Source organism: Streptomyces sp. SD31, assembly GCF_052068475.1.
Lineage (GTDB): Bacteria > Actinomycetota > Actinomycetes > Streptomycetales > Streptomycetaceae > Streptomyces.
The window spans coordinates 1-57671 of record NZ_JBQHCX010000003.1 but is presented as its reverse complement, the minus strand read 5'-3'; the positions used below and the strand labels follow the sequence as shown (position 1 = coordinate 57671).

Annotated in this window: 41 protein-coding genes and 6 pseudogenes (1 of these 47 running past the window's edge); 21 read left to right on the top strand and 26 right to left on the bottom strand. The window is 71.0% G+C overall.

The annotated features are described in order from the left end of the window. The 3 genes from ACTMVF_RS07625 to fxsA form a co-directional block, all read left to right on the top strand. Window positions 1-272, top strand: the end of a protein-coding gene (locus ACTMVF_RS07625; RefSeq protein WP_441270186.1) for an amidohydrolase. 1333 nt of this gene lie to the left of the window's left edge; only the last 272 of its 1605 coding nucleotides appear in the window; its start codon lies beyond the left edge, outside the window; the stop codon is at window positions 270-272. A 560-nt stretch (window positions 273-832) separates the two neighbouring features. Beyond that, a complete protein-coding gene (locus ACTMVF_RS07620; protein WP_441270185.1) occupies window positions 833-1642 on the top strand; it encodes a polyprenol monophosphomannose synthase in 810 nt (269 codons plus the stop codon). A 90-nt stretch (window positions 1643-1732) separates the two neighbouring features. Beyond that, a complete protein-coding gene (fxsA, locus tag ACTMVF_RS07615) occupies window positions 1733-2287 on the top strand; it encodes an FxsA family membrane protein (RefSeq protein WP_441270184.1) in 555 nt (184 codons plus the stop codon). A 212-nt stretch (window positions 2288-2499) separates the two neighbouring features. Here fxsA and ACTMVF_RS07610 read toward each other — a convergent pair whose 3' ends face one another. The 4 genes from ACTMVF_RS07610 to yczE form a co-directional block, all read right to left on the bottom strand. After that, entirely contained in the window at window positions 2500-2874 is a 375-nt protein-coding gene (locus ACTMVF_RS07610; RefSeq protein WP_003977404.1) for an RNA polymerase-binding protein RbpA, read from the bottom strand. Between the two features lie 278 nt (window positions 2875-3152). Continuing rightward, window positions 3153-4538 carry an MFS transporter gene (locus ACTMVF_RS07605; protein ID WP_441270183.1) on the bottom strand — a complete coding sequence of 462 codons (1386 nt, stop codon included), beginning with the start codon at window positions 4536-4538 and terminating at the stop codon, window positions 3153-3155. A 54-nt stretch (window positions 4539-4592) separates the two neighbouring features. After that, a complete protein-coding gene (locus ACTMVF_RS07600; RefSeq protein WP_441270182.1) occupies window positions 4593-5363 on the bottom strand; it encodes a glycerophosphodiester phosphodiesterase in 771 nt (256 codons plus the stop codon). Next, complete coding sequence (yczE, locus tag ACTMVF_RS07595) at window positions 5360-6076, bottom strand: membrane protein YczE (protein WP_441270181.1); 717 nt, start codon at window positions 6074-6076, stop codon at window positions 5360-5362. Before yczE ends, ACTMVF_RS07600 begins: the two co-directional genes overlap by 4 nt. Before the next feature lie 63 nt (window positions 6077-6139). Between yczE and ACTMVF_RS07590 the strand changes: the two genes are divergently transcribed. Further along, complete coding sequence (locus ACTMVF_RS07590) at window positions 6140-7639, top strand: SCO1417 family MocR-like transcription factor (RefSeq protein ID WP_441270180.1); 1500 nt, start codon at window positions 6140-6142, stop codon at window positions 7637-7639. Between the two features lie 49 nt (window positions 7640-7688). On the opposite strand, the gene ACTMVF_RS07585 is transcribed toward ACTMVF_RS07590, so the two are convergent. Both ACTMVF_RS07585 and ACTMVF_RS07580 read right to left on the bottom strand, forming a co-directional pair. Then, a complete protein-coding gene (locus ACTMVF_RS07585) occupies window positions 7689-9323 on the bottom strand; it encodes a hypothetical protein (RefSeq protein WP_441270179.1) in 1635 nt (544 codons plus the stop codon). 41 nt (window positions 9324-9364) lie between these two features. Continuing rightward, a complete protein-coding gene (locus tag ACTMVF_RS07580) occupies window positions 9365-9559 on the bottom strand; it encodes a hypothetical protein (RefSeq protein WP_004002760.1) in 195 nt (64 codons plus the stop codon). A 316-nt stretch (window positions 9560-9875) separates the two neighbouring features. Here ACTMVF_RS07580 and ACTMVF_RS07575 point away from each other — a divergent pair, with 316 nt between their 5' ends. From ACTMVF_RS07575 to ACTMVF_RS07555, 5 genes and pseudogenes are all read left to right on the top strand, one after another. Beyond that, a complete protein-coding gene (locus tag ACTMVF_RS07575; RefSeq protein ID WP_441270178.1) occupies window positions 9876-10268 on the top strand; it encodes an ankyrin repeat domain-containing protein in 393 nt (130 codons plus the stop codon). A 301-nt stretch (window positions 10269-10569) separates the two neighbouring features. Then, window positions 10570-11988, top strand: a complete 1419-nt coding sequence (locus ACTMVF_RS07570) for a HEAT repeat domain-containing protein (RefSeq protein WP_441270177.1) — start codon at window positions 10570-10572, stop codon at window positions 11986-11988. 197 nt (window positions 11989-12185) lie between these two features. Continuing rightward, entirely contained in the window at window positions 12186-13316 is a 1131-nt protein-coding gene (locus ACTMVF_RS07565; protein WP_441270176.1) for a glycosyltransferase family 4 protein, read from the top strand. A 44-nt stretch (window positions 13317-13360) separates the two neighbouring features. Beyond that, window positions 13361-14524 carry a glycosyltransferase gene (locus ACTMVF_RS07560; protein WP_441270554.1) on the top strand — a complete coding sequence of 388 codons (1164 nt, stop codon included), beginning with the start codon at window positions 13361-13363 and terminating at the stop codon, window positions 14522-14524. Then, a pseudogene (locus tag ACTMVF_RS07555) lies at window positions 14521-15363 on the top strand (SGNH/GDSL hydrolase family protein); the annotation flags it as partial. The gene ACTMVF_RS07560 and the pseudogene ACTMVF_RS07555, both read left to right, overlap by 4 nt. A gap of 234 nt (window positions 15364-15597) precedes the next feature. Here the strand turns inward: ACTMVF_RS07555 and ACTMVF_RS07550 are convergent. The 5 genes and pseudogenes from ACTMVF_RS07550 to ACTMVF_RS07530 all read right to left on the bottom strand — a co-directional run bounded on the left by ACTMVF_RS07550 (window position 15598) and on the right by ACTMVF_RS07530 (window position 19939). After that, window positions 15598-16467: a biotin-dependent carboxyltransferase family protein gene (locus ACTMVF_RS07550; RefSeq protein ID WP_441270175.1), complete on the bottom strand. Its 870-nt coding sequence runs from the start codon at window positions 16465-16467 to the stop codon at window positions 15598-15600. Continuing rightward, on the bottom strand, window positions 16464-17093 hold the full coding sequence (gene pxpB, locus ACTMVF_RS07545; RefSeq protein WP_441270174.1) for a 5-oxoprolinase subunit PxpB: 630 nt from the start codon (window positions 17091-17093) through the stop codon (window positions 16464-16466). The genes ACTMVF_RS07550 and pxpB overlap by 4 nt, the downstream gene beginning before the upstream one ends. Then, on the bottom strand, window positions 17090-17848 hold the full coding sequence (locus ACTMVF_RS07540) for a LamB/YcsF family protein (protein ID WP_441270173.1): 759 nt from the start codon (window positions 17846-17848) through the stop codon (window positions 17090-17092). Before ACTMVF_RS07540 ends, pxpB begins: the two co-directional genes overlap by 4 nt. Window positions 17849-17868: 20 nt before the next feature. After that, window positions 17869-18687 carry a putative hydro-lyase gene (locus ACTMVF_RS07535; protein WP_441270553.1) on the bottom strand — a complete coding sequence of 273 codons (819 nt, stop codon included), beginning with the start codon at window positions 18685-18687 and terminating at the stop codon, window positions 17869-17871. Window positions 18688-18716: 29 nt separating this feature from the next. Next, window positions 18717-19939 (bottom strand): annotated as a pseudogene (locus tag ACTMVF_RS07530) (MFS transporter). A 163-nt stretch (window positions 19940-20102) separates the two neighbouring features. Here ACTMVF_RS07530 and ACTMVF_RS07525 point away from each other — a divergent pair. The 4 genes from ACTMVF_RS07525 (at window position 20103) to ACTMVF_RS07510 (ending at window position 28139) form a co-directional block, all read left to right on the top strand. Next, window positions 20103-20798, top strand: coding sequence for a GntR family transcriptional regulator (locus tag ACTMVF_RS07525; protein ID WP_441270172.1), 696 nt, complete (start codon window positions 20103-20105; stop codon window positions 20796-20798). Window positions 20799-20953: 155 nt separating this feature from the next. Next, complete coding sequence (locus tag ACTMVF_RS07520) at window positions 20954-22480, top strand: hypothetical protein (protein WP_441270171.1); 1527 nt, start codon at window positions 20954-20956, stop codon at window positions 22478-22480. 31 nt (window positions 22481-22511) lie between these two features. Then, a complete protein-coding gene (locus ACTMVF_RS07515; RefSeq protein ID WP_441270170.1) occupies window positions 22512-23393 on the top strand; it encodes a hypothetical protein in 882 nt (293 codons plus the stop codon). A gap of 69 nt (window positions 23394-23462) precedes the next feature. After that, window positions 23463-28139 (top strand): hypothetical protein, encoded by a 4677-nt coding sequence (locus tag ACTMVF_RS07510; RefSeq protein WP_441270169.1) that lies wholly within the window; start codon window positions 23463-23465, stop codon window positions 28137-28139. 70 nt (window positions 28140-28209) lie between these two features. On the opposite strand, the pseudogene ACTMVF_RS07505 reads toward ACTMVF_RS07510, so the two are convergent. The 7 genes and pseudogenes from ACTMVF_RS07505 to ACTMVF_RS07475 form a co-directional block, all read right to left on the bottom strand. Further along, a pseudogene (locus tag ACTMVF_RS07505) lies at window positions 28210-28719 on the bottom strand (GMC oxidoreductase); the annotation flags it as partial. A gap of 4 nt (window positions 28720-28723) precedes the next feature. After that, complete coding sequence (locus ACTMVF_RS07500; RefSeq protein ID WP_441270168.1) at window positions 28724-30283, bottom strand: APC family permease; 1560 nt, start codon at window positions 30281-30283, stop codon at window positions 28724-28726. A gap of 94 nt (window positions 30284-30377) precedes the next feature. Next, window positions 30378-31002, bottom strand: a pseudogene (locus ACTMVF_RS07495) (aldehyde dehydrogenase family protein); the annotation flags it as partial. Continuing rightward, window positions 31001-31215 (bottom strand): annotated as a pseudogene (locus tag ACTMVF_RS07490) (Rieske 2Fe-2S domain-containing protein); the annotation flags it as partial. The pseudogenes ACTMVF_RS07490 and ACTMVF_RS07495, both read right to left, overlap by 2 nt. 84 nt (window positions 31216-31299) lie before the next feature. Continuing rightward, window positions 31300-32454: an N-methyl-L-tryptophan oxidase gene (gene solA, locus ACTMVF_RS07485; RefSeq protein ID WP_441270167.1), complete on the bottom strand. Its 1155-nt coding sequence runs from the start codon at window positions 32452-32454 to the stop codon at window positions 31300-31302. After that, window positions 32433-32919: pseudogene (locus ACTMVF_RS07480) on the bottom strand (glycine cleavage T C-terminal barrel domain-containing protein); the annotation flags it as partial. The gene solA and the pseudogene ACTMVF_RS07480, both read right to left, overlap by 22 nt. Window positions 32920-33325: 406 nt before the next feature. Further along, on the bottom strand, window positions 33326-33961 hold the full coding sequence (locus ACTMVF_RS07475) for a hypothetical protein (RefSeq protein WP_441270166.1): 636 nt from the start codon (window positions 33959-33961) through the stop codon (window positions 33326-33328). A gap of 421 nt (window positions 33962-34382) precedes the next feature. Between ACTMVF_RS07475 and ACTMVF_RS07470 the strand changes: the two genes are divergently transcribed. From ACTMVF_RS07470 to ACTMVF_RS07450, 5 genes are read left to right on the top strand one after another with little or no spacing between them, the layout of a single operon-like run. Beyond that, complete coding sequence (locus ACTMVF_RS07470) at window positions 34383-37232, top strand: nitrate- and nitrite sensing domain-containing protein (RefSeq protein ID WP_441270165.1); 2850 nt, start codon at window positions 34383-34385, stop codon at window positions 37230-37232. Continuing rightward, on the top strand, window positions 37229-37666 hold the full coding sequence (locus tag ACTMVF_RS07465; RefSeq protein WP_031486154.1) for a roadblock/LC7 domain-containing protein: 438 nt from the start codon (window positions 37229-37231) through the stop codon (window positions 37664-37666). Before ACTMVF_RS07470 ends, ACTMVF_RS07465 begins: the two co-directional genes overlap by 4 nt. Before the next feature lie 9 nt (window positions 37667-37675). After that, entirely contained in the window at window positions 37676-38071 is a 396-nt protein-coding gene (locus ACTMVF_RS07460) for a DUF742 domain-containing protein (protein ID WP_403337357.1), read from the top strand. Between the two features lie 24 nt (window positions 38072-38095). Then, the gene (locus tag ACTMVF_RS07455) at window positions 38096-41749 is read left to right on the top strand and encodes a hydantoinase B/oxoprolinase family protein (protein ID WP_441270164.1); all 3654 of its coding nucleotides are present in this window, start codon (window positions 38096-38098) and stop codon (window positions 41747-41749) included. Next, window positions 41730-42335, top strand: a complete 606-nt coding sequence (locus ACTMVF_RS07450; protein WP_441270163.1) for a GTP-binding protein — start codon at window positions 41730-41732, stop codon at window positions 42333-42335. Before ACTMVF_RS07455 ends, ACTMVF_RS07450 begins: the two co-directional genes overlap by 20 nt. A gap of 127 nt (window positions 42336-42462) precedes the next feature. On the opposite strand, the gene glpK is transcribed toward ACTMVF_RS07450, so the two are convergent. From glpK to ACTMVF_RS07425, 5 genes are all read right to left on the bottom strand, one after another. Next, window positions 42463-43974 (bottom strand): glycerol kinase GlpK, encoded by a 1512-nt coding sequence (gene glpK, locus ACTMVF_RS07445; protein ID WP_441270162.1) that lies wholly within the window; start codon window positions 43972-43974, stop codon window positions 42463-42465. 22 nt (window positions 43975-43996) lie between these two features. Then, window positions 43997-44722 (bottom strand): MIP/aquaporin family protein, encoded by a 726-nt coding sequence (locus tag ACTMVF_RS07440; protein WP_302002222.1) that lies wholly within the window; start codon window positions 44720-44722, stop codon window positions 43997-43999. Between the two features lie 482 nt (window positions 44723-45204). Further along, entirely contained in the window at window positions 45205-46857 is a 1653-nt protein-coding gene (locus ACTMVF_RS07435) for an EAL domain-containing protein (protein ID WP_441270161.1), read from the bottom strand. 169 nt (window positions 46858-47026) lie between these two features. Continuing rightward, complete coding sequence (locus ACTMVF_RS07430; RefSeq protein WP_441270160.1) at window positions 47027-48217, bottom strand: lipid-transfer protein; 1191 nt, start codon at window positions 48215-48217, stop codon at window positions 47027-47029. After that, on the bottom strand, window positions 48214-48639 hold the full coding sequence (locus ACTMVF_RS07425) for a Zn-ribbon domain-containing OB-fold protein (RefSeq protein ID WP_441270552.1): 426 nt from the start codon (window positions 48637-48639) through the stop codon (window positions 48214-48216). Before ACTMVF_RS07425 ends, ACTMVF_RS07430 begins: the two co-directional genes overlap by 4 nt. Window positions 48640-48845: 206 nt before the next feature. On the opposite strand from ACTMVF_RS07425, the gene ACTMVF_RS07420 reads away from it, so the two are divergent. Further along, complete coding sequence (locus ACTMVF_RS07420) at window positions 48846-49382, top strand: NUDIX domain-containing protein (protein WP_441270159.1); 537 nt, start codon at window positions 48846-48848, stop codon at window positions 49380-49382. On the opposite strand, the gene ACTMVF_RS07415 is transcribed toward ACTMVF_RS07420, so the two are convergent. Then, window positions 49373-51751, bottom strand: coding sequence for a glycoside hydrolase family 31 protein (locus tag ACTMVF_RS07415; RefSeq protein WP_441270158.1), 2379 nt, complete (start codon window positions 51749-51751; stop codon window positions 49373-49375). The two genes, ACTMVF_RS07420 and ACTMVF_RS07415, sit on opposite strands and share 10 nt — an antisense overlap. A 211-nt stretch (window positions 51752-51962) precedes the next feature. On the opposite strand from ACTMVF_RS07415, the gene ACTMVF_RS07410 reads away from it, so the two are divergent. Both ACTMVF_RS07410 and ACTMVF_RS07405 read left to right on the top strand, forming a co-directional pair. Then, window positions 51963-53930, top strand: a complete 1968-nt coding sequence (locus tag ACTMVF_RS07410) for an acetoacetate--CoA ligase (RefSeq protein ID WP_441270157.1) — start codon at window positions 51963-51965, stop codon at window positions 53928-53930. Window positions 53931-54112: 182 nt separating this feature from the next. Next, window positions 54113-55006, top strand: coding sequence for a hypothetical protein (locus tag ACTMVF_RS07405; protein WP_441270156.1), 894 nt, complete (start codon window positions 54113-54115; stop codon window positions 55004-55006). A gap of 70 nt (window positions 55007-55076) precedes the next feature. Here ACTMVF_RS07405 and ptsP read toward each other — a convergent pair whose 3' ends face one another. Both ptsP and ACTMVF_RS07395 read right to left on the bottom strand, forming a co-directional pair. Then, complete coding sequence (gene ptsP / locus ACTMVF_RS07400; RefSeq protein WP_441270155.1) at window positions 55077-56747, bottom strand: phosphoenolpyruvate--protein phosphotransferase; 1671 nt, start codon at window positions 56745-56747, stop codon at window positions 55077-55079. An 82-nt stretch (window positions 56748-56829) separates the two neighbouring features. Further along, the gene (locus ACTMVF_RS07395) at window positions 56830-57279 is read right to left on the bottom strand and encodes a PTS sugar transporter subunit IIA (RefSeq protein ID WP_441270154.1); all 450 of its coding nucleotides are present in this window, start codon (window positions 57277-57279) and stop codon (window positions 56830-56832) included. Between the last annotated feature and the right edge of the window lie 392 nt (window positions 57280-57671).

Genomic DNA, 57671 nt, shown 5'->3' with positions numbered 1-57671 from the left:
GCGCCGCGTTCACGGCGCACACGCGGGGCGGCTGGCGGGCCATCGGGCGCGACGACGCGGGCGTCCTGGTGCCGGGAGCGCCCGCCGACTACGCGGTGTGGCGCACCGAAGAACTGGTGGTCCAGGCCCCCGACGACCGGGTCGCGCGCTGGTCCACCGACCCCCGCTCCGGCACCCCGGGCCTGCCCGACCTGACCCCGGGTCGCGCGCTTCCGGTCTGCCTGCGCACGGTGGTGGGCGGACGAACGGTCTTCGTACGGCCGGGCGAGTGATCTCCCGGGGTGGCGCGAACCCGATCGGTCCGCACCACCCCGTCGTGCGACCTGCGCATCCTCCGCGCTGACCAGGGGATTGAGCGAAGAACCGCAGGTCAAACGGCTGTTGACAGGCGGAGGCTCGGGGCCGATAGGTTCGGCCGAGTCCACCACCGGACGCCCGACCGGGGAACCGCGGAACTTCCCCGAACCCGTCGCAACGCCGCTGGGTCAGGGACGGTGTGCCGCACCGGGGCACCGCCACTGGGAGCCAGGCTCAGCGCTCGCGCGGCGACGACGGAACGTTCCGGCCGGTCGGGGAGGTGTGACCCGGGTGGGGCCCGGGCGCTCAGTAGACAACGGCTTTCGGTCGACCCGCAGCCAGCGGGTCCCAGGTCGGCCCGAAGGGCGCCGGGCCCCCATCCGCAGCAGAAGGCGCGAGTCCCCGCACAGTCACACGAAAACCTGTACTTACCCCGCTCTTGTGGAATCGACACCACCATTCGAACGTGCTGTCACGTCAGCGCAGGCCGCGACGACTATGGTGGACGTCTGCGTACGGACATGAAGGGGCAGCAGTGAACGACGGCGACGGGACCCTCGCGGCACAGGACCGGGGGAGGCGGTTCGGGCCGCTCGGCACGGCGTTGGTGATCATTCCGACCTACAACGAGGCGGAGAACATCAAGAGCATCGTCGGCCGGGTCCGCAAGGCGGTCCCCGAGGCGCACGTGCTCGTGGCCGACGACAACAGCCCCGACGGCACCGGCAAGCTCGCCGACGAACTGGCCGTCGAGGACGACCACGTCCAGGTCCTGCACCGCAAGGGCAAGGAGGGCCTCGGCGCCGCCTACCTCGCCGGTTTCCGCTGGGGCATCGAGAACGGCTACGGCGTCCTGATCGAGATGGACGCCGACGGCTCTCACCAGCCCGAGGAACTGCCCCGCCTGCTGACCGCCCTCAAGGGCGCCGACCTGGTCCTCGGCTCCCGCTGGGTACCCGGCGGCCGGGTCGTGAACTGGCCCAAGTCCCGCGAGTTCATCTCCCGTGGCGGCAGCCTCTACTCCCGCCTCGCCCTGGACCTGCCCCTGCGCGACATCACCGGCGGCTACCGCGCCTTCCGCCGCGAGACCCTGGAGGGCCTCGGCCTGGACGACGTCGCCTCCCAGGGCTACTGCTTCCAGGTCGACCTCGCCCGCCGCGCCGTCAAGGCCGGCTTCCATGTCGTCGAGGTGCCGATCACCTTCGTCGAGCGCGAGCTCGGTGACTCGAAGATGAGCCGCGACATCCTGGTCGAGGCGCTGTGGCGGGTCACGTCGTGGGGAGCGCGGGAGCGGGTGGGCAAGCTGATGGGCCGCACGAAGCCGTCGCGGCCGGCACAGTCGTAACCTACGACCGCACAGGCGCCGTCCGACCGCACAGGCGCCGTCGGACGTCCACTTATCCCGCTCTGAGCCGGGCGCAGGCACACTGGACGCATGACGACTGGCGCATCGACCCCCACCTATCCCGCCCGGCCCCGGCGCTCCCGGCTGCGGACTTTTCTGCCGCTGGGCATCGCGGCGTGGCTGGTGCTGGAGATCTGGCTGTTGACCGTGGTCGCGGACGCGGCGAGCGGGCTCTTGGTGTTCGTGCTGCTGCTCGCCGGCCTCGTGCTCGGCTCGGTGGTCATCAAGCGGGCGGGCCGACGCGCCTTCCAGGCCCTGAACGAGGCGCTGCAACGCGGCGGTGCCCCGGCGAGCGGCGGTGGCAACGGCCTGATGATGCTGGGCGGCCTGCTGATCATGCTGCCTGGCCTGATCTCGGACGCGGTGGGCCTGCTCCTGCTGATCCCGCCGGTCCAGAAGGCCCTGAGCGGCTATGCGGAGCGGACATTCGACCGGAAGCTGCGTGAGGCGACCCCGGGTTCGTTCGGCGATGCCTTCCAGCAGGCTCGTATGCACCATCCCGATGGCAAGGTCGTGCAGGGTGAGGTCATCCGGGATGAGCCGGGGGATGCGCCGGAGGGGCCGCGTCCGCCGCTGACCCGCTGACCGGCAGAGACAAAATCCCGGCGCCGCCGAGCGCCGGGCTTTTTTTGGGCACACCAGAATTTTCGGGTACCCCGAATGATCTTTGGGCTCCCGAACCATCTGCGGGCACACCAAACCGCGGGCGCCGCACGTTCGACTTCACGTACAGCGCCCGCGGTTACAGGTGTTGCCTGGTCGAACCCCCGCCCAAGCCCCGCAGGGCCTCGCGGGGGTTAAGCCGACTTGCGGCTGTCCCGGGGATGAACCGCGATGTTCATCGCCCCGGAGCGCAGAACAGCAAGGCGCTCCTCGAGGACCTCTTCGAGTTCCTCACGGGTACGCCGCTCCATCAGCATGTCCCAATGCGTACGCGCGGGCTTGGCCTTCTTCTCCTCAGGACCGTCGCCATCCACGAGGAGTGCCTGGGCCCCGCAGACCTTGCACTCCCACTCCGGCGGGATCTCCGCCTCTACCGAGAAGGGCATCTCGAACCGGTGCCCCTTCTCGCATGCGTACTCCACGGCCTGGCGCGGGGCCAGGTCGATGCCGCGGTCCGTCTCGTAGCTGGTCACCACGAGGCGCGTGCCGCGAAGAGCTCGCTCACTCATGAATCGTGCCTCCCGGGCTTGTCGCCCACAGGACAGGTGTCGCTGTCGTCGTCATCCGGTCAACGTCCGGTCGGCGGTAAAGATTCCCGTTCCGTGTCCCGTTCCGGGTGATGCGTCGCCGTCGTAGCCGCAGCCTTGCTGACCAATGTCGTACCCACCGGCGCCCGGTTTGTCACATCTGCTAGCAGATGTAACCCAGCGTTTCGGCATCTTTGACGCGCAGTAACGGTACGCCTGGCAGGCCAAACGCGTACACTACCGCCCTTTCACTCGGAACGCTAAATCGTGGTCGGCACCGGATTGCCCGCGTCGCTGATCGCCCGGCGTACGGGAACCCTCGCGAGCAGGGCGAACCCGATGACGAAGAAGGCCACCAGGGAGATGATGGCGTCCCGATAACTTCCGGTCAGCTGGTAGGTGAGCCCGAACAGGAGCGGACCGAGCCAGCTCATGCCGCGGTCGCTCATCTCGTACGCCGCGAAGTATTCGGCCTCTTTCCCGGGCGGGACGAGATGGGAGAACAGGGACCGGGACAGGGCCTGGCTGCCGCCCAGGACCAGCCCGATGCCGGCCGCCAGCACGAAGAACCACACCGGCGCCCCGGCCGGCAGGAAGTACCCGGCCGCCAGCGTCACGGTCCACGCCACCAGTGAGCCGAGGATCGTCCGCTTCGCGCCGTAGATCCGGGCCAGCCGCCCCATCGCCAGCGCGCCCACCACCGCCAGCACCTGGACCAGCAGCACGGCGACGATGAGGGTCGACTGCTCCAGGCCCAGTTCCTCGGAGCCGTAGATCGACGCCTGGGAGATCACGGTCTGGATGCCGTCGTTGTAGATCAGGTAGGCGAGGAGGAAGGCCAGGGTCAGGGGGCGGCGGCGCATGTCGCGGACGGTCGCCGCGAGTTGCCGGAAGCCGGGGGCGGTCGGTTTCCGCGCCGTCTCCTTGCCCGTGCCGTTCGCCTCGGCCGTGTCCTTGGCGGACCTGCGGTCGCGCAGTCGTCGCAGCGGGATGAGCGCGAAGGCGCCCCACCACACGCCCGCCGACGCCAGACAGATGCGGACGGCCGTGCTCTCGGAGACGCCGAAGGAGTCGTGGGCCAGATACAGGACCAGGTTCACGATCAGCATCAGCGAGCCCGAGGCGTAGCCGAAGGCCCAGCCTCGGGAGGAGACCGCGTCGCGTTCCTCGGGTGGGGCGATCTGCGGGAGGTAGGAGTTGTAGAGCATCATCGCGACCGACTGCGCCGCGTTCGCGACGATCAGCAGGACGCCGCCGAGCAGATAGCGGTCGCCGCCCAGGAAGAACATGGCCGTGGTGGCCGTGGCCCCCGTATAGGCGGCGATCCCGAGGAGGGGCTTCTTGCGGCCGGTGCGGTCGGCGGCCGCGCCCACGAGGGGCATCACCAGGACGGCGACGATCACCGACAGGGACACCGAGTAGGCGAAGAAGGAGCCCGCGCGCACCGGGATGCCCAAGGGGTGGACGAACCCGTCCGCGTCCGCCGCCTCCTCGGCGACCGACGTCAGATAGGGGCCCAGGAACACGGTGAGCACGCTCGTCGAGTAGACGGAGCACGCCCAGTCGTAGAAGTACCAGCCGCGCTGCTCGCGTCGCCGCCCGGCGGCGTCGTCGCCCGCCTCGGTCCGCACGGTATCGGTGCCCACCCCGTGCCCTCGCTTCCCCGTGATGATCCCGCGCGCGGGCGGAGACCGTACGGGTCAGACCCAGACGCCGCGGTCCTCCATGACCTTGCGCAATGTGTCGATGTGATCGGTCATGATGCCATCGACTCCCAGATCCAGGAGCCGGTGCATCGCATCGGGATCGTTGATGGTCCACACGTGCACCTGGAGCCCGCGCGCGTGGGCGGCCCGTACGAAGCGGTGGTCCACCACCTGGATGCCGGACTGTGCCTCGGGAACCTGGGCGGCGACGGCCGAATGGCGCAGCGCGGCCGGCACTCCCCAGGAGCGCAGCCGCAGATTGAGGACGCCGCGGGTGCCGTACGACGTGGCCAGGCGTGGTCCGGCCAGCCGCTGGGCGCGGATCACGCGGGCTTCGGAGAAGGAGCCGGCGCAGACGCGGTCCCAGGCGCCGGTGCGCTCGATCAGTTCCAGGAAGGGGTGGAGTGCCGGCTCCGCCTTGAGGTCGACGTTCCAGCGCACGTCGGGGAAGGTCTCCAGGAGCTCTTCGAAGAGGGGCACCGGCTCCTTGCCCGCCACGCGCGCGTGCCGTACGTCGTCCCAGGGCAGGTCGGCGATCCGGCCCGCCCCGTCCGTCACCCGGTCCAGCGTCGAGTCGTGGAAGGCGACGAGCTTGCCGTCGCGTGTGGTGTGGACGTCGGTCTCGATGTACCGGTAACCCATCTCGAACGCGCGCCGGAACTGCAGCACGGTGTTCTCCAGGCCGTCCGCGGCCCCGCCACGGTGGGCGAAGGGGATCGGGCCGGGGTGGTCGAGGTAGGGGTGGCGTATCCGCGTGGTGCTCACGGACGCAGTATCGCGCGCCGGGGTTGCCCGGTGGCAACGACCGTGCTGCTGTCCGATGCCGGGGGGACGGCGAACACGCGCAGGAAGAGCTGGGCGAGCGGGCCGATGGACAGCGCGTAGAGGACGGTGCCGACGCCGACCGTGCCGCCCAGGGCGAAGCCGGTCACGACGACCGCGATCTCGACGGCCGTGCGCATCAGGCGGATCGAGCGGCCGGTGCGCTGGTGCAGGCCGGTCATCAGGCCGTCGCGGGGCCCCGGTCCGAAGCGGGCGGCGATGTAGAGGCCGGTGGCCACGCCGTTGAGCAGAATGCCGACCAGGAGAAGGGGGATGCGTACGGTCAGGGTGTGCGCGTCGGGAACCAGGGCGAGCGTGCCGTCCATGGCGATGCCGACCACGAAGACGTTGGAGACGGTGCCAAGGCCCGGGCGCTGGCGCAGCGGGATCCACAGGAGCAGCACCGCCGCGCCGACGAAGATCGACACGACGCCGATCGTCAGGCCGGTGCGTTCGGCGAGGCCCTGGTGCAGCACACCCCAGGGCTCCAGGCCCAGGCCCGACTCGACGAGCAGCGCCGAGCTCGCGCCGTACAGCGCGAGCCCGACGTAGAGCTGGGACAGCCGCCGTATGAGATGCCCCTGCGACAGACTGCGTGCGGGATGCTCCTGCTTGGACAAGACGTGCCCCCCTGTGGTGGTAGTGGACTGATGCATGACACCCTGTGGCTTGGGAAGCAACGCCCTCCATGGCCAATTCGGGGAAGGTGGACTGGAAAGATGGCGCAGTGGACTTCCGCGGTGGGTGCCGCGCAGCTCGCCCGGCTCCTCACCTCCCAGCAGGACCGCCCCGCCGGCCCGGGCAGCAAGCGCCCGCCCGCGTACCGGGCGCTGGCCGACGGCGTCCGGCTGCTGGTCCTGGAGGGCCGCGTCCCGGTCGCCGCGCGGCTGCCCGCCGAGCGTGAGCTGGCCCTCGCGCTGTCGGTGAGCCGGACGACCGTGGCCGCGGCCTACGAGGCGCTGCGCGGCGAAGGGTTTCTGGAGTCGCGGCGCGGGGCCGGGAGCTGGACGGCCGTACCGGCCGGGAATCCGCTGCCCGCCCGGGGCCTGGAGCCCCTGCCGCCGGAGGCGCTGGGCTCGGTGATCGACCTGGGCACCGCGGCGCTGCCCGCGCCCGAGCCGTGGCTGACGCGTGCCGTCCAGGGCGCTCTGGAGGAGCTGCCGCCGTACGCCCACACCCATGGCGACTATCCGGCCGGGCTGCCCGCGCTGCGCGCGATGATCGCCGACCGGTACACGGCGCGCGGGATTCCGACCATGCCCGAGCAGATCATGGTCACGACCGGGGCGATGGGTGCCATGGACGCGATCTGTCATCTGTTCGCGGGGCGCGGTGAGCGGATCGCGGTCGAGTCGCCGTCGTACGCCAACATCCTCCAGTTGATGCGGGAGGCGGGCGCCCGGCTGGTGCCCGTCGCCATGGCCGAGGGGCTGGCCGGCTGGGACGTGGATCGCTGGCGGCAGGTGCTGCGGGAGGCCGCGCCCCGGCTCGCCTATGTCGTCGCCGACTTCCACAACCCGACCGGGGCGCTGGCCGACGAGGATCAGCGGCGGCGGCTGGTGGACGCTGCGCGGTCTGCGGGGACGGTGCTGGTCGCCGACGAGACGATGAGCGAGCTGTGGCTCGAACCGGATCTCGAGATGCCGCGGCCGGTGTGCGCCTTCGACCCGGCGGGGTCGACCGTCGTCACCGTCGGGTCGGCCAGCAAGGCCTTCTGGGCGGGGATGCGGATCGGCTGGGTGCGGGCGGCACCGGATGTGATCCGCAGTCTCGTGGCCGCGCGCGCGTACGCCGACCTGGGGACGCCTGTGCTGGAGCAGCTCGCCGTGAACTGGCTGTTCGGCACGGGGGGTTGGGAGCAGGCGGTGGAACTGCGGCGCGGGCAGGCCCGGGAGAACCGGGACGCCCTTGTCGCGGCCGTACGGCGGGAGCTGCCCGAGTGGGAGTTCGAGGTGCCGAGGGGCGGGCTCACGCTGTGGGTGCGGACGGGGGGCCTGTCGGGGTCCCGGCTCGCGGAAGCGGGGGAGCGGGTGGGGGTTCGGGTGCCGTCCGGGCCTCGGTTCGGGGTGGACGGGGCCTTCGAGGGGTATGTGCGGTTGCCGTTCACCGTGGGGGGCGCGGTGGCCGAGGAGGCCGCGGTGAGGTTGGCTGCGGCGGCGCGGCTGGTCGAGAGCGGGGGGAGCGGGGCAGGGGAGTCGGCGCGGCCGTTCGTGGCGTGAGCGGCGTCGCTGCCGGCGCGCGGCACGACCGCCGCAGCTGTGACGGCGACTACGACGTCTCCGCCACCACAGCCTCCGCCGGCACCGGCTCCGGTTCCTGTTCCGTCTTCTCCAGCCTTCCCAGCGTTTCCGCCTCCACCGGCGTCGTCCGCGCCGGCAACAGGTCCAGTACCGCCTGCCGGTGGGCCTCGCTGGTGGCGTCGTCGTACGGGTCCGGGGTCGCCGGGACCTGGAGGCGATGGACCGGGCCCGTGCCCAGGCGGGCGTAGCCGCGGCCGGGTGGGACGTCGGCGACCGGGGTGGTGTGCGGGGGAACGCCCAGCACGGTCTCCAGTTGCTGCGCCGTCGCGGGGCCGAGCACGACACGCGCGCGTGTGTGCTGCAGTAGGGCGTCGCTCAGCGCGTCCAGGGCGTCCCACTGCTCGGCCACGACCACCGTGACGTTGGCCGCGCGGCCGTGCCGGAGGGGCACTTGGAGCAGGGACTGCGGATCCTTGCGGTCGTCCGCGGCGGCGAGGTGGGAGAACACGGTCGGGCGGTCCAGGAGGATCCACAGCGGGCGCTTGGTGTCCTCCGGCGGAGGGTTGCCCGTCTGGCGGGCCCGGTTCGTGGCGATCAGGCGCCGTTCCGTCTCGGTGGCCGCCCACTCCAGACTCGCCTGCGCGCCGGCCAGCCCGCACTCGACGGCCAGGACGCCGTCCCGTCCGATCAGACAGGCGTACTCGCCGGTACTGCCGCCCTCGACGATGACGATGTCGCCGTACTGCAGGGCCTGCAGGGCGATCGAGCGCAGCAGGGTCGAGGTGCCGCTGCCGGGCTGGCCGACGGCCAGCAGGTGGGGCTCGGTCGAGCGGATGCCGGTGCGCCAGACGACCGGCGGCACGTCGCGCTGCTGGTCGCCGTAGGTGAGGGGGAGCGTGCGCTGGACCTGGGTGGGGTCGGTGAAGCCGAGGACCGTTTCGCCGGGGCTCGTGACGAAGCGCTGGGCGGCGACGCCGGTGGGCAGCGGGGCGAGCACGGTGACGGTGAGTTCGTTGCCCTCCTCGTCCCAGGCGAAGTGGTACTCGCGGCCTCGGCCGGACTTCGTGGTCAGCAGGTGCTCGATCCGCGCGCGGGCCTGGGACTCGCCGTCGGTGAAGTAGGCCGGGTAGCGGATCAGGAGACTGCTGACCCGTCCCGTGCCGTCGAACTCGTACTCCGGGAAGGCCTTCTCCCACTCGCCACCGTGGGCGTAGAGCGGAGCCGGGTCCTCGGCGGCCGAGAAGTACGGGACCAGCGCCTCGTAGAGCGACCTCAGCCGCTCCGTCTGCGACTCGTCGGGCCCGTCCGGTGTCGACGGCCCCCGGTCGCGGCCCTGCCAGGCTGCCGCCGCCATCAGGGTGATGACGGCGAGCAGCGGCCCGTACGGCACCAGTGCCACGACCAGGATCACCGAAGCCACCAGGAATAGCAGCGGTCCGCGCCTGTCCTTGGGGGTGTCGGCCCACCTGCGCCGCCCGGCCGAGGCCAGCCGGCGCAGTCCGCGGGTGATCGTGATCAACGGGTGGAGGACATCGGAGGCGCTGTCGGCCGCCGTCCGGGCCAGCTCCCGGCTTCGGGCGATCTGCGCCCGGGCCAGCTCCCGGTTCCGGGCGATCTGCGCGCTGCCTGTGCTCAGGATGCGGGGGAGGGGGCGGCGGGCCACTGCTGTCTCCTGGTGGTGCGTACGGGCGGGAGGGGCGGCGTTCAGAACTGGATGCCGCCCAGGAGGCTTGCCAGGCTCTCGCCGCCGGCCTTGATGCTCGGGGCGATGGCCGTGCTTGCCAGATAGAAGCCGAACAGGGCCGAGATCAGGGCGTGGGAGGCCTTCAGCCCGTCCTTGCGGAAGAAGATGAAGACGACGATGCCGAGCAGAACGACGCCTGAGATGGAGAGGATCATGTGAGCGCTCCTGGTTGGTGGGGACAGTCACCATGAGTACTTCCAGGCTCACAGGATGTATCCATACGATAAAAGGTGCAACTGGGTGAAATTCGGCAGATTTCCTTCGGGTGGCGGAGTGTCGCGGTGCGGATGAGCAGGACTGTTGCGTCCGGCCGTGTCTGCGATGATCTTTGCCTCGGACGCATCGGGTCATGTGCGGCGCGAGCCAGTACCCTGGCGAATCACTCGTACGGCCGACACCGCTCGCCTGCCGTACCGGTGCTCCCCGCAGTTCCCGCAGTCCCCGTGTTCGTAGTGAGAGGCGGTCCGGCCGATGACTGAAGCCCCCGACCCCGAGGTCGTGGAGCTGGCGACCAAGATCTTCGATCTGGCCCGGCAGGGGCAGACCGAGGCGCTCGTGGCGTATGTCGACGCGGGTGTCCCGGCCAACCTCACCAACGACCGCGGCGACTCCCTCGTGATGCTCGCCGCCTATCACGGCCACGCCGACGCGGTGCGCGCCCTGCTCGCCCGGGGTGCCGAGGCCGGCCGTGTCAACGACCTGGGTCAGACACCGCTCGCCGGTGCCGTCTTCAAGGGTGAGACGGAAGTGATCAAGGCACTCCTGGAGGCCGGTGCGGATCCGGCGGCGGGCACTCCGTCAGCCGTCGACACGGCCCGTATGTTCGACAAGAGGGAACTGCTCGAACTGTTTGGCGTGTCCTGAGCAGCCCTTTCTGACCAGCGAAAACACGGAAAACGGGGGAGGCGGTACAGGGCCGCCGAAATTTCGGTCGCGGCAGATGTAAGTGCCGAGTCATCATGACGTCGTGATTCACGGACGCGATGGCTGGGCAGGTGTTGCCGCACCGCGCGGGCCGTGATGCGGTCCGCGAGGGCCACTGACGAGAGGCAGAGGAAGATGGTCTACAGCAAGCAGGAAACGGCGGGCGCCCCGACGTGTTGTCACGCGGCCAGGTGAAGCAAGAACCCCGGTTGCGTCGACGCTTGATGTGAGGCTGTTTCCCATGTTCGAACCGGTCATAGCGCCCAGCGGTACGCTGCTCGGCCTGCTCCAGCGGGGTCGCGGCGACGGCACACTGCACGCGCTCACCGCCCCGCGCGCCGAGGCGCTCGCGGCCCTGAACCACTGTGTGCTGCGGGACCCCCGCCACGACTGGCAGGTGGAGAACCGCTCCCTGTACTACGCCCGTCTCTACCTCGACCTGAACGGCGAGCTGGACGAGATCGAGGCGCACCTCTTCGACGTCGAGGACGCCCTCGACACCGAGGAGTCACGCACGGGGCTGGCCCTGGCCGTCCTCGGCCACCTCGCCTCCTACGGCAGGCGGGACGCCCTGGAGCTGCTGCGCAGGTATGCCGCCACGGGCTCCAACTGGGCCTGGGCTCTGGACGAGCTGGCGCTCAGGGACGACGACGCGGGCCTGCGTGCCCTCGCCGCGCCCGTCCTGGCGCGTTTCCCGGCCGATCCCGAGGGCGAGGCCGAGCTGGCCATCGTCGTACGCGATGCTTTTGAGCCACGGCCGTGGCGGCTGTGGGCCGAGGATCCTCGTGAATCGATCGCCACGCGCGTGCGTGCCGCTCAGGAGGCCGGCTGTTTCGATCGCTGGCAACGGCAGATGCGACCTACCGGGCCCCGTCCGGGGTGGAGCGTGCAGGCGGTCTTCGAGTGGGCCCAGCAGGGCATCGAGCGCGGAGCCGCGCTCCATGTGCCCGCCGCTCGGTGCCTCAGCGCCGTCGCGGGCCCCGAGGACCGGCCCGAGATCGTCGCCGCCGCCATGGACGGCACCGACGGAGCCCGCTGCACCGCCCTGCGCTACCTCGCCGACAGCAATGATCCGGACGCCCTCGACCTGATCGAGGCGGCCGTGATCACCGGATCGGCGGCCGTCGTGGAGGCCGCCCTCGACGCCTTCGAACGGATGCGCAGCATCGCCGCCGTCGACCGCGCGCGCGGCTGGGCCCGACGGCCCGACCCGCTCGGCGCCGCCGCCGGACGCATGCTCGCCTGCCGGGGCGGAGCCGAGGACAAGGACCTCGTCCTCGCCGCCCTACGAGAGGCCGTACGCGGCGAAGGCCCCGACGCCCCCACCCTGTGGACCCTCGTCGACGGCACCGGCCGGCTCGGCATCGCCTGCGCCGCCCCCGTACTGCGCCATATCTACCGCGAGACCGCCTCCTCGCATCTGCGCGGCCGCACCGCCCGTGCCCTGGCCGCGACCGACCCCTCCTTCGCGTCCGGCTTCGCCGTCGAGTGCCTCTGGGACTGCGAGGAGTCCACCCGCGAGATCGCCGCCCGGCACGCCGAGACCGGTGACGCGCGCGTGGTCGAGCGACTGCGCCGGCTCGCCGCCGACCCGGCCGAGGAGGACGAGGTCCAGACGGCCGTACGCAGCCGGATCGGGCCCGAGGCGACCGCCGACTGATCATCGGGCGGGTGTGTGTACGCCCTGTGAATGTCGCGGAGATCCGCCCGCCGGGTGAACTCCGGGTGACCTGCGGGTCAGGTGCGCATGGACATGACCTGACCCGCTCGGGGGCGCAGCGGAACGCTCATGGGACGTTTGTCGTTCGGAAAGATCCACTTTGACGCGGCCACGTCCAGCACGGCGACAACACCGGTATGCGTGTCGTCATCGTGACCGAATCCTTTCCCCCCGATGTGAACGGCGTGGCCCACTGCGCGCTCCAGACCGCCCGACACCTCGTCGATCGCGGTCACGCCCCCATCGTCGTCGCCCCGGCCCCCGCTCCCGGGAACAAGGCAGCCGCCGCTCTGGCGCCCTGCCCCGTCGTCCATGTCCCCTCCCTTCCGCTTCCCGGCTATCCCCAGGTCAGGGTCGCCCTCCCCAGCCGGCGCCTGGCCGCCGCGCTGATCCAGCACCAGCCCGACATCGTGCACCTGGCCAGCCCCTTCGTCCTCGGCGTCCGCGGCATGGCCGCCGCCGCCCGGCTCGGCATCCCCGCCGTCGCCGTCTACCAGACCGACCTGGCCGGATACGCCCGCACCTACATGGGCGCCGGCGAGGCCGCCGCCTGGCGGCGCATACGGTCCGTCCACTCCGCTGCCGACCTCACCCTCGTCCCGTCCAGCGCGTCCATGAGCGATCTCGAGGCCCACGAGGTGCCCCGGCTCAAGCTGTGGGCCCGGGGCGTGGACACCGCACGCTTCCGCCCCGAACTCCGGGACGAGGCGCTGCGCCGCGAACTCGCCCCGAACGGCGAGATCATCGTCGGCTATGTCGGGCGGCTCGCCCCCGAGAAGCACATCGAGCTGCTCTCCGGTGTGTGCGGCATGCCGGGCGTGAAGGTCGTGATCGTCGGCGACGGGCCGAGCCAGCCGGCGCTCGCCGAGGCGCTGCCCGGCGCGGTCTTCCTGGGCCGCCGCGGCGGAGACGACCTCGCCCGGATCTTCGCCTCGTTCGACGTCTTCGCCCACACCGGTCCCTTCGAGACCTTCTGCCAGACCGTGCAGGAGGCCATGGCGAGCGGCGTGCCCGTCGTCGCGCCCGCCGCCGGCGGCCCGCTGGACCTGGTCGACCACGGCCGCACCGGGCTCCTGGTGCCGCCGCGCGACGCCGACGCCGTACGGGACGCCGTGCGGGTCCTGGCCGCCGACCCCGCGCTGCGGGCCGCGTACGGGGCCGCCGCGCGTGCCACGGTCGAGGGCCGCACCTGGGCGGCCATCGGCGACCAGCTCATCGACCACTACGAGGCCGTGCTCAAGGCACGGAGGCCGGCGGTGGCGGTATGAACACGTCGCCGCACAACGGTATGAACGCCTCACCTCGGATGGATATGAACACCTCGCTGCGCATCGTCCGCCTGGCGAACTTCGTCGCCCCCGCCTCCGGCGGGCTGCGCACCGCGCTGCGCGAGCTGGGCAAGGGCTTCAAGCTGGCGGGTCACGATCCCGTCCTCGTCGTGCCGGGTGAGAAGTACAGCGACTGCGAGACCGAGCAGGGCCGTGTGATCACCCTGCCCGGCCCGATGCTGCCCGGCACGGGTGGCTACCGCGTGCTCATCGACAAGCGGCGGGTCGCGGCCCTCCTGGAGGAGCTCGCCCCCGACCGCCTGGAGGTCTCCGACCGTACGACGCTGCGCTGGACCGGCAGGTGGGCCCGTCGCGCCCGGGTCCCCGCCGTGATGGTCTCCCATGAGACCGCCGACGGCGTGCTGCGCACCTGGGGCCTGTCGGAGAACCTGTCCCGGCGCGCCGCCGACGCACTCAACGTCCGTACGGCCCACACGTACTCGAAGGTCTTGTGCACCACCGAGTTCGCCGAGCGGGAGTTCGTGCGGATCGGCGCCCGCAACGTCGTACGGGCTCCGCTGGGCGTCGACCTCATGAACCGGCGTCCCACCTTGCGCGACGCGGCGCTGCGCGAGACACACGCGCGTGCCGACGAGAAGCTGCTCGTGATGTGCTCCCGGCTCTCCGTGGAGAAGCGGCCCGGCACCGCGCTGGACGCCCTGGAGTCGCTGCGCGCACGCGGCGTGCGGGCGGTGCTCGTGGTGGCCGGAAACGGCCCCCTGCGGGCGCGGCTCGAACAGCGGGCGCAGGAGCGCGACCTGCCGGTGACCTTCCTCGGGCATGTCGCCGACCGCAGCCTGCTCGGCGCGCTCCAGGCCTCCGCGGACATCTGCCTGGCGCCGGGGCCCGCCGAGACGTTCGGGCTCGCCGCGCTGGAGGCCATGGCCTGCGGCACGCCCGTCGTGGCGAGCGCGTCCTCCGCGCTGCCGGAGGTGATCGGTTCCGCCGGGGCCACCGCGGCGGACAACGGTGACGCCTTCGCGGACGCCGTGGAGATGCTGCTCGACCGTCCCGAGCGCGAGCGCCGGGAGGCGGCACGCGCGCGTGCGGAGTGCTTCGGCTGGGGCACGGCGGTGGACGCCTTCCTCACCGTGCACGACGCGGCCGTGCCGGTGCGTCCCTTCTCGCGTGCGGAGGGCGCGGCATGAGACCGCTCCGCTACGTCGCCCTCGGGGACTCGCTGACCGAGGGGGTGGGCGATCCCGTGGGGAACGGGTGGCGCGGCTGGGCCGAGCTGCTCGCCGACGGGCTGTCCGAACCGCCCGCCGAGTTCACCAACCTGGCGGTCAGCGGGGCCCAGACGCGGGACGTGCTGGAGACCCAGCTGCCCGCCGCGCTGGCCCTGCGCCCGGACGTCGCCTCCGTCCTCGTCGGCGTCAACGACACCCTGCGCCGCACGTTCGACATCCACCACATCGCCGAACGCCTCGACAAGGTCTACGCCGCCTTCACCCGGCAGGGCGCCGCCGTGCTCACCGCGTGCCTGCCCGACCCCGGCTCGATGCTCGGGCTGCCCGCAGTGCTGGGCAGCCCGCTCGCCCGGCGGCAGCGGGCGGTCAACACCGTGGTGCACGCGCTCTCCGAGCGGTACGGCGCCCTGCACCTGCACGCGGCCGAGGGCGACTGGGTCGACGACCGGGCGATGTGGAGCGCGGACCGGCTGCACCCCGGGGAGCGGGGGCACCGGCAGCTGGCCATACGGTTCCATGAGCTGCTGGCGGACGCCGGGGTGACGACCGGGACCGCGCCCGCCGCCGAGCCCGAGTTTCCGCCGCCCACCAAGTCGGCGAGCCTGCTGTGGCTGGCCACCGCGGGTACCGCCTGGGTGATCCGGCGGTGCAACGACCTGCTGCCTCAGCTGATGCGCCTCGCCGCTACCGAGATGCGGCACCGCGCGAAGGGCACGTGTGGCCGACTTGATCTGCGGGCGGCACAGGCGGTGTCGATGGCGCTGGCTTCGTTGTCGGGGCCGGAGCCGGCGCCCGAGCCGGTGCTGGTGCGGGAGCCGGTGCATCGGCCGGTCCCGGAGCACCGGTCGTTCCCGGGGCAGCGGTGCCTGCCGGAGGGGTTGTCGGTGCCGGGTCAGCTGCCGCTGCCGGAGGGGCTGTTGCTGCCCGGGCAGCGCTCGGTCCCGAAGCAGCAGCCCGAACCGGAGGCGGCGTAGCGGCACGCGCGCGTGGCGGGTTCCGGGGGGGGGGCAGCGGGTTCGCGTGTCCGGGAGTCAGCGACGCCGGACGGCCACGAACCGGACCGGCGTGCCCGGCACCGCCTGGGCGGCGGCCGGGAGGTCGGCCGGGCGGACGACGGCGATCACCGGGTAGCCGCCCGTCGTCGGGTGGTCGGCCAGGAACACGACGGGGCGGCCGTCGGGCGGGACCTGGACCGCGCCCAGGACCACGCCCTCGCTGGGGAGTTCGCCGGTCAGAGCCCGTTCCAGGGCGGGTCCCTCGGTGCGCAGCCCAATGCGGTTGCTCGCGGGGGAGACGCGGTACACGCGGGAGGTGAAGGCGCGCACGGTCTCAGGGGTGAACCAGTCGTCGCGCGGGCCCGGCGTCACGCGCAGGACCAGTTCGGCGGGGGGCGCCGCCTGCGGGGCGACGTCCACGCGTGCGTGAAGCCCCGTCGGTCGGCCCAGCGGCAGCACCGCGCCGTCCGTGAGGGGCGGCGGGCCGAGGCCGGACAGCAGGTCCGTGGAGCGGCTGCCGAGGACCGGCTCGACGGCGATGCCGCCGGAGACGGCCACATAGCTGCGTACGCCGGACGTGGCCGCGCCGACTTCCAGGAGGGCACCGGCAGGCACGCGGACCGGAGCGCCCCAGGCGACCGGGCATCCGTCCACCGTGACGCGGCAGGGCGCGCCGCCGATCGCCACGGTCACCGTCGAACGTGGCCGCACCGCACAGCCGTTGAGCGTGGTCTCCAGTACGGCCGCCTCCGGGGCGTTGCCGACCAAGCGGTTGGCGAGCGCTGCGGCGGGCCCGTCCAGCGCTCCCGAGCGGGGCACGCCGAGGTGGGCATGCCCCGGGCGGCCGAGGTCCTGCACGGTGGTGAGCGCGCCGGCGCGTACGACGGAGAGCGCGCGGTCGGTCATGCGCTCCCCACCAGACTCTCCACCTGAACGAAGCGCACGCGCGTGCCCGGTGACAGCAGCGCGGCCGGCACACGCGTGTGGTCCCACAACACCGCGTCCGTGGTGCCGATCAGCTGCCAGCCACCCGGCGACGAGCGCGGGTACACGCCCGTGTACGGGCCCGCCAGCGCCACCGCACCGGCGGGGACGGCCGTGCGCGGAGTGGCCCGGCGCGGGACGTCGTAGCGCGGTGGCAGGCCGGTGAGATAGCCGAATCCGGGTGCGAAACCGCAGAACGCGACGCTGAATTCGATGCCCGCGTGGATGCGCGCCACCTCGTGCGGGGCGACGCCCCAGTGTGCGGCGACCTCGGCCAGGTCCGGGCCGTCGTAGCATACCGGGAGTTCGACGGCCGCACGCGCGCGTGGGGGAGCGGGCGGCACTTCGGCGGTGGTCAGTTCGGAGGCCAGGCGGGCGGGGTCGGCGAGGCCGTCGAGCAGGACCGTCCGGGCGGCGGGCACGATCTCGCGGACCGACAACGAGCCCTCCGTACGGCGCCGGAGGAACTCCGCGTGCAGCGCCTGGGCCTCCGCACCCGAGGACACCTCGACGAGCAGGGCGTCGTCGCCGACCGGTAGCGCCCTCATACGAAGGCCTCCACCCGGACACCCGACTCCTCCAGCCGCGCCCGCACCCGACGGGCCAGCTCGACCGCGCCGGGCGTGTCCCCGTGCAGGCACAGGGAACGCGCGCGTACCCCGACGGGAACTCCGGAGTGCGAGGTGACCACGCCCGAGCGGGCCAGGCCCACCGAGCGCTCCACGACGGCCTCCGGGTCGGTGACCACGGCGCCGTCCTGGCCGCGCGGCACGAGCGTGCCCTGCTCGGTGTACGCGCGGTCGGCGAAGGCCTCCGTGACGGCCGGGAGGCCGGCCTTGGCGGCCAGCTCCAGCAGCCGCGAGCCCGGCAGGCCGAGCACGGGCAGCGCGGCGTCCGCGAGGAGCACTCCGTCGACGACCGCGCCGGCCTGCTCCTCGTCGTGGACGACGCGGTTGTAGAGCGCGCCGTGCGGCTTGACGTACGACACGCGCGTGCCCGCCGCTCGCGCGAAGACCTCCAGGGCGCCGATCTGGTAGGCCACTTCGGCCGCCAGCTCGGCGGGCGGCACGTCCATCGCGCGCCGCCCGAACCCCGCCAGGTCCCGGTAGGAGACCTGGGCGCCGATCCGTACCCCGCGCTCGGCCGCCTGCTCGCAGACCCGCCGCATGGTGGCCGCGTCCCCGGCGTGGAAGCCGCAGGCCACGTTGGCGCTGGTGACGACGGACAGCAGCCGTTCGTCGTCGGTGAGCTGCCAGCGGCCGAAGCCCTCGCCGAGGTCGGCGTTGAGATCGATCGAGGTCATGGGTTACGTCGTTTCCTCTGTCAGGCGACGATGCGGTACTGCTCGTCGCGGGCGTCGGTCAGGAACATCTGGCCTGGCGCGTGGGTGATGGCGAACGGCGGGCGCGAGGCCATCACCGCGGCCTGCGGGGTCACTCCACAGGCCCAGAACATGGGGATGTCGTCCGGCTCCACGTCCACCGGATCGCCGAAGTCGGGCCGGCCGAGGTCAACGATGCCGAGAGCCGACGGATCGCCGCAGTGCACGGGGCTGCCGTGCACCGCAGGGAGGAGGCCGGTCTCCCTCAGGGCCGCCGTCACGTGCTGCGGCGGCACCGGGCGCATGGACACCACCATCGGGCCGTGCAGCCGGCCCGCCGAGCGGCACTGTCGGCCGGTCACGTACATCGGGACGTTGCGACCCTGCTCGACATGGCGGATCGGGACGCCCGCCTCGGCCAGCGCCCACTCGAAGGTGAAGCTGCAGCCGATCAGGAACGACACCAGGTCGTCGCGCCAGTGCGCGCGCACGTCCGTCGGCTCCTCCACCAACTCGCCGTCCCGCCACACCCGGTAGCGCGGCAGATCGGTGCGCAGGTCGGCGCCGTCGGCGAGGACGGTGGTCCAGGAACCGGCGTCCGTGACGTCGAGGACCGGACAGGGCTTGGGGTTGCGCTGGCAGAACAGCAGCATGTCGTACGCCCAGTCGGCGGGCACCGAGATCAGGTTGACCTGGGTGTGGCCCGCCGCGACCCCGGCCGTGGGGCCCGTGAGGCCTTCCCGGAAGCGGCTGCGTGCCGTTTGCGGGCTCCACGCGTACGCGTGCTCGTCGACGAGGGTGAGCGGGCGGTCTTCGGTCACGAGGGTGAGCGCGACGTTCTCCGTACGGTTCACACCAGTTCCTTCCCGCGCGTCTCCGGCAGCCCCAGCAGGGCCAGCGGGTGGGGAAGACGGCGCCCACCGCGCGGCCGGTGTTGTACGTGAAGCCCTGTCCCGTGCCGCGCACCGCCGTCGGGTACAGCTCGCTCAGGTAGGACCCGAAGCCGCTGAAGATCGCCGACATGCAGAACCCGAGCGGGAAGCCGAGCACCAGGAGCAGGGTGTTGGCGCCGTCCGGGATGTTCGCGTACGCCAGGATGCAGACGGCCGACAGCAGCGCGAACAGCCAGATGTTGCGCCGCCGGCCCAGCCGGTCGGTGAGGTAGCCGCCGGTCAGATAGCCGATGAACGCGCCCGAGATCAGGAACGTCAGATAGCCGCCGGTGCCGACGACCGACAGGTCGCGCTCGGTCTTGAGGTAGGTCGGCACCCAGGTCGCGAGGGTGTAGTAGCCGCCCTGGACGCCGGTGGAGAGCAGGCCCGCGAAGACCGTCGTACGCAGCAGGCCGGGCTTGAAGATGGCCGCGAACGAGCCCTTCTCCGTGCTCTGTTCACGTACGGCCACCGCCTTCGGGGCGTCGTGCACCCGGCGTCGCATCCAGATGACGAGCAGCGCGGGCAGTGCGCCGGTCCAGAACATCACGCGCCACGCCAGGTCGTGGTCGACGAACGAGAAGACCAGGGTGTACATGATCGCGGCCAGCGCCCAGCCGACGGCCCACGAGCTCTGGATCGCGCCGAGGGTACGGCCCCGGTGCTTGGCGCTCGCGTACTCGGCGACCAGGATCGCGCCGACCGCCCACTCGCCGCCGAAGCCGAGGCCCTGGAGGGCGCGGAAGACCAGCAGCGTCTCGTAGTTGGGCGCGAAGCCGCAGGCGACGGTGAAGACCGCGTACGTGATGACCGTGATCATCAGCGCCCTGACCCGGCCGATCCGGTCGGCCAGCACGCCCGCGAGGGCACCGCCGACCGCGGAGACCACGAGCGTGACGGTGGTGAACAGGCCGGTCTGGCCGCTGTCCAGGCCGAAGTACGCGGCCAGCGCCACCATGCTCAGCGGCAGGGTGAAGTAGTCGTACGAATCCAGGGCATAGCCGCCGAAAGCGCCCGCGAAGGCGCGGCGGCCGCGCGGCCCCAGGGCGCGCAGCCAGCCGAACGCGCCGTCGTCGGCGGCGCGTTCGTCAGCGGTGGGGTGAGCGTCTGTCAGGGCCTGCGGTGGAGGGGTCGTGCTCATGGGCACCTCGCAGAGAGGGGACGAAGGGTGCGGAACTGAGCTGAACGGTGAGCAGGAGCGCTGAACGGTGAGCGGGAACCGTGAGCAGCAAGGTAGAGGATCGTTGAACGATCCTTCAATACCCGTGTTGTTTCGTTCTCGTGTCTGCGGTTGAATTCCGGGCATGGCAGAGCAGCTGGGCGGACTGGCCGACGACCGTGCCCTCCTGGGGCGCACGAGCACGGCGGAGCGGGTCTCGGACATTCTCAGAAGCCGCATCGCCGAGGGCTTCTTCCCGCCCGGCACCCGGCTGTCGGAGGACAGCATCGGAGGGGCGCTGGGTGTGTCCCGCAACACACTGCGCGAAGCGTTCCGGCTGCTCACCCATGAACGGCTGCTGGTGCACGAGCTGAACCGAGGTGTGTTCGTACGGGTCCTGGCGGTGGAGGACGTCGAAGACATCTACCGGACGCGCGGGCTCGTCGAGTGCGCCGTCGTGCGCGGGCTCGGCGAGCCGCCGTACGGTCTGGACGGCCTCGCAGCGGCCGTCGAGGAGGGCCGCCGGGCGTCTGCCGAGGATGACTGGAAAGGTGTGGGTACGGCCAATATCCACTTCCACCGGGAACTGGTCGCCCTGGCGGGAAGCGCCCGCACCGACGAGCTGATGCGCAGCGTCTTCGCGGAGTTGCGACTGGCCTTCCATGTGGTGGACGACCCGAAGCGGCTGCACGAGCCCTATCTCGCACGCAATCGGCAGATCTTGCAGGCGCTGGAGGCGGGCGACAAGGCCGAGGCCGAGAAGCTGCTCGCCGGGTATCTCGATGACTCCCTGGAGCGGGTCGTGGAGGTCTACCGGCGCCGGGTGACGGGCACGCCCTGAGGGGCGCGGGGCTGTAATCCCCATGCGGCTCCGCCGCGTGGGCGCGACCGGCCCAAGACGGCCCGCAGCCGACACTCGGCCCGCATTTCCTCGGCCGAACCGGCGCAGCGCCGTCGTTTGGGTCGTTGTCAGACCGAGGACCTAGTCTGTGCACCGTGACTTCGCCTGCATCGACGGACCGTGTTCCGCCCCAGCTCAGCGCGGGGCCGCGCCCTGCTCCGGGCCCGGCCGCCGACGAGGGCCTGGCGCGGCGGCTGCGCGCGCTCGCCTGCACCGCGCCGCTGCACGACCTCGACGCGCGCAAGGCCAATCTCGCGGGCGAGTACTCGGTGTACGGCATGGCGGAGGTGGCGCTCGCCGCCATCGACCTGGTCACACTGAACATGGACTTCGACACGGGCGCGGACCACGACCAGATCGTCGCCCGCCTCATCCCGCGCATCGCCGCCCAGGCCCCGCAGCGCCCCGTCGCCGAGCACGAGCGGGTGGCCCGCTGGGTCCTGGAGAACCTGATCAACGTCGGCAGTGTGGACCGCGGCTTCCGGGCCGTGTACGGCACCTTCGCGCCGGACGGCAGCTATGTCCGCCGTGACTACGACTTCAAGCTGATCGAGGAGGTGCCGGGGCCGGGCGGCACGGTGTATCTCCGTACGACCGACGAAGCGGTCAACGTCCTGGTCGGCGCCCTCGACACCGACGTCACCAGCGCGCAGATCGCCGCCGAGGTCAAGCTGGAGGTGCTGATCAACCGCGGCCGGCTCGCCGACGCGCAGCTTGCCGCCGAGCAGGCCCGCTACCGGACCGTGCAGTACTCGGAGACCCTCCGCAGGGCCCTGGACGCGACCCGCCGCAACGTCCGGGCGGTCGACTGGCTGAACGCCGTACCGGACATGATCGCCGAGGCGCTCGACCACGTCGCCGACCGGTACCGCCACGAGAACGCGATCCTCACCAACATCCGCAAAGCGCGCGACGAGACCGAGGACCCGGAGCACAAGCGCCGCGCCGCCGAGCTCGTCGACATCGTCAAGGACTGCATCCGACGGCACACGCAGCTGCAGTCCCGGCTGCTGGAGGCCGGACCGCTGTTCCGCGCCGAGCAGGACCGGCAGGCCTTCGCGACGCCCATGACGACGTCGGGGACAGACCTGTACGGACACCTCCTGGCCCCAGTCCTGCCGTTGCCCCTGGAGCAGTCCGTCCGGGTCACGGACGCCTTCTTCGCGCGCGGCACGGGGATGCGTACGCCGGTGTCCGTGCGGGTCGCCGATCTCGTCGACATACTGCTGACGCCGCCCGTGGAGCGGGAGCACCTGGGCGCCGAGATGCCCGAGCCCGACCTCATCGCGACGCCGGACGACAGCCGGTTCAGCGAGGAGCAGCTGGCAGCGGCGATGGACCTGCTGGATCTGCCGGCGGATGCTCCGCGGCGGCTGTCCGGGCTGTTGGCCCAGGCGCGGCGCCAGGACCCCGAACTGCCGTACCTGGTCGCCTTGTTGGCCGTCCACGCGGCCAGCCCGCCGGTCGGTACCGCCTATCGGCAGGGCGAGGGGAAGTTGCTGTTCGCCGTGGACGACGGGACGGAGCTGGACGATCCCGAGTTCGGTGGGGCCGACCTGATCGTGGGGACGGCGCTGCTGGACGCGGCGGGGATGGCGGCGGACAGGACGGAAGCAGCATGAGTGAGCGACAGCGCAGCAAGGAGCCCCGACCGTGAGCGAGCACGTCGAGTGGAGTGACACGGAGGCCCCCACCCCGTCGGCGACCGCCGCCGTCACCCCGGCCGACGCCGCCGACGCGGCTCGGCTGGTCGCCTTCGGGCTGCAGCCGAAGCTGCAGCCCGCGCGGGACCAGGAGTACACGGAGCTGCTGCGACGGTACCGGGAGGATCCCCCGTTCGCCCGGCTCGCGGACGCCGTGGCCGCCGGACTGGGACTGGTCGTGCTCGAGGTGTCCCCGCGCGCGGGGATGGCCGTGACGGCCGCCGAGGACTCCGTGTTCGCCGTCCGCATGGGCGACTACGCGCGTCGCACGTCCGCCGACGGCAGCGACCGCTTCCTGCACGGGCTGGCCCATCTGGCCATCGCCGCCATGGCGTTCCCGCGGCCCGAGGACCTGGCCGACGACGGCTACATCGGGCGCGTGACGGTCAACGGCGTCGACGCCTTCGTACGCCAGGCCTGCCGACGGCTGGAGGAGCGGGCCGAGGAGCAGGGCGAGAACACGGATCCGGCGACGGACGCGCCCGGCCTCGAGGCCGCCTGGCGGATCTGGGTGAGACGCAGCGCGACCGGCGCCACCAAGGACGCGCGCAGACTCGCCGGTTCGACCACCGGCATCGTCGGCAAGGCGGCCGCCTTCCTCACCGACTCCGGCTTCCTGCAGCGCACCGGCGACGACAACGGCGGCACGTACCGCACCACGGCTCGTTACCAACTCCAGGTACGTGACATGGCGGGCACCGCAGCCATGGCCGAGCTGCTGGAGCTGGGCGTGGTCCCGGTCACCGACGGCACGCCGAGCCTGCTGCCCGCCGAGGACACGGACGACCTGGATCTGGTGGCCGACGCAGGGCTGCCGTTCCACTCCGCCTGAAGCCCCGACTGAAGCCCCGAACGTCCCTGATCTGACAAAGACTCAGCCGAAGACTTACGAGAGTCCGCCATGTACGAGCTGTCCCGGGTCCGTCTCTACTCCATCGGACCGGCCGGTGCGCGTTACGCCGACACCGTGCTGGACCTGCGCGGGGTGGGCGAGCCCGTGCCCGACCCCGCGCCGACCCAGGCGGAGTTCTTCGAGGAGGAGCCCGTCGGCCCGCCGCGCCGGCCCGCGCCCGCCGGGGTGCTCTTCCTGGAGAACGGCGGCGGCAAGTCGGTCCTGCTCAAGCTGATCTTCTCCGTGATGCTGCCGGGCCACCGCAACACCCTCGGCGGCGCCAGCTCCGGCGTTCTGCGGAAGTTCCTGCTCGCCGACGACTGCGGACATGTAGCGCTGGAGTGGCAGCACACGCTCACCGGCGAGTGCGTCGTGGTCGGCAAGGTGAGCGAGTGGCGCGGACGCCAGGTCTCCAACGATCCGCGCAAGTTCGCCGAGGCCTGGTACTCCTTCCGCCCGGGGCCCGGGCTGAGCCTGGACAACCTGCCCGTCGCCGAGTCCACCGCCGTACGGCCGCCCGTCGAGGGCCAGTCGGGCGCGCAGGGGCGCCGCCGCACCATGAAGGGCTTCCGGGACGCACTCACGGAGGCGGGCAAGGCGTATCCGCATCTGGAGGTGCACTGGGAGGAGATCCACGACCGGTGGATCGAGCACCTCGGTGACCTCGGCCTCGACCCCGAACTCTTCCGCTATCAGCGGGAGATGAACGCCGACGAGGGCGAGGCCGCAGGCCTCTTCGCGGTCAAGAAGGACTCCGACTTCACCGACCTGCTCCTGCGCGCGGTGACGGACACGCGTGACACCGACGGCCTTGCCGACCTGGTCAGCGGCTTCGGCAACAAGCTGGGGCGGCGCGCCGAACTGATCGCCGAACGGGACTTCACCGCCGGGTCCGTGGACCTGCTCGGGCGGATCGTCGAAGCCGCCGAGGCACGTTCCCGCGCGCGTGACATCCACGCCGGTGCCGAGCGGCGGACCCGGACCCTGGCCCGACGGCTGTCCGCGCGGGGCGTCCAGGAACGAGTCCGGGCGGGCGACCTCGCCCAGCGGGTCACCGCCGCCGCGTACGCCGTGACCCACACCGAGGCGGCGCGGGAGCGCAGCGCCCTGATCGCCGCCGAACTCGCCTATCGGCACGCCTCGTTGGCGCTCGCGGCGGCCGAGAAGTCGGCGGCCGCACAGAAGCGCGAGCTCGCCGACGCGCGCACCCTGCACTCCGCCTGGCAGGCCGCCGAGGCCGTCCTGCGGCACCGCGCCGCGGCCGACCGCGTCGCGCGCGTGGCCGCCGCGATCCAGGAGGCCGAGCGGGACGCGGCCCCCGCGCTGGCCGCCCGAGCCAAGGCCGCCGTCGATCTCGTACGGGCCCTGCACGCGGCCGCTCAGAGCGCCGAGACCCTCGCCAACGAGGGCGAGGAGCGGTCCGCCGCGCTCCAGGAGGTCAGCGAGTCCGCGTACCGGGACTCCACTGCCGCCGCCACCGAGGCGCAGCGGGCCCGCAGTGAGATCGGGCATCTGCGGCAGCGGCTGTCCGAGGTCGAGCAGGAGACCGCCGAGGCCGTGCGCGCGGGCTGGCTCGACGACAGCGCGCCCGACGCCGACCCGGCCCGCGCGGCCCTCGCCGCGAGCGACGCCGAGAAGACGGCCGTAGCCGCCTGGGACACCGCGCGCGAGGCCTCCCGGCGAGCCTCGGAGCACGCGCGCGAGGCGGCTTCGACCGAGTCCCGAGCGGAGCTGACGGCGGCCCGCGCGGCGGATGCGGCCACGGCGGCGGAGCGGTCGTACGAGGCGGAACACCGCCTTGCCGAGGCACTGGCGGGGGAGGAGCGGCTCGCGGAACTGCTCGGCCCGTCCGGCGAGTCCGGCGCGCAGCGCGGGGCCGTTCCCGCTCCTCGTACGGGTGACGACGGCAACCGGATCAGGACCGCGGGCGACGGTGCACCGGCGCTCACTGCGAGCGCCCTCGCCGAAGGCGCCCTCACACCGGAGGACCTGGACCGGTTCGCCGACGAGTTGCGCGAACTGCTCGACGACGCCGTCTCCGGCGCCGAGCGTCACCTCTTCGAGCTGCGTACGGCCGCCGCCGACGACTCCCGGATCCTCGGCGCGCTCGGTGACGGCGGGTTGCTGCCGCCCGGCCCGGACGTGCTGGCCACCGTGGAGTTCCTCGGCGAGCAGGGCATCCCCGCCCTGCCGGGCTGGCGCTACCTCGCCCAGGCCGTCGACCCCACCGACCACGCGCGCGTGCTGGCCGCCCGGCCCGAACTGGTCGACGGCGTGATCATCACCGACCCGGACACGCACGCGCGTGCCCGCGAGGTGCTGAGCGACGCAGCCCTGCTGCCCCGGTCGGCTGTCGCCGTGGGTACGGCCGCCGCCCTGCTGGCCCCGACACCGGCGCCGGATGCCCAGAACGGTGACGTCTTCCTCGTCCCGCCGAACCCCGCCATGCACGACGAGCACGCCGCCGACGAGGAGCGGCAGGCGCTGCGCGCCCGGGCGACCGAGCGGGACGAGGAGATCCGCGCCCTCGCCGCGCGGCTCGGCAAGGACCGGGAACTGGCGGCGCGGCTCGCCTCGTGGCGGACCGGCTGCCCGGCCGGGCGGCTGGTCGAGCTGGCCCAGGCGGCCCGGGAGGCGCGCGCGTTCGCCGAGGAGTCCGAGGCCGAACTGGCCGAGGCGCGGACCGTGCGGGCCGAGGCCGACGAAGCCGCCGCCGAGGCCGCCCAGGTCCGCGACGAGCGACAGGAGGCCGCACAGAAAGCCCGGCGCGCCGCGGACGCCCTCGCCGGGCTGGCCTTCCGGCTGCGCGAGCGGGCCGGCTGGCAGGTCAAGCTGCGCGAACTCGCCGACGAGGCCGCCGAGTCCGAGGCCCGCGCCCAGGCCTGCCTGGAGCGCGCCCGGGCCGCCGACGAGGACCGCCGTGCCGCCCAGCGCGCCGCCGACGACGCGCGCCGTACCGCGCGTGCCCTGCGCGCCGAGCGCTCGGAGATCGCGGGCGCCCCCGACGACGTACCGGACGCCGACACGGATGCCCCGAGGGCGTCCCTGCCCGCGCTCCGTGAGGCGTACCGGGCGGCCTCCCAGGTGTACGAGAAGGTCGGCGTCGGCGCCGACCTGCGGGCCGAGCAGGCCCGCGCGGAGAGCGACGAGAGCGCGGCGCTCGCGGAGCTGGACCGGCTGAGCAACAAGGTCCGGACCCGGGCCGAACAGCTCCTTCAGTCACCCGACGGCTCCGACGGCCCCTCCCGGCAGGCGGCCGCCTCACGCGCGGAGGAGCTGGTCCAGCTCCTGGAGACCCGTATGTCCAGCGCGAGTGAGCAGCTCGGCCGGCTGCGCGGCGAGGCCGAGCGGCACGCGCCCGAGGACGGGGAGGCGCACACCGAGCTGTCCGAGGAACTGCGGCCGCGCGACGCCGAGCACGCGCAGGCACTGCTGCGCACGGCGACCACTGAACTCGCCTCCCGTACCGAGGCGTTGACGCAGGCCCGCGAGGCGCACGCGGAGCTCCTCGAAGCGCACCGCGCCGCCGAGGACGCGGCGGGCGGCTTCGACGAGATCGCCGCGATGCTGCGCGACCTGCTGCGCGAGCACACCTCGGAGGACGAGCAGGAGGAGTCCGAGCTGTACCCCGGCAGCCTCGACGAGGCCCGGCAGTCCGCCGCGGAGGCCCGCCGGTCGCTGCGGGGTTGCGCCGCCGATCTCTCCGCCGCCGAGGCCGCCGTACGCGAGGCGAGTGACGTGCTCGTACGGCACGCCAACTCCACGCGCTACGAGCAGGTCCGCACCCCCGCTCGCCAGCAGATCCGCGAGCTGCCCGCGTCCACGCTGCCCGAGCACGCGCAGAAGTGGGCGGACGCCTTCGCGCCCCGGCTGCGCGTGCTCACCGACGAGTTGGCGCAGCTGGAGCGGAACCGGGACTCGATCGTGGACCGGCTCCGGGGCCTGGTCGAGTCGGCGCTGGCCACCCTGCGCTCCGCCCAGCGGCTCTCCCGGCTGCCCGAGGGGCTCGGCGAGTGGTCCGGACAGGAGTTCCTGCGCATCCGCTTCGAGGAGCCCGACCAGGCCACGCTCACCGAACGGCTGGGCGAGGTGATCGACGAGGCGACCCGGGCGGCGGTGAAGAAGAACTCGGACCTGCGCCGGGACGGTATGTCCCTGCTGCTGCGCGGTGTCGCCGCGGCGCTCCAGCCCAAGGGCGTCGCCGTCGAGATCCTCAAGCCGGATGCGGTGCTGCGTGCCGAGCGAGTGCCCGTCGGACAGATGGGCGACGTGTTCTCCGGTGGTCAGCTGCTCACGGCGGCCATCGCGTTGTACTGCACGATGGCGGCGCTGCGGTCGAACGACCGGGGTCGGGACAAGCACCGGCATGCCGGCACGCTGTTCCTGGACAACCCGATCGGGCGCGCCAACGCGACCTACCTGCTGGAGCTGCAGCGCGCCGTGTCGGACGCGCTCGGCGTTCAACTCCTGTACACCACGGGCTTGTTCGACACGACCGCGCTGGCGGAGTTCCCGCTGGTCATCCGACTGCGGAACGACGCCGACCTCAGGGCCGGCCTGAAGTACATCCGCGTCGAGGAACACCTCCGCCCGGGACTGCCGCGTGAGGCTTCCGCCGGGGAGGCCGTGCACAGCGAGATCACCGCGACCCGGATGTTCAAGCGCCCGGCGGTGAATGTGCCGTAGCGGCGCCGCCGGTGGGGAACTGCGGGCCGGCAGGTGGCCGGTCGCACAGTTCCCCACGCCGCTGGGGCTGCTACACGTCCTCCTTCAACAAGTCCGCGCACTTCTCGCCGATCATCATCGTCGTGAGGCACGGATTGCCGGTGACCAGATCCGGCATGACCGAGCCGTCCGCGACCCTGACGCCCTCGATCCCCTTGACGCGCAGCCGCGCGTCGAGCGGGGCCGAAGGGTCGTCGTCCGCGCCCATCTTCACGGTGCAGGACGGGTGGTAGACGGTGTTGTGGGTCTTGTGGATGTAGTCGAGCAGTTCCTCCAGTTCCTCGTCGGTCCACACGTCCGGGGCGGGGGCCAGCTCGGCGCCTGCCCAGCCGCTCAGCGTGGGTTGCGAGGCGATCTTCCGTGCCAGCTTGAGCCCGTACGTCATCACCCGCACATCGTGCTCGTGCGTGAAGTACCGCGGATCCACCTTCGGCTTGTCCCGGTAGTCCCGCGTCAGCAGCCGCACCGTCCCGCGTGACTTCGCGCGCGTGACGTGGGGCATGAGGCAGAAGGCGTTCTCGGAGGTCGGGTAGCCGTGCCGATGCTCACAGGGAGTTGACCTCCTTGGTCGGCGTGTTCGTGCCCTCCACGCTGTGCTCGGCGAGGACGCCCGTGCGGTGCCGCTGGACGAACCAGTAGTAGGCGAAGCCGCCGCCCGCGATGACGGCGACGAACAGCACCGCGCCCCACTGCAGATACCAGTGGTACGGAGCCGTCGCGTTGTAGACCGAGGCGCGCGGCCAGATCAGGTTGATCGTCATGCCCACGCCCCACACCACGGCGAGGATGTTGACCAGCAGCCCCCACCGGCCCAGCGAGAACTTGCCGTCGCCCGCGGGCTGCCACTTGCCGCGCAGCCGCGCCACCAGCATCGGGGCGGTGACACCGAGGTAGGCGAGGTAGATCATGATGATGCCGATGCTGGTGACGACGGTGAAGATCTGCGGCTGACGGATGTTGACCACCAGGATCGCCAGGGCCAGGATCCCGATGATCACGGTCGGCAGCACCGGCGTCTGGAAGCGTGGGCTCACCCGGGCCAGCAGCGAGGACGCCGGCAGGTTGTTGTCCCGGGCCATCGCGAACGCCAGCCGGATCGCCGCCGTGTGGACCGCCAGGGCGCACACCGTGACGGCGATCAGCACGCACCACAGCATCGCCTTGCCGGCCGTCGGGCCGAGCACGTCGAGCACGATGAACTGCAGGCCGTCGGTGGAGAGCTTCTCGCCCTTGAGGCTGGAGACGCTCATCAGCGCGAGCAGCAGGATCAGGCCGCCGAGGACGAAAGAGGCCACGATCGCGCGGATGATGGCGCGCGGCGCGTTGCGTGACGGGTCCAGGCACTCCTCGCCGAGGGAGGACGCCGTGTCGAAGCCGTACATGACGTACGCGGACGCCAGCGACGCCACCAGGAACGCGCCCAGGTATCCGGCGCCGTAGCCCGTGCCGGTGCCGTTCGTCTCCATGACCACCTGCGGGCCGCGGGTGATGTGGACGGCCAACAGGACGATCAATACGACAGTGGCGATCAACTCGATGAACACGCCCGCCGTGTTGATCCTCGCCATCAACTTGACGCCGAAGGCGTTCACCAAGGTGGTGAAGAGGATCAACACCGCGGCCAGGATGACCGCGTTGGTCGCCACGTCGTACGTGCCGGTGCCGTCCCCCACGATCTGGAAGACCGACGAGATCTGGGGGAGTGTCAACTGATAGGCCAGTGCCACGGCTGATATGGACACTATGGACGCGATCAACATCATCCAGCCGGCGAGCCAGCCCAGATGCGGATTGCCTATCTTCTTCGACCAGTTGTAGACGGAGCCGGCGACGGGGTAGCGGGCGGCCAGCTCCGCGAAACAGAGGGCGACCATGAACTGGCCGACGAAGACCATCGGCCACGACCACCAGTAGGCGGGGCCGCCGCTGCCGTAGCCGAAGTAGAACAGCTGGAAGGTGCCGGTCAGGATCGAGATGTAGCTGATCCCGGCGGCGAAGGTGTGGAAGTTGCCGAGGGTGCGCTTGAGTTCGGGTTTGTAGCCGAACTCGGCGAGTTCGGCATCGTCGTGACTGTGTGGACCGGTGGGTTGCTCCGTTGTCGACATGGGCGGACTCCTCGTGTGCCGGGGGAGGGGAGTGAGCGGCTGGGGCGGGTGCCGCCGATCAAGGACCGGTGGTGAGCGTGCTGCTACCCGGGAGTCAGGCGAACCACCCCTGCGGAGCGGGATCTGTGTTGCGCCAGATGTGCTTCGTCTCGCGGTACTCGGCGAGCCCCGAGGGCCCGAGCTCGCGTCCGAAGCCGGACTGCTTGAAGCCACCCCACTCGGCCTGCGGCACATAGGGGTGGCACTTGTTGATCCACACCGTGCCGAGGCGCAGCGCGGCCGCGACCCGCGCGGCCCTGGCCTCGTCGCTCGTCCATACGGCGCCGGCGAGCCCGTAGATCGTGCCGTTGGCGAGCCGCACCGCCTCGTCCTCACCGCTGAAGCGTTCGACGGTGAGTACCGGCCCGAACGCTCCTCCTGGACGACCGACATCCCCGCGGCGCACTCGTCCAGGACGGTGGGCAGGTAGTAGAAGCCCTCGTACCCGGGCCCGGTCGGACGCGCGCCGCCGCAGCGCAGCACCGCGCCCTCCTGAACCCCCTGGGCACGTACGCCTCGACCTTCGCCCGGTGCGCCGCCGAGATCAGCGGCCCGGTCTGCGCCCGCTCGTCGAACGGCCCGCCCGGACGAATGCCCGCTGCCCGGCGTACGACCTCGTCGACGAACCGGTCGTGCAGGCGGTCCTCGACCAGGAGCCGCGCTCCGGACGAGCAGACGGCGGGCCCCGCGATGACGGCACACGTTGAGGAAAGCGCGCAGTTCACCCTTGCGGGTCCGGGTGATCAACACGTTCTCGCGGCGACCTGGACGGTGCGGAAGGCACCCGGCTTGGCCAGGTCGGCGCTGCGGACGGCGCAGAACCACGTCGACTCGAAGAGGTGTTCCTGCTCCTGCCGGATGATCTCGGGGTCGGTGCAGTAGTGGCCCGGCAGCGTCCCGGTGAGGCTGGGGGGAGATCTGGTGGGCCGCGGCGAGTGGAGCCTCCGGAACGGGTGTCGTCGTCACGTGCGTGCTCCTCAGGCGGGCGCGGCGGCGAGGCGGGCGGGGTCGAACAGGCCGATCGGGTGCTCGGTGGTGCCGGTCAGGGCGAGGTCGGCGAGGATCTCGCCGACGACGGGCACGAACTTGAAGCCGTGCCCGGAGAACCCGCAGGCCACGGTGGTCGATTCCGGGTGCGCGGGGTGGCGGGCGATGACGAAGTGCTCGTCGGGAGTGAGGGAGTACATGCAGGTCGCGGCCTTGAGGAAGGTGCCGGGCAGGTCCGGGACGCAGCCGGACATGTGGTCCGCCATGGCGCGGATCTCGCCCTCGTGGACCGTCCGGTCGATGGTCTCCGGAGTGGTCACCTGGCCCCTCCGGAAGAAAGCGACCTTGGCACCGAGCTCGGGGCCGTCGATGGCCGGGAAGCCGTACACCTGGACGCCGGCCGCGTCGTCCCAGATGTAGATGGGTTGATTCTCGGGGCGGAACCGATCAATACCGTGCTTCGGCTGGAACCAGTACATGACCTGCCGCTCAATGGTGAACGGCACCCCGAGGTCGGTCAGCAACTGCGGCGCCCACGCGCCCGGGCAGATCACCAACTGCCCGGCGGTGTAGGTGTTCTCGGCGGTGTGGACGCGGACTCCGTCCCGGTACGGCTCCCAGCGTGTCATCGGCTCGTCGAAGTGCAGGTCGGCGCCCTGCCGGGTGGCCAGCTGAAGGTGCGCTGCGACGGTGATCTCGGGCCGCAGGAAACCGGCCTTCCTCTCGTACAGCGCCACCTCGTCGTCCTTCGGCGCCAGCGTCGGGAAGCGGCGGCGGATCTCCTTCGCGTCCAGCATCTCGTGCGGCAGGTCCCACTGCCGGGCCGAGCGCAGCGAGCCGGAGACGGCCGGTGTGTCGGGGCGGCCGATCATGACGCCGCCGCAGAGGGTGGCGATGTCCCGGCCGGTGGCCCGCTCCAGGTCGTCGTACAGCTCGTAGGCACGCAGCAGCAGCGGGACGTACGCCGGGTCCTCGAAGTACGACTGCCGGGTGATGCGTGAACCGCCGTGACTGGAGCCGCGGTGGTGCACCGGGCCGAACTTCTCCAGGCCGAGCACGCGAGCGCCGCGCGCGGAGAGGTGGTGGGCGGCGGCGCTGCCCATGCCGCCGAGGCCGATGACGATCACGTCGTAGGTGGGGGACATGTGCCTCTCCTGTGCCTTTCCGATCGGCGGATGCGGGTCATCTTCGGGGCGAAGAGCGGTTCTTCGGCGACCGTTGCGGCACCTTCTCACCGAAGTACTCGATGTGCACGCCGGTGCCGTTGGCCAGGGTGGGAAGCCAGGCGTACGCGACGCAGCGGCCCAGCGTGCAGCCGTACGACGCGCTGGTCACGTAACCGGGGCGTCGCCGTCGACGTACACCGGCTCCTTGCCCAGGACCACGCAGGCGGGGTCGTCGAGAAGGAGTGGCGTGAGACGGCGTGTCGGCTCACCGGCGCGCTCCAGCGCGGCCTTCTCGACGAACTCCTCCTTGTCCATGCGCACCGCGACGCCGACGCCCGCCTCGAACGGGTTGTGCTCGTCCGTCATGTCGACGCCCCACGCACGGTAACCCTTCTCCAGCCGCAGGGAGTTGAAGGCCGAGCGGCAGGCGGCGATCACACCAAGGACGGGGACACGGTCCGCATCACCGAAGGCGAACTCGCCGACGGCGCACCGGTCGAGGACGGGTTCCTCGCCCTGTACGAACGCGACGGCAGGACGACCGCAGTCCTCTCCGTGGACCGCCCACGCGCGTTCATGCGAGCATGGGGCGAACTGGTCCGCGGGACGAACCGGCCCCGGCCTGCCGTGGTCTGACTCCGGGGCGGGCCGTACGGGGTGGTCCAGGGCTCGCCGATGCGGGCCCGCGAAACGGACGCCGGCGGCCCGGCCCGGCCAGGGCCCGACACTCGGCTCGGCGCCGTGGCGCACAGCCAGCGCCTGGCTCCGGCACCTGGCGCACGGCCAGAGCTTGGCTCGGCAAGCCCGCTCAGGCCGTTCCTCAGCCTCCGGCGCGGTCGTTCAACCGCGCTCAGGAGTGCGACAGCTGGCCGGCTCCGCCGCCCCGTCGGCGTATTCGCTCCTGAGTGCGCTCGGCCTGCCGTGTCTGCCGTCGTGCCCGACGCCGCTCGCGTCGCAGGGCGCGCGCAGTGCTGCTCGGCGTCGAGATCACGCCATTGCGCTGTTTCCATACCTGGCGGGTCACCCAGACGTCGAGAGCGCCCCAGGTGGCCACCACCGTGCTGACCACACTGCTGATCACCATCGGGAACGCCAGCCACGACCCCGCGAGGGTGCACAGGAAGGCCACCATCGCCTGTATCAGCGTCACCGCGATGATCAGCACCGCCCGCACCGACGCCGTCCGTACCGGATCGGGCATCCGGCGCCGCTGGGCGGGCTCCTCGACCCACAACGGTCGGTATGCCGACCATTCCTGGGCAGCCCCGGCTACCTTCCCGGCCGACGCCGCCTTGCCGCGAGAGCCGACCGAAACGTCGTGCTGCTCCGTAGTCACCGCACTCGCGTCCACCGCGGCGTCGCGGCTGCCCGTCGCCAGGCGTCCGCCCGCCGGAATGTCGCGATCCAGCGCTTCGGGGCCGCGCCGCGCCGTCACATGCGCCGCTGCCCCGTCCTCGGGCGCCTCGCGCTGCTCCGCCGTCCCCATCACCGTGTCACTCCCCACCGCCGGCAGACCGTCTTGCCCGCGTCCGAAGACGCGACTCCCCAGTGGCTGCCCGGCTTGCGCTGTTTTACGCCGCCCGGGGACTGGATGCGGCTCCTGTGGCCCATTCCGCCCCCATTTCCCATAGAGAAGGACGAACGGCGCGTCCCGAAGATTCCCGAGGAAGATAAATTTCTGGCCAACTGGCCCGGGAGACCGGCCGGATCCGTTCGCAGTGGTGCCGCGGGATCACGGGAGGCAATCTCCCGCAATGGCCGGACAACTCCCCATGTCTCGTCGCCGGTGCGGAAGTTCAGGTTCCGGATGGCTCTTCGAGTTACTTGTGCGTCGGTAGTAGGCTCGCGCCAATTGTTGACGCACATGTGTGCCCCCTGAGCAATGGGGGTTTGAGCTGGGGGAGGCCATGCGCTTTCGCGGGAAGTCCGTCCGCCGGAAGATGGTGGCGCTGCTTCTCGTGCCGCTGGTGTCCCTGACCGCGATCTGGGGCTTCGCCACGGTACTCACGGGGCGAGGTGTGGCCCAACTGTTCACGGTGTCGTCCCTCGTCGAGAAGATCGGCTACTCCACCGAGGACGCCGTCCGCGTCCTGCAGCAGGAACGCCGCCAAGCCCTCGTCTACCTCGCCGACCGCCGGGCCTCGGACGCGCTGTCCGCACTGAGGGATACCCGGAGCGCCACCGACGCCGCCGTCGCCGAGATCCGCAAGAACGCCAAGGACCCTGACGTCCGCGACGGCATGGACGAGGGCGACGCCGAGCGCCTCACCGCCGTCCTGGACGCCTTCGACGGCATCAACTCCCTGCGCCGCAGCGTCGAGGACGGAACGGTGACCCGCTCCCAGGCCCTCGGCCTGTACAACCGGCTCGTCGACCCCTGCTACGCCCTGCTGGGTTCCCTCGACGGGATCGACAGCGTGGCGATGGACAAGCAGGCCCGCGCCCTTCTCAACGTGACCCGCGCCCGCGAACTGCTCTCCCGCGAGGACGCGTTGCTGAGTTCCGCCCTGGTGGTCGGGAAGTTGTCCCGAGAAGAGATACGCCAGGTCTCCGACCTCGTCGCCCAGCGCACCCTCATGTACGACATCAGCCTGGCGGACCTGCCGTCGTCCGAGCGCGAACGCTACAAGCGCTTCTGGGACAACGCCTCCACTGCTCCCCTGCGCGTCGCCGAACAGGCCGTCATCCTGTCCCAGGCAGGTAGGCCCAGCAAGGTCGACGCCAAGAGCTGGGACACCGCAGCCGGCAGTGTCCTCGACGAACTCAGCAAGCTCAACGACGAGGCGGGCGCCCGCTATCAGGACCGCGTCAACCCGGTGGCGATGGGCGTCATCCTGAAGGCGGCCGTCGCCGGGGTCCTCGGGCTGCTCGCCCTGCTGTTCTCTCTCTTCCTGTCCGTGCGCATCGGCCGCGGCCTCATCCGCGATCTGCGGCAGCTGCGACTGGAGGCCCACGAGGCCTCCGGTGTACGCCTGCCCAGCGTGATGCGCCGCCTCTCCTCCGGTGAACAGGTCGACGTGGAGACCGAGGTCCCACACCTGGAGTACGACAAGAACGAGATCGGTGAGGTCGGCCAGGCCCTCAACACTCTGCAGCGCGCTGCCGTCGAGGCCGCCGTCAAGCAGGCCGAACTGCGCGCCGGTGTCGCCGAGGTCTTCGTCAACCTCGCCCGCCGCAGCCAGGTCCTCCTCCACAAGCAGCTCACCCTCCTCGACACCATGGAACGCCGGACCGAGGACACCGACGAACTCGCTGACCTGTTCCGCCTCGACCACCTGACCACCCGTATGCGTCGGCACGCCGAAGGCCTGGTGATCCTCTCCGGTGCCGCACCGTCTCGGCAGTGGCGCAAGCCCGTCCAGCTCATGGACGTCGTACGCGCTGCGGTCGCCGAAGTCGAGGACTACGAGCGCATCGAGGTCCGACGTCTGCCCCGCGTCGCCGTGACCGGACCGGCCGTCGCGGACCTCACGCACCTCGTGGCAGAACTCCTGGAGAACGCCACGGTGTTCTCCCCGCCGCACACCGCAGTCCAGGTCCTGGGCGAGCGGGTCGCCAACGGCTTCACCCTCGAGATCCACGACCGTGGTCTGGGCATGGCGGCCGACGCCCTGCTGGACGCCAACCTCCGGCTCGCCGAGACGCCCGAGTTCGAGCTGTCCGACACCGACCGGCTCGGCCTGTTCGTGGTCAGCCGGCTCGCCCAGCGGCAGAACGTCCGGGTCTCGTTGCAGCCGTCGCCGTACGGCGGCACCACCGCCGTGGTCTTCATTCCCGACGCGCTGCTCACCGACGACATCCCCGACACCAACGGCATCGGGTTCCGTCTCGACCGGCCCACGCCCTCGAAGGAGGCCGAGCTGGAGGAGGCGCGCCGCACCGCCCTTGCCCACGTGCCGACCCGCGTGCCCGGCCTGCCCGCCTCGCTCCTGGACGGGCCGGTGGAGCTGGAAGCCCCCGTCGACCTGGACGCGCTCAGCGACTTCCCGGACACGCTCGACGACGAGGACAGCGAACGCGGCGGTCTCTTCCGCCCGCGCCGTGCTCTCGCCCATGTGGAGGACGAGGCGTCGGGCCCGCTCGGCGAACACCCGGTCTCCGGCATCCACGGTGGCACGGCCCGGTCCGAGACGGACGGCGATGTGAGCGCCCCCGTCCCGCTGCCCCGCCGCCGGACGCCCAAGCTGGTCAGTTCGCACGGACGCCCGGTCACCGAGCAGCGCACCCGGCGAGGGGAGGCGGACGCAGAGCCTCCGACCGGCAGCCCGAGCCGCCCGGAGCCGAACGGCCTCGCCCCGCTACCGACCCGACGTCGCGGTACGGAACCCCGCGGAGAGGTGAGCGGCGCGCAGGACCGGATCGGTGACCGTACCGACACGCGGCCCAGCGCGGGGCAGGACCGAGGCGAGCCGTCGGAGCCCGCAGCCCTCCCGAGACGCACGCGGCGTGCCGCGATCGCATCGAGTGGCCTGGACCACTCCGCCCCGAGCACGGCCGCCGCGCAGCGGGAGGGCGGCTCAGGCTCGGGTCCGCTGCCCCGGCGCGTACGACAGGCCAGCCTGGCTCCGCAGCTCAAGCAGGGCCCCGCTCGGCGCGCCGAGGAGAACACGGACCTCGTCGAGCGGGACGCGGACGAGGTACGCAGCCGAATGGCATCGCTCCAGCGCGGCTGGCAGCGCGGCCGCCAGGAGAACGCCGCGGGCGACGACGCCCACAGCGGCACAGCACAAGGAACGACTAAGGGGGACGGTCGATGACCGCACCGAAGGCGACCGGCCACACCGCGACCAATCAGTCCGGCGAGCTCAACTGGCTCCTCGACGACCTGGTGGATCGCGTCGCCAGCATCCGCAAGGCCCTCGTGCTCTCCGGCGACGGCCTGCCGACGGGGGTGTCCAAGGATCTGACCCGCGAGGACAGCGAGCACCTGGCCGCCGTCGCGTCCGGATTCCACAGCCTTGCCAAGGGCGTGGGCCGCCACTTCGAGGCGGGCAACGTGCGGCAGACGGTCGTCGAGCTCGATGACGCCTTCCTGTTCGTGACGGCCGCGGGCGACGGCAGCTGCCTCGCCGTGCTCTCGGACGCCGACTCGGACGTCGGCCTGGTCGCGTACGAGATGACGCTCCTCGTCAAGCGGGTCGGAGTGCATCTGGGTACCGCTCCGCGCACCGATCTGCCCTCGGGCGGGTAGTGGGATGGCATGAGCGCTGACGGTCAGGGAAGAAGCCACTGGTTCGACGACGAGGCCGGGCCGGTCGTCCGTCCGTACGCCATGACGCGCGGCCGCACCACCAGTGCGGCCCAGCACCGCCTCGACCTGATCGCGGTGGTCGTCGTGGAACCGCACGCGGACGACCCGGAAGCGGACTCGATGCTGTCCCCGGAGCACGTCGACATCGTCGAACTGTGCCGTGACGCCCCGCAGTCCGTTGCCGAACTCTCCGCCGAGCTCGACCTGCCCATCGGAGTCGTACGTGTCCTCGTCGGGGATCTCGTGGACGCGGAATTCGTCCATGTGAACCGGCCCGTACCGCCTGCCGAGCTGGTGGACGAGAGTATTCTGCGCGACGTGATCAACGGCCTGCGGGCGCTGTGAGCGGCGCGGAAGCGGGGTAGGGACGTGACAGGCTGGCAGTTCTGGGTCGACCGTGGCGGCACCTTCACGGACATCGTCGCGCGACGCCCGGACGGCCGTCTGCTGACTCACAAACTCCTGTCGGAGAACCCGTCGCGATACTCCGACGCGGCAGTCGCGGGTGTACGAGCACTTCTGGACGGCTCCCAGGACCACCCCATCGAGGCCGTCCGGATGGGCACGACGGTCGCCACGAACGCCCTCCTCGAGCGCAAGGGGGAGCGGACCCTGCTGGTCATCACCCGTGGTTTCCGCGACGCCCTGCGCATCGCCTACCAGAACCGGCCCCGCATCTTCGCCCGCCGCATCGAACTCCCCGAGCTGCTCTACGAACGGGTCGTCGAGGTCGACGAACGCATCGCCGCCGACGGCACCGTCCTGCACACTCCCGACCTGGACGCCCTCGCCGGCCCTCTCCAGGAGGCGTACGACGACGGCATCCGTGCCGTCGCCGTGGTCTGCATGCACAGCCACCTCCACCCCGCCCACGAGCAGGCTGTCGGCGAGCTCGCCGCCCACATCGGTTTCCCGCAGATCTCGCTGTCCAGCGAGGTCAGCCCTCTGATGAAGCTCGTCCCGCGAGGGGACACCGCTGTCGTGGACGCTTACCTCTCGCCCGTGCTGCGCCGCTACGTCCAGCACGTCGCCGACGAGCTCGAAGGCGTGCGGCTGATGTTCATGCAGTCCAACGGCGGTCTCGCCGAAGCCGGGCAGTTCCGCGGCAAGGACGCCATTCTCTCCGGCCCCGCCGGAGGCATCGTCGGCATGGCACGCATGTCGCAGCTCGCCGGCTTCGACCGCGTCATCGGCTTCGACATGGGTGGCACCTCCACCGATGTCTCGCACTTCGCCGGCGAGTACGAACGGGTCTTCACCACACAGATCTCCGGCGTCCGCCTGCGCGCCCCCATGCTGGACATCCACACCGTCGCGGCAGGCGGCGGCTCGGTCCTCCACTTCGACGGGTCCCGCTACCGCGTAGGGCCGGACTCGGCGGGCGCGGACCCGGGGCCCGCCTGCTACCGGGGTGGCGGCCCGCTCGCCGTCACCGACGCCAACGTCATGCTCGGCCGCATCCAACCCGCCCACTTTCCCAAGGTGTTCGGTCCCGAGGGCGACCAGCCCCTCGACGACGCCCTCGTCCGGGAGCGCTTCACCGCCCTCGCGCGCGACATCCGCGAGCAGACCGGCGACGACCGCACCCCCGAGCAGGTCGCCGAGGGCTACCTGCAGATCGCGGTCGCCAACATCGCCAACGCCGTGAAGCGGATCTCCGTCCAGAAGGGCCACGACGTCACCCGCTACGCCCTCACCACCTTCGGTGGTGCGGGTGGCCAGCACGCGTGCATGGTCGCCGACTCGCTCGGTATCCGCACCGTCCTCGTGCCGCCCATGGCCGGTGTCCTCTCGGCACTCGGCATCGGCCTCGCCGACACCACGGCCATGCGCGAACAGTCCGCCGAGGCGCCCCTGGAGGCCACCTCCATGCCCGGCGTCCTGAAGACCGCGGACGACCTCGAATCCGCTGCCCGCGCCGAACTCCTCGACGAGGACGTCCCAGAGGACCGCATCAAGGTCACCCGACGCGCTCAACTCCGCTACGACGGCACCGACACCACCCTCACGGTCGAACTCACCGACCCCAACACCATGCGGCGCGCCTTCGAAGACCGTCATCGCGCCACGTACTCCTTCACCCTCGACCGCCCGATCGTCGTCGAAGCCCTCTCCGTCGAAGCCACCGGCATCACCGAACCCCCCGATCTCTCCGCTCTCGCCCCTTACGAAGCCGCCCCTGAAGGCAGCCCGGCCACCCCGCGGACCGTCCGCCTCCACACGGGCGGCACATGGCGCGACGTACCCCTCCATCGCCGCGAGGACCTGCCTCCCGGCCAGACCGTCACCGGCCCGGCGATCATCACCGAGGCCAGTGCGACGACCGTCGTCGACGACGGCTGGCAAACCGCGACGACCGACGACGGGCATCTGGTCATGGAACGCGCGGCGATTACGCAGAGTTCCGATCTCGACACGAAAGCCGACCCGGTTCTTCTCGAGGTCTTCAACAACCTCTTCATGTCCATCGCCGAACAGATGGGCGCCCGCCTCGAATCCACGGCCCAGTCCGTCAACATCAAGGAACGCCTGGACTTCTCCTGCGCCCTCTTCGACCCGGACGGAAACCTGGTGGCCAACGCCCCGCACATCCCCGTCCACCTGGGCTCGATGGGCACCAGCGTCAAGGAGGTCATCCGGCGCCGAGGCCCCCGGATGCGCCCCGGCGACACCTATGCAGTCAACGACCCGTACCACGGCGGCACCCACCTGCCCGACGTCACCGTCATCACCCCGGTCTTCGACACGGGAAGCACGGCGAACACGGAGGGTGAGCCGGAAATCCTCTTCTACGTCGCCTCGCGCGGCCATCACGCCGAGATCGGCGGCATCGCCCCCGGCTCCATGCCCGCCAACAGCAGCACCATCGAGGAGGAGGGAATCCTCTTCGACAACTGGTTGCTCGCCGAGAACGGCCGCTTCCGCGAGGAGGAGACCCTTCGCCTGCTCACCGAGGCGCCCTACCCCTCCCGCAACCCCAAGACCAACCTCGCCGACCTGCGCGCCCAGATCGCGGCCAACCAGAAAGGCGTCGACGAAGTCGCCCGCATGATCGAGAACTTCGGCCTCGACGTCGTCCAGGCGTACATGAAGCACGTCCAGGACAACGCGGAGGAAGCAGTACGCGGCGTCATCGACGCCTTGGACGACGGCGAGTACGCCTACGAGACCGACTCCGGCGCCGTCATCCGGGTACGCGTGCGCGTGGACCGCGAGAACCGTTCCGCCACCGTCGACTTCACCGGCACCTCCCCGCAGCTGGCCACGAACTTCAACGCCCCCTTCTCGGTCGTCAACGCGGCAGTGCTGTACGTCTTCCGCACTCTGGTCCCCGACGACATCCCGCTCAACGACGGCTGCCTGCGCCCCCTCGAGATCGTCGTGCCGCCCGGTTCCATGCTCGCTCCCGAACCCCCGGCAGCGGTTGTCGCGGGCAACGTGGAGACATCCCAGGCGATCACAGGTGCGCTCTACGCAGCACTGGGCGTCCAGGCCGAGGGTTCCGGCACCATGAACAACGTCACCTTCGGCAACGATCGCCACCAGTACTACGAGACCTTGGCTTCCGGATCCGGGGCGGGCGACGGGTTTCCCGGCGCGCCCGTCGTGCAGACTCACATGACCAACTCGCGGCTCACCGATCCCGAAGTGCTGGAGTGGCGACTGCCCGTACAGCTCGACGAGTTCGCCGTGCGGCGCGGCAGCGGCGGCGCCGGGCAGTGGCACGGCGGCGACGGCGCTGTGCGCCGCATCCGGTTCCACGAGCCCATGACAGTCTCCACGCTCTCCCAGCACCGCAGGGTCCCGCCGTACGGCATGGCGGGCGGCGAACCCGGTGCGCTGGGTGCCAACCGCGTCGAACGCGCGGACGGCACGGTCACCGCACTCGCCGGAAGCGACTCGGCCGACGTAGGCCCCGGCGACGTACTCGTCATCGAAACCCCCGGCGGCGGAGGCTATGGCCCACCGTCGCGCGACCCCCATCAAGCAGGAGAAGAGATCGATGATCTTCGGGCGTTCTGAGCGCGGGAAGCCTCCGGTCGAGCCCGTCACGCTCAAGATCCTGGTGGCCGGCGGCTTCGGCGTGGGCAAGACCACCCTCGTCGGCGCGGTCAGCGAGATCAGGCCGCTGCGTACCGAGGAACTGCTCACCGAGGCCGGGCGCCCGGTCGACGACACGAGCGGTGTCGAGGGCAAGCGCACCACCACCGTGGCCATGGACTTCGGCCGCATCACGCTGCGCGAGGACCTCGTGTTGTACCTCTTCGGCACGCCCGGCCAGGAGCGGTTCTGGTTCATGTGGGACGAGCTCTCGGAGGGCGCGCTCGGCGCCGTCGTCCTTGCCGACACCCGCCGCCTCGAGGACTGCTTCGCGGCCGTGGACTACTTCGAACGGCGCTCCATACCCTTCCTCGTCGGCGTCAACTGCTTCGAGGGAGCCGCCCGTTACCCGGCGGAGGACATCCGCCAAGCCCTCGATCTCGACGCCGACGTGCCGCTGCTGCTGTGCGACGCCCGCGACCGGGAGTCCGTCAAGGAGACCCTCATCGGCGTCGTCCAGCACGCGATGGCGTACCAGGCGGACCGCCGTCAGGCGGTGACCACCTGAACCCCGGCGCAAGGGTGCGGCCCGTACCCCCGCCGACCGGGGTACGAGCCGCGGCTCTTGGGCACGCGCGCGTGGCTCGAGCGGAACGCACGCACGCGTGCACCGATCACGGCGCTCGCCGTGTCCCTCAGGTGTCGCCGTCCTCCTGCCAGCCGAAGCTCTTCTCCACCGCCTTGCGCCAGTTGTGGTACTCGCGGTCACGCACGGCGGCAGTCATGGCGGGCGTCCACTCGGCGTCCTTCGCCCAGTGCGCCTTGAGCTCGTCCAGGTCGTTCCACACGCCCGTGGCCAGCCCTGCCGCGTAGGCGGCACCCAGACAGGTCGTCTCGGAGACCTGGGGCCGGATCACGGGCACGTCGAGCACATCCGCCTGGTGCTGCATGAGCAGGTTGTTCTTCGTCATGCCACCGTCGACCTTCAGGGTCGTGATCGGCACCCCGGAGTCCTGGTACATGGCGTCCACGACCTCGCGCGTCTGCCAGCTCGTCGCCTCCAGCACCGCGCGCGCGAGGTGCGCCTTGGTGACGTACCGCGTCAGTCCGGTGATGACACCACGCGCGTCGGAGCGCCAGTACGGCGCGAACAGGCCGGAGAAGGCGGGCACGATGTACGCGCCTCCGTTGTCCTCGACGCTCGCCGCGAGGGACTCGATCTCGTCGGCGGTGCGGATGATGCCGAGCTGGTCCCGGAACCATTGGACCAGCGCGCCCGTTATCGCTATCGCCCCCTCCAAGCAGTACACGGGCGCCTCGCTGCCGATCTTGTAGCCCATGGTCGTCAGCAGCCCGCTCTTCGACGGCACCGGCCGGTTGCCCGTGTTGAGCAGCAGGAAACTGCCCGTGCCGTACGTGTTCTTCGCTGTGCCCACGTCGTAGCAGGCCTGCCCGAACACGGCCGCTTGCTGGTCGCCCAGCGCGGACGCGACGGGCACGCCGGACAGCTGTCCGACAGCGGTTCCGTACACCTCGGCGGAGGACTTGATCTCCGGCAGGACCGCCTCGGGCACGTTCATGGCGGACAGGATCGAGGAGTCCCACTGCAGGCTCTCCAGGTTCATCAGCATGGTGCGACCGGCGTTGGTCACGTCGGTGACGTGGTGCCCGCCGTCCGTGCCGCCCGTGAGGTTCCAGATCAGCCAGGAGTCAATGGTGCCGAAGGCGATCTCGCCGCGCTCTGCGCGGGCCCTGAGACCGGGTACGTTGTCCAGCAGCCAGGCCGCCTTCGGACCGGAGAAGTAGCTGGCCAGCGGCAGTCCGGTCTGCTCACGGAAACGATCCTGCCCGTCCGAACCGCCGAGTTGGTTGCACAGCGCCGCGGTACGCGTGTCCTGCCACACGATCGCGTTGTGCACCGGCTTGCCCGTCGCACGGTCCCACAGGACCGTCGTCTCGCGCTGGTTGGTGATGCCGAGGGCACTGAGCTGGTCGGCGCGCAGACCGGCCTTGGCGATCGCCCCGGCGACCACGGCCTGCACCTTGGACCAGATCTCGGTGGCGTCGTGCTCCACCCAGCCGGGCTTGGGGAAAATCTGGCGGTGCTCGCGCTGGTCGACGGCCACGATGGCGCCGTCCTGGTTGAAGATGATGCAGCGGCTGGAGGTCGTGCCCTGGTCGATAGCGGCGACGAACTTGTCCGTCATGACGTCCCCTTCGTCGGTTCCTTCAGAAGGCTGCGTTGAAGATGAGCCCGGACAGCGCCCCGCCGATCAGCGGTCCCACCACCGGTATCCACGCGTAACCCCAGTCCGAGTTGCCCTTGTTGGGAATCGGGAGCAGCGCGTGGACGATGCGCGGGCCCAGGTCGCGGGCCGGGTTGATCGCATATCCCGTGGGACCGCCGAGCGACAGACCGATGCCGACCACGAGGAACGAGACGATCAGGATCGCCGTGCCGGACACGCCGAGCCCCTTGGTCAGACCGAACGCCAGGATCGGCAGCACCAGCGCGATGGTCGCGATGATCTCGGTGATGAGATTCGCGACGACATTGCGGATCGCGGGGGCGGTGGAGAAGATTCCGAGGGTCGGCTGAGCGATCTCCTTGTCGGCGTTGGCCTGGAACTGCGCGAAGTAGACCAGCCAGCACAGCACCGCACCGAGCATCGCGCCGACCATCTGGCCGGCGATGTAGATGTGGACCTTGTCCCATTCCCCCGTGTCGATGGCGATGCCGATCGTCACGGCCGGGTTGAGCTGACCTCCGGACAGCGGCGCGGCGGTGTACGCGCCGGCCATCACGCCGAATCCCCAGCCGAACGCGATGACGACCCAGCCTGCGTCCTTCGCCTTCGAATAGTTGAGTACGACGGCGGCGACGACTCCGGCCCCGAAGAGGATCAGGATCGCGGTTCCGATGACCTCACCGAGGAATATGTCTCCGTTACTCATGGCGGCTCCTAGGCCCTGGCCGGGACGATCGGCCCCGGTTCTCCGTGCGGGGTGCGTTTCCCACAGCTACTTCAGCCGAAGGCAGGGAGGTCCCGCGCCCCGCCCGGCGTCCGTGACGAGCGTGCCGTCGCAGCCGACTCGCCCGTGGGGGAAGGGAGCCATGGTCCAGGCGGAACCGCGCGGCGCAGTGCGTAGATACGCCGAGAATGTACGGCGATGTCGACTGACACCGGGAAGTGTTCACCGGCGTCCAGGGGGCGTCAAGGTCGCCGACGCCAACGGTTGGGGGCGCACCAACGGGCCACGGACCGTCGCCCACGCGGCTCGTGGCACGCCCGTTCGGAGGTGGGACGGCCTCCGAGACCCTGCTGAGACCGGCGGGGAGGCCAGTTCCCGCTGAATCGGCAGGGGCCGAAGACCATGGCTGTGCTGAGGTCGTACGGACGCCCTTCGGCCTCCGACGACCTTGTGGGAAAAGCGTCTCACCCCCTGCTCGGGTCCGCCACCGCCCACTCGGTCGGGGCCGTCGCCGCCGCCACGCCGCGAAGGATCTCGTGCCCGGACAGCCCGGCGCGGCCCATCACCCAGCTCGCCCCGCTCAGCGACTTCGCGGCCTTCTTCAGCGGGGCCAGACAGGCGGCCGCCTGCCGGTGGTCCGTCACGCTCCCGGACTCGCACAGGACCGTGGCCAGAGAGAGCGTGACGGGACGCCCACCTGCGGACCAGGGTGCGTCCAGTACGGAGGCGGCCAGCGGATTGAGCCCCTCCGGATCCGTGAGCACCAGGAAGTCGTCGCCGCCGATGTGGCCCACGCGGGTACTGTCGGACGCCGCGCGCTGCAGCGCGCGGCCGACCGACCGGATCAGCTCGTCGCCCGCCGCGAACCCGGCCCCGTCGTTGACCTGCTTGAAGTGGTCCACGTCCAGCCAAGTCAGTGCGAACGTCCGCCCGTCCGCGATCCGCCGATCCACCTCACCGGTGATCGCATCCGAACCGGGCAGCCGCGTCAGCGGATTGAGCCCCGCGGCCTCCTCGACCCGGGTCTCGGCGAGCGCCCGTACGAGATCCGCGAGCCGCACGACGCCCACACACCGGCCGTACCGGTCGACCACGGCCACATCATCCGAAGTACGGTCCCGGCCGCCGACGGCGACCACGTCCAGTACTTCCCACGCAGTGGCGTCTACGCCCACCGTGCGCGGCGGATCTCCCAGCTTGGCCGCGGGCCGGTCGGCATACAGCGCATGGCCGTACCGCCCCGACATCGACAGCAGGAACCGGGAGCGGTGCACGGACCGCACCGGGACGCCGTTCGAGTCCACCAGCAGCACCCCGGACACATCCGGCGACCCGGTCAGCAGCGCTCGCACCTGGCCGGCGGACGCGGTGGCGGGCAGCAGTGCGGCCGGCCGCACGAACTCCCGCACCGACGGCCCCGAACGTGGCGCCACCGCTACTCCGGGGGAGCGTGGCGGAACGTATACCTCCGCTGCCGGCAGCCGAGCCGGGGGAGCGAACAACTCCCCCTGTGCCAGCTGTGCGCCGGCCGACCGCGCGGATGCGCACTGCAACTCCGTCTCCACCCCCTCCACGCACAGGAGCGCTCCCAACTGCTCACACAGCGTCCGCATCGCCCGTACCGCCGCCGGCCGCGGAAGCAGGCACGCATCGAGTTTCACCAGGTCCGGTGCCATGTCGGTGAGCAACCGCAGCGGTACGTCACCGTCGCCGATGCCGTCCGCGCTGACCCGGAAACCCTGTTCCCGCAACGCGCCGATCGCCTCCAGCAGTGCGTGGTGGGGCACATGCGTGTACGGCGGACCGACGTCGATCGTCACCTCCCACGGCAGTCGCCCAGCCGCGCGCACGGCGTCATGCAGCGGTGTCAGTCCGCCCAGGTCGGCGAGGGTGCCGGCGAAAACGTTGACATACAGCGGCAGTAAGGTCTCCTTGCGAGCCGCGGTACGAAACGCCAACACGGCAAGTCGCCCGTCGAGTTCGGGATCGCGGCGGGCCTCGGCCAGGACGTCGCCGGTCTCAGGGCGGGCGAGTATCTCCAGCCCCGCGACTCCTCCGGTCGTCAGATTGACCACCGGTTGAAATGCGAAGCGGAGAGTATCCGTCCAGGAGGGCACGCGAGCATGATCTCGCCGCTCGCAGACGCCCGAGCCCAGTTCATGAGACGTTCACGCAGGATTCCGGGTTGGTCACACAGCGTAGAAGGGCCTCACCTTCCTTGGTCGTTACGACGGTGACACCGCACTCGTACAGCCGAAGGGTCCTGTCCGGCGCGCCGCTGGCGCATCACCGCACCGCGATCACCGCCGAGCCGTGCCCGAACAGCCCCTGGTTCGCGGCGATCCCCACACGTGCCCCGGCGACCTGCCGGTCACTGGCGTCACCCCTCAACTGCCAGGTGAGTTCGCAGACTTGGGCTATCGCCTGGGCCGGAACCGCCTCCCCGAAGGAGGCAAGCCCGCCACTCACGTTCACGGGTATTCGTCCCCCGAGCGCCGTCGCGCCCTCCCGCAGCAGCTTCGCGGCCTCTCCCTCGCCGCACAGGCCCAGATCCTCGTACCACTGCAACTCCAGGGCGGTGGACAGGTCGTAGACCTCCGCGAAGGAGAGCTCCTCGGGGCCGACGCTCGCTTCCTCGTAGGCGGCGCTCGCGATCGACTCCCGGAACGTCTCGGCCGCCGGTTGTACCGCCGCCGCCGAGTCCGTCGCCAGGTCGGGCAGATCCAGCACTGTGTTGGGATAACGCGGCGTCACGGTGGACACCGCCCGGATGCGCACCGGGTCCCGGGCACCGTGCCGACGCGCGAACTCCATGCCGGCCAGCACGATCGCCGCCCCTCCGTCCGAGGTCGCGCAGATGTCGAGCAGACGCAGGGGATCGGCGACCACGGCGGAGGCGGCGACCTCTGCGGCGGTGACCTGCTTGCGGTAGCGCGCGTACGGATTGAGTGCGCCCAGGGCGGAGTTCTTCACCTTGACCTGCGCGAAGTCCTCAGGCGTATCACCGTGCACGGCCATCCGGCGGCGCGCGTACAGCCCGAAGTACGCCGGATTCGTCGCACCGAGGACGCGGAAGCGCAGCCAGTCCGGATCGGCGGGCCGGTCACCGCCGGCAGGCCGGAAGAACCCCTTGGGAGCCGCATCGGCGCCCACCACGAGCACCACGTCCGCGAGACCCGAAAGTATCTGCGCCCGAGCGGTGTTGACGGCCTGCGCCCCGGACGCGCACGCCGCGTACACGCTCGTGACCCGGGCGCCCTGCCAGCCGAGCGCTTTCGCGAACGTGGCCCCGGCCACGTACCCCGGATAACCGCCCCGCACGGTGTCCGCACCGACGATCGCCCCGATGTCCCGCCACCCCAGTCCCGCATCCGCGAGCGCCGCGCGGGCCGCCGCCGTCCCGTACTCGACGAAGCTGCGCCCCCACTTGCCCCAGGGGTGCATGCCCACGCCGAGCACCGCCACCTCCTCCGTCATGCCGTCACCCCCGTCGGCCGCCACTGCCAGGTCGTCCAGATCGTCTCCGCGTCCTCATGGAGCACGCCGGGAACGACCTCCACCTCCATGCCCACCGTCAGATCGGCGACGGTGACCCCGGGAACCGCTTGTCCCAGCAGCACGAGACGCTCGGACTCAAGCTCCACAGCGATCAACGCGTACGGCTCCCACGGAAGTTCCGGATCGGTCACATAGGGTGACGGAGGTCGATACCGGCTGTCCGTGTACGACCAGACGCGCCCCCGCCGCGAGAGCGGCACCTCCTCCAGAACGCCGCCCGGGCAGCCCGGGTTGCGGCAGTGGGTGTCCTCGCGCGGGAAAAACACCGAGGCGCAGTTCGAGCAACGGGTGCCAAGGAGCCGGAAGTCGTCCCCGTCACCGGCGAACCACCCGTCGACCACAGGCGTACGTGTGCGTGGCATAGCCCCTCCTGCAATGGATCTGACGGGACGTCAGGAGTGTGCCACGGGCAAGCGGAAAGCGGCAGGCGGCCATGTGGGCGGACTGCATCCGACGGCCAGGTCGCTCAAGAGCACTCTCGAAGCCATCGGCAGTAGTGACCGGCCCCCGGAAGACGCCCTTCCACTGATCGGATACAGTCCGCCGCGTGTCCGAAACTCAGCACTCCGCCCCCAACTCCGCAGCAGGCTCCCACTGTTCGAGCTGCGGCGCGCCCTACGGAGAGGGCGTCTCCGGCTGGCCCCGCACCTGCCCGGCGTGCACAACCGTGGCCTACCGCAATCCGCTGCCGGTAGCGATCGCACTCCAGCCCGTGTACGACACGAAGGGCACCGCCCTGGTCGTCATCACCCGAACCATCGCTCCCGCGCGCGGAGGCATCGCCCTGCCCGGCGGCTACATCGACGACCGGGAGGACTGGCGGCAGGCCGTCGTACGCGAACTCAAGGAGGAGACCGGTATCGACGCGGCCGGCCGCGATGTACGTCTCGTCGACGCGATGAGCTCCCCCGACGGGCACCTGCTGCTGTTCGGCCTGCTGCCGGAACGGCCCGCCGACCGCCTGCCGACATCGGCCAGCACCGACGAGACGGAAGGCTGGCACCTCCTGCGCAGGCCGGAGGAACTGGCCTTCCCGCTGCACACGCTGGCAGTACGAGCGTTCTTCGAGGGCCGCTACGTCTGAGCTCGACACTCGCCGAGCCCTCGTATGCGAAGCGGATGAGGCGACGGGACCACCCCGTCCTCGAGCTCCCGCTCGACGACCAGCTTTCGGCCCTCCCAGCGGCTGACGTAACGCTCGATCTCCGGTTCATCCCAGCCGTCACCCGCATCCGGCACCACCAGCCCGCCCCCGGTATGTCCCGGGGCGGGCGCCCACACCTCCAGTTCCAGCCCGCCGTCGTCCCCACGTACGGGGACGACGGCGCCCGAGCGCGCGAGCACCGGGATCCGAGACAGAGGTGCGTCGAGGAGAACCTGCCCAGGTCCCTCGTACACCCGCTCCGTCACGGTGTCGTACCAGCGCCCTCGGGGCAGCTGCACCGTACGCCGGTCGGCCCCCGCATCCAGCACCGGCGCCACCAGAAGGCAGTCACCCAGCAGAAACGCATCCTCGCAGTCGCGCAGCGCGCGGTCGTCCGGCGTCGACCACCACAGCGGACGTACATAAGGCGCCCCTGTGCGCCGGGCCAGATGCGCCAGCGTCACGAAGTACGGCAGTAGCCGCCGACGCTCGACGAGCGCCACGCGCGCGTGCTCCAGCACCTCGGAACCGAACTCCCACGGCTCCCTGCGCCCCGCGCGCAGACTCGCGTGCGTACGGAACAGCGGCAGATACGCGGCCAACTGGAACCAGCGCAGATACAACTCCGGCGACGGACTCCCGTCGAAACCGCCGACGTCCGGCCCCGAGTACGGCACGCCGCACAGCCCGAGCCCCATGACCAGCGACAGCGACGCCCGCAGCCCGGGCCAACCCGTGGCCACGTCCCCGGACCACGTCCCCCCGTAGCGCTGCATGCCGGCCCATCCGGAGCGCGAGAAGACGAAGGGCCGCTCCTCGGGCGCGAGCTCGCGCAGCCCCTCGTAGGCCGCCCTGGCCATGCACAGGCCGTAGACGTTGTGCGCCTCCTGATGATCCCCGCCCCGCCCCTCCAGGGAGTGCCGGGCCGAACGCGGCAGCGTCGACTCCCCGAAGGCGGCGAACGAGGTCGGCTCGTTCATGTCATGCCAGAAACCCGAGAAACCCTGCGCCAGTCGCTCCTCGTAGAGGCCACCCCACCACTCACGCACGCGCGCGTGAGTGAAGTCCGGGAAGACCGCCTCCCCGGGCCAGACCACTCCCCGCACGAGCTCTCCCGAGGCGTCCCTCACGAACGCGTCCTCGGCCGTCCCACTGTCGTACACGACATTGCCCGGCGCGGCCTTGACCGCCGGATCCACGATCGACACCAGGCGAATGCCGTCCCGCCGCAACTCCTCGGCGAGCTGCGGCAGCTTGGGGAAGCCCTCTTGGTCGACCGTGAACACCTGGTGCTCGTCGTAGTGGTCGATGTCCAGATGGACCGCGTCCAGCGGCAGATCCCGCTCCTGGTAGCCCGAAACGATCCGCCGCACCTCCTGCTCGCTGCCGAAGCCCCACCGCGCGTGCTGGTGACCCAGCGCCCACGCGGGCGGCAGCGCCGGCGCACCGGTGAGCGAGGCCCAGACGAGCAGCACGCGCGCGGGAGTGCCCACCATCACCCAGCAGCGCAGCGGACCGCCGTCCATCCGCAGCTCGCTGACCCCCGCCCGGTCGTGACCTGAACCGGCCCCCTCCTCACCCTCCCGCAGCATCACCGTGCCGTCCCACGAGGTGTCGTGGAAGACCAGGTGAGTGCCGGCATCGGCCACCACCAACTGCACCGGCATGGTGATGTACAGCGGGTCGTCACCAGGGCCGAAGGCACGGCCGGGGTCGGTGTTCCACAGCCGGTACGTTCCGCCTCTCAGACGAGGCCCCGAAGCCCGCCCCCCGAGCCCGTAGAAGCGCGCTTCCGCGGCCACCTCCGACCGCTGCATCCACCGTGCCGCCCCACCGTCGACAGGCTCCCACCAACGCGGCGGCAGATCGCGCCGGAGTGTCACCCCACCGGGCGTCTGCACCTCCACCGCGCCGTGCCGCGAGATGACGACCGTCACCCGCTCGGCCACGACCCGCCAGCCACCGTCCTTGTCGGGCTCCAGCAAAGCCCGGGGATCCGGTTCCGGACCGCGTCCCGCGAGCGCGTACGACGGCTCAGGAGCGGCCCCGTCCCAGCCCCAGAAGACGGCGCCGTTCACGGCGACAGTGATGCGCAGCTCGGACCGGCTGAACCGGATCACACCGCCGCCCGGACCGGGCCGCACCTCCTGCACGGGCCCGGGCACCCGCGCGCGCTCGGCGCCCCGGGGCGGCAAACCCACGGCGTCGGCACGCCTCCTGCGCCACGCCGCCCGCACGGTACGCAACCCCTGGGCCGCCCCCACAGAACCGACCGCCTTCATCGAACGCACCAGGTCACGACCGTCCATGCTGCTCAGCCTGCCATTGTCAGCGCCACACATGCGTGCCGTTCAGCTTCCGTTCACCTGTGCCGGGACCACATCTTCACGACACGGACTATGTGCGGCTCACCCTGGTGCAGAAGTCGATCACATGGCATCGTCCGTGTCATCCGCGTCACGCGCGCACCCCGCCGTGCGCGGAGGACGCACACGACGCGCACAGTCCGGGAGCCGCCCCATGTCGACCGTGAACCCCCAGCCGCTCTGGCAGCCAGATCCGGAACGCATCGCCCAGGCTCGAGTCACCAAGTTCCAGGCCTGGGCCGCCGAAAACCACGGCGCCCCCGCGGAGGGCGGCTACGCGGCCCTGCACCGCTGGTCGGTCGACGAGCTGGACACGTTCTGGAAAGCCGTCACGGAGTGGTTCGACGTCAGCTTCTCCACACCCTACGCGCGCGTGCTCGGCAACCGCTCGATGCCCGGCGCCGAGTGGTTCCCCGGCGCGACCCTGAACTACGCCGAGCACGCCCTGCGCGCCGCCGCGACCCGCGCCGACGAACCCGCCCTCCTGTACGTCGACGAATCCCACCAGCCCAGCCCCGTGACCTGGTCCGAACTTCGCCGCCAGGTCGGTTCTCTCACCACCGAGCTGCGCACCCTCGGCGTACGCCCCGGAGACCGCATCAGCGGCTACCTCCCGAACATCCCGCAGGCCGTCGTCGCCCTCCTCGCCACCGCCGCCGTCGGCGGCGTCTGGACCTCCTGCGCCCCCGACTTCGGCGCCCGCAGCGTCCTCGACCGCTTCCAGCAGGTCGAACCCGTCGTCCTGTTCACCGTCGACGGCTACCGCTACGGCGGCAAGGAGCACGACCGCCGCGACACCGTCACCGAACTGCGCCGCGAACTGCCCACCCTGCGCGCCGTGGTGCACATTCCCCTTCTCGGCACCGAGGCCCCCGAAGGCGCACTGGAGTGGTCCGCCCTCACCGCCGCGGACGAGGAACCCGTCTTCGAGCAGGTACCTTTCGACCACCCCCTCTGGGTGCTCTACTCCTCCGGCACGACCGGCCTCCCCAAGGCCATCGTCCAGTCCCAGGGCGGCATCCTCGTCGAGCACCTCAAACAACTCGGCCTGCACTGCGACCTGGGCCCCGAAGACCGCTTCTTCTGGTACACGTCCACAGGCTGGATGATGTGGAACTTCCTCGTCTCCGGCCTTCTCACCGGCACCACGATCGTCCTCTACGACGGCAGCCCGGGCTATCCCGACACGGGCGCCCAGTGGCGAGTCGCCGAACGCACGGGAGCCACCCTCTACGGCACCTCGGCCGCGTACGTCATGGCCTGCCGCAAGGCCGGCGTGCACCCGGCACGCGACTATGAGCTCGCAAGCGTCCAGTGCGTCGCGACCACCGGATCACCGCTCCCACCGGACGGATTCCGCTGGCTGCACGACGAGGTCCGCGACGACCTGTGGATCGCCTCCGTCAGCGGCGGCACGGACGTGTGCTCCTGCTTCGCCGGAGCCGTGCCCACGCTGCCCGTGCACGTCGGCGAGCTCCAGGCCCCCAGTCTGGGCACCGACCTGCAGTCCTGGGACCCCAGCGGCAAACCCCTCGTCGACGAAGTGGGCGAGCTGGTGGTCACCAACCCCATGCCGTCCATGCCGATCTACTTCTGGAACGACCCCGACGGCAGCCGGTACCACGACAGCTACTTCGACACGTACTCCGGCGTATGGCGCCACGGCGACTGGATCACCGTCACCTCACGCGGCTCCGTCGTCATCCACGGACGCTCCGACTCGACACTCAACCGCCAAGGCGTCCGGATGGGTTCGGCCGACATCTACGAAGCCGTGGAGCGCCTTCCCGAGATCAAAGAATCCCTCGTCATCGGCATCGAACAGCCCGATGGCGGTTACTGGATGCCCTTGTTCGTGCACCTGGTCCCCGGAGCCGTGCTCGACGAGGCCCTCCTGAGCCGCATCAAGCAGACCATCCGCGAACAGCTCTCACCACGTCACGTCCCCGACGAGATCATCGAGGTCCCCGGCGTCCCACACACCCTCACCGGAAAGCGCATCGAGGTCCCGGTCAAGCGCCTTCTCCAGGGCACACCGCTGGAAAAGGCGGTCAACCCGGGATCCATCGACAACCTCGATCTCCTGCACTTCTACGAGGATCTCGCCCGCAAGCGAGCCTGACCGACGCGACGGCCTCGGACTCACCGAACCTCGACGGACTCCGAGGCCGACCGCCACAGGCACCACAGCCTCCGACCTGCACGAATGCGCCCCTCCTGCCCGCAGGCACCTCACACCGACGCCGTTGTCAGTGCCGCCGGTTACTGTGAGTGAGCATTGATCGACTGTGCACAGGGGGAAACATGGTCCACACCGACCACCAGACGATGCGACGCGTCCTGCGCCGTGAGATCGCCGGCACGATCGGCCTGCTGACCGACGAGCACGATTTCCGTGCCATGCGGCGCTACCGCAGCTTCACCTTCGACGACCACAAGATCTACCTGCAACAGATGGAGGCCCTGCTCAGGACACGGGCCTCCCAAGGCAGCCACACGACGATCGCCCTCTTCGACCCGGAGGAATACGCCGAGTTCTGCGCGGAATCGGGCCTCGACCCCGACATCCCGTCGAGCCGCACCCGCTTCACCGCCGAACTCGCGACCACCGGCCCCACTCTCCCTTACGAGGGCCAGCCCCTGGCAGACCTCGTCCCGGCTCTCGTCGACGAAGCCGTCCGACGAGCCACGTGGGAGTACGCGTCCACACTCCTGGCACGAGTTGGAGCCTGCGCCACCTGCGGAGAGGACATCGGCCGCGCGGCCTTCGCCCGCGCCTCGAACCTCCTCTTCCGCATCCTGGACACAGCCCAGCCGGGCAACCGACACCTCGTCTGCAGCGTCACAGGAACCCCGGAAACACTCGTCGCCGTCCTGCATGCCGACGAAGACGCCCAGGGCGCGACCCACCTCGACGAGGCAGAACTCCTGGAGTTCACCACAGTCCTCGCCCTCGGCATCGCTACCCAGAGCCCCGGTGGACTCGTGATGCGGACCAGCGCCCCCGGCACATCCGACCGGATCTATGGATGGCGCCTGCGAGGAGACGGGGTGGAACCACTCACCGCAGGCGAGGTCTTCGACGCCTACTGCACCGACATCGAATCCGGAGACCTCATCTCCCCGGAATCAGGCGTCGACTACTGCGTGCCGCCGGATCTCGGGGGTGAGGAAGTGCCGCCGGGACACCGCCACTGAACGCAGGAGGGGCGCTCCACCCGCAGGTGGAGCGCCCCGCACGAACCGGCGTGCAGCCGTCCCGCTCCGGTTACTCGCCGGACAGCACTGCCTGAGCGGCGTTGCGCGCCTCCTCGGCGCTGTCCGCCGCCCGCGCGGCCGCAGCGGCCCGCTCACACTGCGCCAGCGTGTACTTCGCCAGCGTCGCACGGACGTAAGGAATGGATGCCGAACCCATGGACAGGGAGGTCACACCCAGACCGGTCAGCACACACGCCAGCAGCGGATCGGACGCCGCCTCACCACAGACACCACAGCTCTTACCCTCGGCCTTCGCCGCCTCGGCGGACAACGCGACCAGGTCGAGCAGCGCGGGCTGCCACGGGTCCTGCAGTCGGGACACCGCACCCACCTGGCGGTCTGCGGCGAAGGTGTACTGCGCGAGGTCGTTCGTCCCCAGCGACAGGAACTCGACCTCCTGCAGGATCGAACGCGCCCGCAGTGCGGCCGACGGAATCTCCACCATCGCACCGAACTTCGCCTGGAGCCCGGCCGCACGACACGCGTCCGCGAACGCCTTCGCATCGGTACGGTCCGCCACCATCGGAGCCATGACCTCGAGGTAGACGGGCAGCCCCTCCGCCGCCTTGGCGAGTGCCGTCAACTGGGTGCGCAGCACCTCCGGGTGGTCCAGCAGCGTCCGCAGGCCGCGCACACCCAGCGCCGGGTTCGGCTCATCGGTCGGCGTCAGGAAGTCCAGCGGCTTGTCCGCGCCCGCGTCCAGCACACGTACGACGACACGACCCTCGGGGAAGGCCTCGAGAACCTGCCGGTAGGCCTCGACCTGCTTCTCTTCCGACGGTGCCTTCTTGCTGTCGTCGAGGAAGAGGAACTCGGTTCGGAACAGACCGACACCCTCAGCGCCCGCCTCGACAGCGGCCGGGACGTCGGACGGACCGCCGACATTTGCGAGCAGCGGCACCTTGTGGCCGTCGGCGGTAGCGCCCGGACCCGTCGACGCCGCGAGCGCGGCCTTGCGCGCAGCGGCAGCCGCCTCCAGCTCCGCCTTCTTCTCCTCGCTCGGGTTCACGAAGATGTCACCGGTGCTGCCGTCCACGGCGATGACCGTGCCCTCGGCGAGCTCACCGGCACCCGGCAGTGCGACCACGGCCGGCACACCGAGCGCCCTCGCCAGGATCGCGCTGTGACTGGTCGGCCCGCCTTCCTCGGTGACAAAGCCGAGTACGAGGGTCGGGTCCAGCAGCGCCGTATCCGCCGGAGCGAGGTCGCGAGCCACGAGGACGTAGGGCTCGTCGCTGTCCGGGACACCGGGCATCGGGACGCCGAGCAGACGAGCGACGATACGATTCCGCACGTCGTCGAGATCGGCCACGCGACCGGCCAGGTACTCACCGGCACCAGCCAGCAGCTCGCGGTACGCGGCGAAAGCGTCGTACACGGCACGCTCGGCCGTGCTGCCGACGGCGATACGCCGATCCACATCCGCCATCAGCTCGGGGTCCTGGGCCATCATGGCCTGTGCCTCGAGCACCGCCTGGGCTTCGCCCCCCGCCAGATTGCCGCGCGCCATCAGGTCGGCTGCCACAGCCTCCACGGCCTTACGAGCGCGCCCCTGTTCACGCTCCGCATCCTCGGCCGGAATCTGCTTGGCAGGCGGCTCGAGGACCGCCGTTCCCATGTGCCGAACCTCGCCGATCGCCACACCGTGGCTCACGCCGACGCCTCGCAGCGTTGTCTCCATCTCACCCGTCTCCGTTAGCGCGGCGGGTCCCGCCGCCGCGGTGTTTGTCGTCCCTACTTGCCGTCATACGACGGCAACGGTGTCACTTCCAGATGAAGAGACTGTCGCCGGCCTTCACATCGCCGTCGTCACGCAGATCGGAGAGGGCCTCGGCCGTGGCCTCGAGGGCCACGATCGGGCACACCGGGGATTTACCGGCTGCCTCGACGGCTGCCGGGTTCCAGCGCACGATGCCCTGGCCGCGAGTCACGGTGTCACCCTTGTTCACGAGGAGCTCGAAACCCTCACCGTTGAGCTGCACGGTGTCGATACCGAGATGAGTGAGCACGCCGTGCCCCTGCTCGTCGACGACGACAAAGGCGTGCGGGTGGAGAGAGACGATGACTCCGTCCACGGGCGATACGGCCTCGGAGGGCTCACGCACGGGGTCGATCGCGGTGCCCGGGCCGACCATGGCCCCGGAGAAGACCGGATCCGGCACGGATGCCAGTCCGACGGCGCGTCCTGCCAGTGGGGACGTCACGGTGGTCATGGGAAGCCTCCCAGGGGTGGAGATCGATATGGGCCGCCGTTACCTGTGCGGACGGCACACTGTTCAGCAGGGTATGTCACATGAAGTGCAGGTTCCGTGCGAGCACTTCGAAGTGGTCTAGACCATACCTCAAGTCGATTTGCACCGGCTCCGCGGCTGCGTGTACAGTCGTACTCCTGCTTGGGGATGAGCGACGCGGCTACGTGTCCTGGCCCAGCAGCATCCAAACTTGTCAGATCCTATCTCGGGGTCGCCTTCTGCATGTCTGCAGGACGGTGGTCAGGGAGTCGGAAAAACACTGATAGAGTTTGGAACACCGAAGGGAAGCGCCCGGAGGAAAGCCCGAGAGGGTGAGTACAAAGGAAGCGTCCGTTCCTTGAGAACTCAACAGC

Excerpts from the sequence above, each read along its gene's own strand:
- pxpB (WP_441270174.1), bottom strand. The coding sequence starts at position 17,093 with ATGAGGGCGCTACCGGTCGGCGACGACGCCCTGCTCGTCGAGGTGTCC.
- ACTMVF_RS07525 (WP_441270172.1), top strand. The coding sequence starts at position 20,103 with ATGGCAGAGCAGCTGGGCGGACTGGCCGACGACCGTGCCCTCCTGGGG.
- ACTMVF_RS07405 (WP_441270156.1), top strand. The coding sequence starts at position 54,113 with ATGGTCCACACCGACCACCAGACGATGCGACGCGTCCTGCGCCGTGAG.
- ACTMVF_RS07395 (WP_441270154.1), bottom strand. The coding sequence starts at position 57,279 with ATGACCACCGTGACGTCCCCACTGGCAGGACGCGCCGTCGGACTGGCA.
- ACTMVF_RS07565 (WP_441270176.1), top strand. The coding sequence starts at position 12,186 with ATGCGTGTCGTCATCGTGACCGAATCCTTTCCCCCCGATGTGAACGGC.
- ACTMVF_RS07410 (WP_441270157.1), top strand. The coding sequence starts at position 51,963 with ATGTCGACCGTGAACCCCCAGCCGCTCTGGCAGCCAGATCCGGAACGC.
- ACTMVF_RS07560 (WP_441270554.1), top strand. The coding sequence starts at position 13,361 with ATGAACACCTCGCTGCGCATCGTCCGCCTGGCGAACTTCGTCGCCCCC.
- solA (WP_441270167.1), bottom strand. The coding sequence starts at position 32,454 with ATGTCCCCCACCTACGACGTGATCGTCATCGGCCTCGGCGGCATGGGC.
- glpK (WP_441270162.1), bottom strand. The coding sequence starts at position 43,974 with ATGACGGACAAGTTCGTCGCCGCTATCGACCAGGGCACGACCTCCAGC.
- fxsA (WP_441270184.1), top strand. The coding sequence starts at position 1,733 with ATGACGACTGGCGCATCGACCCCCACCTATCCCGCCCGGCCCCGGCGC.
- ACTMVF_RS07550 (WP_441270175.1), bottom strand. The coding sequence starts at position 16,467 with ATGACCGACCGCGCGCTCTCCGTCGTACGCGCCGGCGCGCTCACCACC.
- ACTMVF_RS07470 (WP_441270165.1), top strand. The coding sequence starts at position 34,383 with ATGCGCTTTCGCGGGAAGTCCGTCCGCCGGAAGATGGTGGCGCTGCTT.
- ACTMVF_RS07415 (WP_441270158.1), bottom strand. The coding sequence starts at position 51,751 with ATGGACGGTCGTGACCTGGTGCGTTCGATGAAGGCGGTCGGTTCTGTG.
- ACTMVF_RS07610 (WP_003977404.1), bottom strand. The coding sequence starts at position 2,874 with ATGAGTGAGCGAGCTCTTCGCGGCACGCGCCTCGTGGTGACCAGCTAC.
- ACTMVF_RS07580 (WP_004002760.1), bottom strand. The coding sequence starts at position 9,559 with ATGATCCTCTCCATCTCAGGCGTCGTTCTGCTCGGCATCGTCGTCTTC.
- ACTMVF_RS07460 (WP_403337357.1), top strand. The coding sequence starts at position 37,676 with ATGAGCGCTGACGGTCAGGGAAGAAGCCACTGGTTCGACGACGAGGCC.
- ACTMVF_RS07500 (WP_441270168.1), bottom strand. The coding sequence starts at position 30,283 with ATGTCGACAACGGAGCAACCCACCGGTCCACACAGTCACGACGATGCC.
- yczE (WP_441270181.1), bottom strand. The coding sequence starts at position 6,076 with ATGCATCAGTCCACTACCACCACAGGGGGGCACGTCTTGTCCAAGCAG.
- ACTMVF_RS07440 (WP_302002222.1), bottom strand. The coding sequence starts at position 44,722 with ATGAGTAACGGAGACATATTCCTCGGTGAGGTCATCGGAACCGCGATC.
- ACTMVF_RS07575 (WP_441270178.1), top strand. The coding sequence starts at position 9,876 with ATGACTGAAGCCCCCGACCCCGAGGTCGTGGAGCTGGCGACCAAGATC.
- ACTMVF_RS07570 (WP_441270177.1), top strand. The coding sequence starts at position 10,570 with ATGTTCGAACCGGTCATAGCGCCCAGCGGTACGCTGCTCGGCCTGCTC.
- ACTMVF_RS07590 (WP_441270180.1), top strand. The coding sequence starts at position 6,140 with ATGGCGCAGTGGACTTCCGCGGTGGGTGCCGCGCAGCTCGCCCGGCTC.
- ACTMVF_RS07450 (WP_441270163.1), top strand. The coding sequence starts at position 41,730 with ATGATCTTCGGGCGTTCTGAGCGCGGGAAGCCTCCGGTCGAGCCCGTC.
- ACTMVF_RS07430 (WP_441270160.1), bottom strand. The coding sequence starts at position 48,217 with ATGACGGAGGAGGTGGCGGTGCTCGGCGTGGGCATGCACCCCTGGGGC.
- ACTMVF_RS07510 (WP_441270169.1), top strand. The coding sequence starts at position 23,463 with ATGTACGAGCTGTCCCGGGTCCGTCTCTACTCCATCGGACCGGCCGGT.
- ptsP (WP_441270155.1), bottom strand. The coding sequence starts at position 56,747 with ATGGAGACAACGCTGCGAGGCGTCGGCGTGAGCCACGGTGTGGCGATC.
- ACTMVF_RS07465 (WP_031486154.1), top strand. The coding sequence starts at position 37,229 with ATGACCGCACCGAAGGCGACCGGCCACACCGCGACCAATCAGTCCGGC.
- ACTMVF_RS07540 (WP_441270173.1), bottom strand. The coding sequence starts at position 17,848 with ATGACCTCGATCGATCTCAACGCCGACCTCGGCGAGGGCTTCGGCCGC.
- ACTMVF_RS07475 (WP_441270166.1), bottom strand. The coding sequence starts at position 33,961 with ATGGGGACGGCGGAGCAGCGCGAGGCGCCCGAGGACGGGGCAGCGGCG.